General features: G+C 60.2%; 58 protein-coding genes and 1 tRNA gene (2 of these 59 only partly in view). 25 read left to right on the top strand and 34 right to left on the bottom strand.

The features are described from left to right. Window positions 1-492, bottom strand: partial view of a tripartite tricarboxylate transporter substrate binding protein gene (locus tag DT23_RS06360; RefSeq protein WP_038129547.1) — the 5' portion only. 489 nt of this gene lie to the left of the window's left edge; only the first 492 of its 981 coding nucleotides appear in the window; its start codon is at window positions 490-492; the stop codon falls past the left edge of the window. Between the two features lie 473 nt (window positions 493-965). Here DT23_RS06360 and DT23_RS06365 point away from each other — a divergent pair, with 473 nt between their 5' ends. The 4 genes from DT23_RS06365 to kduD all read left to right on the top strand — a co-directional run bounded on the left by DT23_RS06365 (window position 966) and on the right by kduD (window position 4,637). Next, window positions 966-1,967, top strand: a complete 1,002-nt coding sequence (locus DT23_RS06365; RefSeq protein ID WP_051697111.1) for a TRAP transporter substrate-binding protein — start codon at window positions 966-968, stop codon at window positions 1,965-1,967. 96 nt (window positions 1,968-2,063) lie between these two features. Next, the gene (locus DT23_RS06370; protein WP_038129549.1) at window positions 2,064-2,555 is read left to right on the top strand and encodes a TRAP transporter small permease; all 492 of its coding nucleotides are present in this window, start codon (window positions 2,064-2,066) and stop codon (window positions 2,553-2,555) included. Continuing rightward, window positions 2,552-3,865 (top strand): TRAP transporter large permease, encoded by a 1,314-nt coding sequence (locus DT23_RS06375; protein WP_038129551.1) that lies wholly within the window; start codon window positions 2,552-2,554, stop codon window positions 3,863-3,865. Before DT23_RS06370 ends, DT23_RS06375 begins: the two co-directional genes overlap by 4 nt. A 43-nt stretch (window positions 3,866-3,908) precedes the next feature. Further along, on the top strand, window positions 3,909-4,637 hold the full coding sequence (gene kduD, locus DT23_RS06380) for a 2-dehydro-3-deoxy-D-gluconate 5-dehydrogenase KduD (RefSeq protein WP_038129553.1): 729 nt from the start codon (window positions 3,909-3,911) through the stop codon (window positions 4,635-4,637). Window positions 4,638-4,641: 4 nt separating this feature from the next. Here the strand turns inward: kduD and DT23_RS06385 are convergent, their stop codons facing one another. The 8 genes from DT23_RS06385 to recJ all read right to left on the bottom strand — a co-directional run bounded on the left by DT23_RS06385 (window position 4,642) and on the right by recJ (window position 11,880). After that, window positions 4,642-5,325 carry a GntR family transcriptional regulator gene (locus DT23_RS06385; RefSeq protein WP_038129555.1) on the bottom strand — a complete coding sequence of 228 codons (684 nt, stop codon included), beginning with the start codon at window positions 5,323-5,325 and terminating at the stop codon, window positions 4,642-4,644. Window positions 5,326-5,533: 208 nt separating this feature from the next. Continuing rightward, the gene (uxuA, locus tag DT23_RS06390; RefSeq protein ID WP_038129557.1) at window positions 5,534-6,724 is read right to left on the bottom strand and encodes a mannonate dehydratase; all 1,191 of its coding nucleotides are present in this window, start codon (window positions 6,722-6,724) and stop codon (window positions 5,534-5,536) included. A gap of 102 nt (window positions 6,725-6,826) precedes the next feature. After that, window positions 6,827-7,723 carry a sugar kinase gene (locus DT23_RS06395; protein WP_038129559.1) on the bottom strand — a complete coding sequence of 299 codons (897 nt, stop codon included), beginning with the start codon at window positions 7,721-7,723 and terminating at the stop codon, window positions 6,827-6,829. A 180-nt stretch (window positions 7,724-7,903) separates the two neighbouring features. Beyond that, a complete protein-coding gene (locus DT23_RS06400; protein ID WP_038129561.1) occupies window positions 7,904-8,647 on the bottom strand; it encodes an SDR family NAD(P)-dependent oxidoreductase in 744 nt (247 codons plus the stop codon). Between the two features lie 85 nt (window positions 8,648-8,732). Next, the gene (locus DT23_RS06405) at window positions 8,733-9,065 is read right to left on the bottom strand and encodes a cupin domain-containing protein (RefSeq protein WP_038129563.1); all 333 of its coding nucleotides are present in this window, start codon (window positions 9,063-9,065) and stop codon (window positions 8,733-8,735) included. Window positions 9,066-9,550: 485 nt separating this feature from the next. After that, complete coding sequence (locus DT23_RS06410; RefSeq protein ID WP_156023872.1) at window positions 9,551-9,751, bottom strand: hypothetical protein; 201 nt, start codon at window positions 9,749-9,751, stop codon at window positions 9,551-9,553. Between the two features lie 166 nt (window positions 9,752-9,917). Further along, a tRNA-Glu gene (locus DT23_RS06415) sits at window positions 9,918-9,992 on the bottom strand. 145 nt (window positions 9,993-10,137) lie between these two features. Next, a complete protein-coding gene (gene recJ, locus DT23_RS06420) occupies window positions 10,138-11,880 on the bottom strand; it encodes a single-stranded-DNA-specific exonuclease RecJ (protein ID WP_038129566.1) in 1,743 nt (580 codons plus the stop codon). Between the two features lie 262 nt (window positions 11,881-12,142). Here recJ and DT23_RS06425 point away from each other — a divergent pair, with 262 nt between their 5' ends. The 3 genes from DT23_RS06425 to DT23_RS06435 are packed head-to-tail and all read left to right on the top strand — an operon-like array spanning window position 12,143 to window position 14,317. Continuing rightward, a complete protein-coding gene (locus DT23_RS06425) occupies window positions 12,143-12,841 on the top strand; it encodes a molecular chaperone DjiA (protein WP_038129943.1) in 699 nt (232 codons plus the stop codon). After that, window positions 12,841-13,869, top strand: a complete 1,029-nt coding sequence (locus DT23_RS06430; protein WP_038129569.1) for an endonuclease/exonuclease/phosphatase family protein — start codon at window positions 12,841-12,843, stop codon at window positions 13,867-13,869. The genes DT23_RS06425 and DT23_RS06430 overlap by 1 nt, the downstream gene beginning before the upstream one ends. 31 nt (window positions 13,870-13,900) lie before the next feature. Next, a complete protein-coding gene (locus tag DT23_RS06435) occupies window positions 13,901-14,317 on the top strand; it encodes a hypothetical protein (RefSeq protein WP_051697089.1) in 417 nt (138 codons plus the stop codon). Here the strand turns inward: DT23_RS06435 and DT23_RS06440 are convergent. From DT23_RS06440 to DT23_RS06455, 4 genes are read right to left on the bottom strand one after another with little or no spacing between them, the layout of a single operon-like run. Beyond that, window positions 14,314-15,864: a Ppx/GppA family phosphatase gene (locus DT23_RS06440; RefSeq protein ID WP_038129572.1), complete on the bottom strand. Its 1,551-nt coding sequence runs from the start codon at window positions 15,862-15,864 to the stop codon at window positions 14,314-14,316. The two genes, DT23_RS06435 and DT23_RS06440, sit on opposite strands and share 4 nt — an antisense overlap. 38 nt (window positions 15,865-15,902) lie before the next feature. Further along, entirely contained in the window at window positions 15,903-18,068 is a 2,166-nt protein-coding gene (locus DT23_RS06445) for an RNA degradosome polyphosphate kinase (protein ID WP_038129575.1), read from the bottom strand. Window positions 18,069-18,119: 51 nt separating this feature from the next. Then, window positions 18,120-18,794, bottom strand: a complete 675-nt coding sequence (locus DT23_RS06450) for a P-loop NTPase family protein (protein WP_038129576.1) — start codon at window positions 18,792-18,794, stop codon at window positions 18,120-18,122. 6 nt (window positions 18,795-18,800) lie between these two features. After that, the gene (locus DT23_RS06455) at window positions 18,801-19,937 is read right to left on the bottom strand and encodes an AI-2E family transporter (protein WP_051697090.1); all 1,137 of its coding nucleotides are present in this window, start codon (window positions 19,935-19,937) and stop codon (window positions 18,801-18,803) included. 185 nt (window positions 19,938-20,122) lie between these two features. Here DT23_RS06455 and proS point away from each other — a divergent pair, with 185 nt between their 5' ends. From proS to DT23_RS06480, 5 genes are all read left to right on the top strand, one after another. Continuing rightward, window positions 20,123-21,460: a proline--tRNA ligase gene (proS, locus tag DT23_RS06460; RefSeq protein ID WP_038129578.1), complete on the top strand. Its 1,338-nt coding sequence runs from the start codon at window positions 20,123-20,125 to the stop codon at window positions 21,458-21,460. Then, entirely contained in the window at window positions 21,447-21,938 is a 492-nt protein-coding gene (locus DT23_RS06465) for a hypothetical protein (RefSeq protein WP_038129581.1), read from the top strand. Before proS ends, DT23_RS06465 begins: the two co-directional genes overlap by 14 nt. A gap of 68 nt (window positions 21,939-22,006) precedes the next feature. Continuing rightward, window positions 22,007-23,299 carry a lipoprotein-releasing ABC transporter permease subunit gene (locus DT23_RS06470; RefSeq protein WP_038129583.1) on the top strand — a complete coding sequence of 431 codons (1,293 nt, stop codon included), beginning with the start codon at window positions 22,007-22,009 and terminating at the stop codon, window positions 23,297-23,299. Further along, window positions 23,292-23,972, top strand: coding sequence for an ABC transporter ATP-binding protein (locus DT23_RS06475; RefSeq protein WP_038129584.1), 681 nt, complete (start codon window positions 23,292-23,294; stop codon window positions 23,970-23,972). The genes DT23_RS06470 and DT23_RS06475 overlap by 8 nt, the downstream gene beginning before the upstream one ends. After that, the gene (locus DT23_RS06480; protein WP_038129587.1) at window positions 23,973-24,305 is read left to right on the top strand and encodes an arsenate reductase family protein; all 333 of its coding nucleotides are present in this window, start codon (window positions 23,973-23,975) and stop codon (window positions 24,303-24,305) included. A gap of 48 nt (window positions 24,306-24,353) precedes the next feature. Here the strand turns inward: DT23_RS06480 and DT23_RS06485 are convergent, their stop codons facing one another. The 5 genes from DT23_RS06485 to phaC all read right to left on the bottom strand — a co-directional run bounded on the left by DT23_RS06485 (window position 24,354) and on the right by phaC (window position 29,998). Then, a complete protein-coding gene (locus DT23_RS06485) occupies window positions 24,354-24,560 on the bottom strand; it encodes a cold-shock protein (protein ID WP_038129589.1) in 207 nt (68 codons plus the stop codon). A 227-nt stretch (window positions 24,561-24,787) separates the two neighbouring features. After that, the gene (gene thrS / locus DT23_RS06490) at window positions 24,788-26,737 is read right to left on the bottom strand and encodes a threonine--tRNA ligase (RefSeq protein WP_038129590.1); all 1,950 of its coding nucleotides are present in this window, start codon (window positions 26,735-26,737) and stop codon (window positions 24,788-24,790) included. A 174-nt stretch (window positions 26,738-26,911) separates the two neighbouring features. Then, window positions 26,912-27,463, bottom strand: a complete 552-nt coding sequence (gene phaR / locus DT23_RS06495; protein ID WP_038129592.1) for a polyhydroxyalkanoate synthesis repressor PhaR — start codon at window positions 27,461-27,463, stop codon at window positions 26,912-26,914. Window positions 27,464-27,610: 147 nt separating this feature from the next. Beyond that, complete coding sequence (locus tag DT23_RS06500) at window positions 27,611-28,060, bottom strand: phasin family protein (protein WP_038129595.1); 450 nt, start codon at window positions 28,058-28,060, stop codon at window positions 27,611-27,613. 144 nt (window positions 28,061-28,204) lie between these two features. Continuing rightward, a complete protein-coding gene (gene phaC / locus DT23_RS06505) occupies window positions 28,205-29,998 on the bottom strand; it encodes a class I poly(R)-hydroxyalkanoic acid synthase (RefSeq protein ID WP_038129597.1) in 1,794 nt (597 codons plus the stop codon). A 117-nt stretch (window positions 29,999-30,115) separates the two neighbouring features. Between phaC and phaZ the strand changes: the two genes are divergently transcribed. Further along, entirely contained in the window at window positions 30,116-31,432 is a 1,317-nt protein-coding gene (phaZ, locus tag DT23_RS06510) for a polyhydroxyalkanoate depolymerase (protein WP_038129599.1), read from the top strand. A gap of 19 nt (window positions 31,433-31,451) precedes the next feature. Here phaZ and DT23_RS06515 read toward each other — a convergent pair whose 3' ends face one another. The 6 genes from DT23_RS06515 to DT23_RS06540 all read right to left on the bottom strand — a co-directional run bounded on the left by DT23_RS06515 (window position 31,452) and on the right by DT23_RS06540 (window position 36,352). After that, window positions 31,452-32,162, bottom strand: a complete 711-nt coding sequence (locus DT23_RS06515) for an alpha/beta fold hydrolase (protein ID WP_038129601.1) — start codon at window positions 32,160-32,162, stop codon at window positions 31,452-31,454. Window positions 32,163-32,258: 96 nt separating this feature from the next. Then, a complete protein-coding gene (locus tag DT23_RS06520) occupies window positions 32,259-33,005 on the bottom strand; it encodes an alpha/beta hydrolase (RefSeq protein WP_038129605.1) in 747 nt (248 codons plus the stop codon). A gap of 70 nt (window positions 33,006-33,075) precedes the next feature. After that, window positions 33,076-33,642, bottom strand: coding sequence for a peroxidase-related enzyme (locus DT23_RS06525; protein WP_038129609.1), 567 nt, complete (start codon window positions 33,640-33,642; stop codon window positions 33,076-33,078). A gap of 53 nt (window positions 33,643-33,695) precedes the next feature. Then, window positions 33,696-34,502: an exodeoxyribonuclease III gene (gene xth / locus DT23_RS06530; protein ID WP_038129611.1), complete on the bottom strand. Its 807-nt coding sequence runs from the start codon at window positions 34,500-34,502 to the stop codon at window positions 33,696-33,698. A gap of 147 nt (window positions 34,503-34,649) precedes the next feature. Next, window positions 34,650-35,072, bottom strand: coding sequence for an OsmC family protein (locus DT23_RS06535; RefSeq protein ID WP_038129614.1), 423 nt, complete (start codon window positions 35,070-35,072; stop codon window positions 34,650-34,652). A 68-nt stretch (window positions 35,073-35,140) separates the two neighbouring features. Then, a complete protein-coding gene (locus DT23_RS06540) occupies window positions 35,141-36,352 on the bottom strand; it encodes a deoxyguanosinetriphosphate triphosphohydrolase (RefSeq protein WP_038129617.1) in 1,212 nt (403 codons plus the stop codon). Between the two features lie 92 nt (window positions 36,353-36,444). Here DT23_RS06540 and DT23_RS06545 point away from each other — a divergent pair, with 92 nt between their 5' ends. Then, window positions 36,445-36,774: a HesB/IscA family protein gene (locus DT23_RS06545; RefSeq protein WP_038129618.1), complete on the top strand. Its 330-nt coding sequence runs from the start codon at window positions 36,445-36,447 to the stop codon at window positions 36,772-36,774. A gap of 62 nt (window positions 36,775-36,836) precedes the next feature. Here the strand turns inward: DT23_RS06545 and DT23_RS06550 are convergent, their stop codons facing one another. From DT23_RS06550 to DT23_RS06575, 6 genes are all read right to left on the bottom strand, one after another. After that, window positions 36,837-37,571, bottom strand: a complete 735-nt coding sequence (locus tag DT23_RS06550) for a C40 family peptidase (protein ID WP_038129621.1) — start codon at window positions 37,569-37,571, stop codon at window positions 36,837-36,839. Between the two features lie 122 nt (window positions 37,572-37,693). Further along, the gene (locus DT23_RS06555; protein WP_038129623.1) at window positions 37,694-39,112 is read right to left on the bottom strand and encodes a dihydrolipoyl dehydrogenase; all 1,419 of its coding nucleotides are present in this window, start codon (window positions 39,110-39,112) and stop codon (window positions 37,694-37,696) included. Between the two features lie 37 nt (window positions 39,113-39,149). Continuing rightward, window positions 39,150-39,893 (bottom strand): glycosyltransferase family 2 protein, encoded by a 744-nt coding sequence (locus DT23_RS06560; protein ID WP_038129626.1) that lies wholly within the window; start codon window positions 39,891-39,893, stop codon window positions 39,150-39,152. Beyond that, window positions 39,890-40,465 carry a DedA family protein gene (locus DT23_RS06565; RefSeq protein ID WP_038129628.1) on the bottom strand — a complete coding sequence of 192 codons (576 nt, stop codon included), beginning with the start codon at window positions 40,463-40,465 and terminating at the stop codon, window positions 39,890-39,892. The genes DT23_RS06560 and DT23_RS06565 overlap by 4 nt, the downstream gene beginning before the upstream one ends. Before the next feature lie 3 nt (window positions 40,466-40,468). Next, a complete protein-coding gene (locus DT23_RS06570; RefSeq protein ID WP_038129631.1) occupies window positions 40,469-41,593 on the bottom strand; it encodes a ceramide glucosyltransferase in 1,125 nt (374 codons plus the stop codon). Next, entirely contained in the window at window positions 41,590-42,414 is an 825-nt protein-coding gene (locus DT23_RS06575) for a UDP-2,3-diacylglucosamine diphosphatase (RefSeq protein WP_081846961.1), read from the bottom strand. The genes DT23_RS06570 and DT23_RS06575 overlap by 4 nt, the downstream gene beginning before the upstream one ends. 361 nt (window positions 42,415-42,775) lie before the next feature. On the opposite strand from DT23_RS06575, the gene uraH reads away from it, so the two are divergent. The 8 genes from uraH to DT23_RS06615 all read left to right on the top strand — a co-directional run bounded on the left by uraH (window position 42,776) and on the right by DT23_RS06615 (window position 49,321). Continuing rightward, entirely contained in the window at window positions 42,776-43,132 is a 357-nt protein-coding gene (gene uraH / locus DT23_RS06580) for a hydroxyisourate hydrolase (RefSeq protein WP_038129954.1), read from the top strand. 104 nt (window positions 43,133-43,236) lie between these two features. Beyond that, window positions 43,237-44,532, top strand: a complete 1,296-nt coding sequence (locus tag DT23_RS06585; RefSeq protein WP_081846962.1) for a urate hydroxylase PuuD — start codon at window positions 43,237-43,239, stop codon at window positions 44,530-44,532. A gap of 247 nt (window positions 44,533-44,779) precedes the next feature. Next, window positions 44,780-45,409, top strand: coding sequence for an ATP-dependent Clp protease proteolytic subunit (locus DT23_RS06590; RefSeq protein ID WP_038129633.1), 630 nt, complete (start codon window positions 44,780-44,782; stop codon window positions 45,407-45,409). 116 nt (window positions 45,410-45,525) lie between these two features. Continuing rightward, window positions 45,526-46,791: an ATP-dependent Clp protease ATP-binding subunit ClpX gene (clpX, locus tag DT23_RS06595; RefSeq protein ID WP_038129637.1), complete on the top strand. Its 1,266-nt coding sequence runs from the start codon at window positions 45,526-45,528 to the stop codon at window positions 46,789-46,791. A gap of 126 nt (window positions 46,792-46,917) precedes the next feature. Beyond that, on the top strand, window positions 46,918-48,033 hold the full coding sequence (locus DT23_RS06600; RefSeq protein WP_051697091.1) for an acyltransferase family protein: 1,116 nt from the start codon (window positions 46,918-46,920) through the stop codon (window positions 48,031-48,033). A gap of 29 nt (window positions 48,034-48,062) precedes the next feature. Continuing rightward, entirely contained in the window at window positions 48,063-48,437 is a 375-nt protein-coding gene (locus tag DT23_RS06605; protein WP_038129640.1) for an NADH:ubiquinone oxidoreductase subunit NDUFA12, read from the top strand. Between the two features lie 15 nt (window positions 48,438-48,452). Then, entirely contained in the window at window positions 48,453-48,911 is a 459-nt protein-coding gene (mlaD, locus tag DT23_RS06610; RefSeq protein ID WP_038129642.1) for an outer membrane lipid asymmetry maintenance protein MlaD, read from the top strand. After that, window positions 48,908-49,321 (top strand): DUF2155 domain-containing protein, encoded by a 414-nt coding sequence (locus DT23_RS06615; RefSeq protein WP_051697092.1) that lies wholly within the window; start codon window positions 48,908-48,910, stop codon window positions 49,319-49,321. The genes mlaD and DT23_RS06615 overlap by 4 nt, the downstream gene beginning before the upstream one ends. Here DT23_RS06615 and aat read toward each other — a convergent pair. Beyond that, window positions 49,285-49,923 (bottom strand): leucyl/phenylalanyl-tRNA--protein transferase, encoded by a 639-nt coding sequence (aat, locus tag DT23_RS06620; protein WP_038129644.1) that lies wholly within the window; start codon window positions 49,921-49,923, stop codon window positions 49,285-49,287. The two genes, DT23_RS06615 and aat, sit on opposite strands and share 37 nt — an antisense overlap. A 70-nt stretch (window positions 49,924-49,993) precedes the next feature. Here aat and DT23_RS06625 point away from each other — a divergent pair, with 70 nt between their 5' ends. Then, window positions 49,994-50,704, top strand: a complete 711-nt coding sequence (locus tag DT23_RS06625; RefSeq protein ID WP_038129647.1) for a DUF1698 domain-containing protein — start codon at window positions 49,994-49,996, stop codon at window positions 50,702-50,704. A 45-nt stretch (window positions 50,705-50,749) separates the two neighbouring features. On the opposite strand, the gene accC is transcribed toward DT23_RS06625, so the two are convergent. Both accC and accB read right to left on the bottom strand, forming a co-directional pair. Further along, entirely contained in the window at window positions 50,750-52,093 is a 1,344-nt protein-coding gene (gene accC, locus DT23_RS06630; protein ID WP_038129649.1) for an acetyl-CoA carboxylase biotin carboxylase subunit, read from the bottom strand. 10 nt (window positions 52,094-52,103) lie between these two features. Then, the gene (gene accB / locus DT23_RS06635; RefSeq protein WP_038129651.1) at window positions 52,104-52,595 is read right to left on the bottom strand and encodes an acetyl-CoA carboxylase biotin carboxyl carrier protein; all 492 of its coding nucleotides are present in this window, start codon (window positions 52,593-52,595) and stop codon (window positions 52,104-52,106) included. 292 nt (window positions 52,596-52,887) lie between these two features. Between accB and DT23_RS06640 the strand changes: the two genes are divergently transcribed. Both DT23_RS06640 and preA read left to right on the top strand, forming a co-directional pair. Continuing rightward, window positions 52,888-54,231, top strand: coding sequence for an NAD(P)-dependent oxidoreductase (locus DT23_RS06640; protein ID WP_038129653.1), 1,344 nt, complete (start codon window positions 52,888-52,890; stop codon window positions 54,229-54,231). Window positions 54,232-54,234: 3 nt separating this feature from the next. Then, window positions 54,235-55,533: an NAD-dependent dihydropyrimidine dehydrogenase subunit PreA gene (preA, locus tag DT23_RS06645; protein ID WP_038129656.1), complete on the top strand. Its 1,299-nt coding sequence runs from the start codon at window positions 54,235-54,237 to the stop codon at window positions 55,531-55,533. A 26-nt stretch (window positions 55,534-55,559) separates the two neighbouring features. Here preA and DT23_RS06650 read toward each other — a convergent pair whose 3' ends face one another. Next, window positions 55,560-55,773: the 3' end of a flagellar biosynthesis protein FlhF gene (locus tag DT23_RS06650; protein WP_038129658.1), read on the bottom strand. 365 nt of this gene lie beyond the right edge of the window; 214 of the gene's 579 nt are visible here — the last part of the coding sequence; its start codon lies off the right edge, out of view; the stop codon is at window positions 55,560-55,562.

Consider the following 55,773-nt stretch of genomic DNA (forward strand, 5'->3'; position numbering starts at 1 on the left):
GATCCCGCCCTGACCCGTGCCCGAGGATTTCATTTTCCCTGGCTCGGCCTTGGCGTCGGCAAGAAAGGCCGTGAGCGTGTCGAATTTGGAATCGGCGCGTACATGGAATGCGGCCGGATCGGCATTGAACAGCCCGATCGGCGTGTAGTTCGTAGGGTTCAGCGCCGTCAGGCCCGCGTGATGCATCATCGTGATTTCAACGGTCACGGTGCCAATGGTGTAGCCATCGGGCTTTGCGTTGGCGATCGCCGAGTGACCGACAACGCCTGACCCGCCATCACGGTTTACGACATTGACCGGAACGCCAAGCTCTTTTTCCATCAGCCCGGCCAACATGCGGCTTGTGGCGTCGGTGCCGCCCCCCGCGCCCCACGGCACGATCCAAGTGATTGGCCGTTCGGGGTATTCCGCCCGAGCGGCATCGGTCATGAACCCAGTACCCGCTGCAAAAGCCGTGATACCGAGACCGAGTGTCAAAAGATTGCGAAGCATAAGCATCCTCCCATAGACGCGTTTGACGTGGACCGATCAGCGCGTTTACCGATCGTGTCTTAGATGAAGCGACAAGGCGCTTCGAAACTCCTCCCCTGGCGGATTTTCATCTCCCGAAGTGTCAACTCCGAAGCCAAGGCTCTCAATGTGTGGGATTGTAGTATCCCAGTAAGTCTGAACCTGATGGATTTATTCAGGTGAGTCGAGAAAAAAGTCTCATCATTTGGTAACTATCTTTGTGATCTGCGTCGGCTTTGCGACCCGTCGTTTCACCACGGCGTGTGTTCAAGCGTCCTCTTGCTCACGAAAAAACTAGCATACTAGAATAGGTAGTGCTATTTCTTGCGCAGGGAGAGACTGCCGTTTCGACATATTAACAGGTGTATCACGCGATTGATGCGCCTTTTATTGCAACGCATTGCATCTTTGCGAGCTGTTGGTCGGGCGCCCTGAAACAGTTCTGGGAGGAACACATGACGCGACTCATTTCTGCTAAAACCATCCTGCGGGGCGCCACTTTGGCTGCTGCCTTTGCCGCAACACTCACCTCTGCGGCAGCGCAAGAGATCACATTGCGCGGTGCCAGCATGTTTGACGAAAACCACGCCTTCACCAAGACGATGGAGCGCTTTTCCGAACTGGTTCAGGAAAAATATGACGGTGACGTCAATTTCGATCTGCGCCTGAATGGAGAGCTGGGCGTCGAGGCTGACTATGTCACCTTCCTTCAGCAGGGCGTCGCGATTGATTTTACGATCATGGCGCCCTCTAATATGGCGACATTCGCGCCCTCGATCCCGTTGATGGACATGCCGTTCCTGTTTCGCGACCAAGCCCACTGGGAGGCAGTTCTGTCCAGCGACGTGCTTCAGCCGCTTGAACAGGAACTGGCTGACAAGGCCGACATCATGGTCATCGGTTATACCGGTGGCGGCGTTCGCAACGTTCTGGCAAACCACCCGATCCACAATTTGAACGAACTGGCCGGGTTCAAAATGCGCGTCATGGGCGCACCGATCCAGGCGCAGATCTTCTCGGCGCTGACGGCGGCCCCGTCCGCGATTTCCTATAGCGAGGTTTATAACGCGATCCAGACCGGTGTGATTTCGGGCTTTGAGAACGAAGCGGCCAGCATCCAGAACCTCAAGTTCTACGAGGTCGCGCCCTATCTAACCTTGACGCGCCACGCGATCACGGTGCGCCCCATCGTGATGAGCGGCAAGACGTTTCGCAACTTGCCAGCCCCCCTGCAAGCCGCCGTCCTAGAGGCTGGCAAAGAAGCGGGCGCCTACGGGCGTGAGCTGGAATCGCGCGAGGACGCTGAGAAATTGCAAGAGATGGCGGATGCCAAGCAGTTGACGGTTCTGGAATTTGAGGATCGCGACAAGCTGCTCGAGTTGGTTGTGCCAGTGCAGGATGCCTATGCAGACAGCCTTGGTGCGAGCGATCTCCTGACCTCGATCCGCGGCATGTAACAGCAAGCCGTGACCAGATTGCGCATTCCGGGCACGGCTCGTTCGGAATGCGCTTTGCGGTCGCTGGCGAGCGACACACAGGTGGGGGGAGTTCACTTGGGGCGTATACTTGAAGGGTTTTGCCAAGGGCTACGAGTGCTGCTGGCCGTGCTGATGGGGGCACTCGCAATCCCGGTCGCGATGCAGGTTATTGCGCGCTACACCGGGCTTATTCCGGTCTATTTGTGGACCGAGGAACTCGCCACATTCATCTTTGTCTGGATGGTGATGATCGGGTCGATGATCGCGGTCTGGGAGGGCACCCATTTCGATGTGCGGATAACGCGAGACGCCACACGACCGCTGGGGATACTCCTGCAAAAAGGCATTGTCCTTCTGCTGATCGGGGCCTTTGCCTTGGTCTTTGCGTGGTATGGCATTGAGTACGCCAAGTTTGGGGCCATGCAGCAAACCGTGATGATGCAGGCCAATAAGCTGATCACCTTTATTTCCGTCCCGATTTCGGGCGCGGTCTGGGCGGTGTTCGCATTTTATAGACTGGCCGAAGCCTTCGCCGAGTACCGCAATTCCGAGAAAGCAATGTCATGATTATTTCAACGGGTGTTGCCTGTGCCATCATGGTGGGCGGGTTTCTTTTGCTGGTGCTGATCCGGGTTCCCGTGGCGTTCGCTTTGGGGATCGCGACGGTGCCGGTTGTGCTGATGGATATGCGGCTCACGCCCTTCATCGTGCTCGACCGGATGTTTCAGTCCTATAATTCGTTCATCCTGTTGGCGGTGCCGTTTTTCCTGCTCGCGGCCAATTTGATGAACTCCGGCAAGATCACCGACAAGCTGATTGATCTGTCGCGGGTCTTGACCGGTTGGATGCCGGGCGGGCTTGGGCATGTGAATGTCGCGGTGTCGATGCTGTTTGCGGGGATTTCGGGGTCTTCGACGGCGGATGCGGCGGGCTGCGGCAAGATCTTGATCCCGGCGATGGTCAAGGAAGGTTATGACCGCCGTTTTGCCATTGCGATCACGGCGTGCTCGTCGGTGATGGGGGTGATCATTCCGCCCAGCATCTTGATGGTGGTCTGGGGGGGCGTCATGCAAGTGTCGGTTGGCGCGCTGTTTCTGGCGGGGGCGATTCCGGGGCTGCTGATCGGCTTTGCCCTGATGGCGACGGTCTACGGCTATGCCAAGGTCTATGACTACCCAATCGCGCTGCGTCCGACCCTGTGTGACCTGTGGCGGGCCTTCAAGGGCGCATTCCTTGCGATGTTGACCCCGTTACTTGTGATCGGCGGCATTGTTGGCGGTATCGTTACGCCAACGGAAAGCGCGATTATCGCCGCTGGCTATGCGCTGATCCTGGGGATGTTCGTCTACCGCACGGTTACTTGGCGCGATCTGGGCGGTATCTTTTACGAGACGGGGCGGTTCGCCTCAATCTCGCTATTTGCCATTGGCACGGCGTCGGCCTTTGGCTGGACGCTGGCGTTTTTCAACGTGCCGCGACTGATTGTGACCTTCATGACCAGCATGGAGCTTGGCTATTTCGGCACCGCTTTGGTGATTGCGGGGCTGTTCTTGTTCTTTGGCCTGTTGTTCATCGATGCCATCCCGACCATCATCATCCTTGGCACTGTGCTGATGCCTGTGGCGGCGGCAGCCGATATCCAGCCCGTCGTCTTTGCAATTATCGGCATCGTGTCGCTGGCATTCGGGCTTGTGACGCCGCCCTATGGGCTTTGTTTGCTGATCTCGGCGGCCATTGGGGGGATGAACGTGGTGCAGGTGATGCGCGATGTGGTGATCATCCTCATCCCGATGCTGATCATCCTGTTTCTGGTCATCCTGTTTCCCGACATCGCGCTGTGGCTGCCAGAAACGATGATGCCAAGTGCGTTCCCGTGAGCCCTGACAGGATCGCTTCACCGGATGGTAAAGGAGGCCCGCGATGAGCCCATTTTCACTGGCAGGAAAGACGGCGCTGGTCACGGGGGCCAATACCGGGATCGGGCAGGCGATAGCGGTGGCAATGGGCCAAGCGGGGGCGCATGTGATCTGCGCCGGACGGTCATCTTGCGCCGATACCGTAGGCAGGATCGACAGCGCCGAGGGCCTGCTTCTTGATTTCGCAGATCCGATGGCGGCGCGGGACATATTCGCAAAGCGCCCCATCGACATCCTCGTCAACAATGCCGGGATCATCCGGCGCGCCGACAGTCTCGATTTCAGCGAAGCCGATTGGGACGACGTCATGGATGTCAATCTCAAGGCGGTGTTCTTCACCTGTCAGGCGTTCGCCCGCGCCGCTCTTGCACGAAACGCCTCCGGGCGCATCGTCAATATCGCTTCGCTGCTGTCGTTTCAGGGGGGTATCAGGGTCGCGTCCTATACCGCTGCCAAGCATGGGGTGGCAGGGTTGACCAAGCTTCTGGCGAACGAATGGGCGGCCAAAGGCATCAACGTGAACGCCATCGCACCGGGATATATCGCGACCAACAACACCAAGGCGTTGCGCGCCGATCCAGACCGCAACCAAGCAATCCTAGAGCGCATCCCGGCCGCGCGCTGGGGCACGCCCGATGACATCGCACAAACAGCGGTGTTTTTGGCGGCACCAGCGTCGGCCTATATTCACGGAACGATCGTGACAGTCGATGGCGGCTGGTTGGCGCGCTAGCTGCCTAGGCCTCAAAATACTCGTCATGGGCCTTGCGAATGCTGGCGATGGTCGGATCAAGCCGCGACAGGTGCAAGCGCGCGATCTCAACCGCGCCCTCGGCATCGCCCGCCGCAATACACGCAACGATCCGGGTGTGATCGTCATATAACACACCGATCCGGTCTTCTTGCGTCAGGCCCAATACGCAGAGCCGGTCAACCAACGCCTTCTTCTCGGCAATCACCTTAAATGCATGTGCGACACCTGCGATTTCGCACAGGATGCGGTGAAATTCGTAATCAAGCTTGTGAAACGCATCGCCGTCCTTGGTTTCCAGCGTCGCTTTTTGCTGATCAAGATTGTCCTGAAGCAGGCCCATCTTGGAGCCATCCCATGTTTGCGTCGCAAGCCGGATCACTTCGACCTCAACAGCGGCGCGAATGAAACGCGCAGCCTGAATCGCCTCATAGGAAAACCGGCGCACTTCCGTCGCGCGCTGTGGACGCACCAATAGCAGATCAAGGTTTGTCAGGCGGTTAAAGGCATCGCGCACGGGCTGGCGCGACACGTTCAGCTTATTGGCAATCTCGACTTCGGAAATCTTGGCGCCGGGCAACATGCGCAATGCGACGATCTCGTCATACAAATAATCAAAGACCTCGTCGGCGCTGGTGCGTCGCTCGCGCGCAATTGGCATTTGTCGCATGTTTCTCTCCTTGGATCCCAGTGCGCTTACCCCATTCGCTTTCGGGTTTCCAGTTTTCACTGGCCCGAGACAGAGGCTATTTTCAACGTGTTTAAGGGCGGTTGTGGCAAAAACCGCGCCCTCGCCAAGTGCCCCGAGTTTCCTTTCTCCTGCGCAGCGCCCCTGGGGTGAAAGACCTGCCGAGAGCTTCGCGATAGCGACAAAACGATCATGACGGCCCTGCACTCGCCAGCGCCAACATTGCGCCGCGCAACTCCGCCAGCCCTTTCAACCGTCCGATTGCAGGATAACCGGGAGCAGTTTTGCGTGTGTGATCATCCAGAATGTTCTGGCCGTGATCGGGGCGCATCGGGATCTGCCAGTCGGCGCGACCCTCGGCGCGGCGGCGGCTCTGTTCGCCAAGCGCCGCGCGCATCACCGCGACCATATCGCTCGATCCGCCGAACTGATCGGCCTCGTGAAACGAGCCGGGAATGGTGTCGTCCTCGCGCCGCACGTTGCGGAAGTGGTAAAAATGGATGTGCGGGCCAAGACGCGTCAGCATCTTGGCCAGATCGTTGTCAGGGCGCGCCCCAAGGCTCCCGGTGCAAAAGGTGATGCCGTTGGCGCGCGATGGCACGGCGTTGACCAGCCAGTCGTAATTGGCCTCGCTCGACATGATCCGGGGCAGCCCGAGAAGCGGCCAAGGCGGGTCGTCGGGATGACAGCACAGCCGCATATCAAGCCGTTCGGCACTGGGCACCACCGCCTCAAGGAAAGCGCGCAGATGGCTACGCAATTGCTCGGCGTCGATCTTGGCATATGCGGCGAGACGCGCGCGCAGGGTGTCGAGCGTCCAGTGTTCCAGCGTGCCGGGCAGACCGGCCAGAATGTTGCTGGTAAGTTGGTCTTTTTCGGCTTGGCTAAAGCGCGCGAGCCGGGCGCGGGCCTGCTCAATCACCTCCGCCGGAGAATCTGCCTCGGCGCCCTCGCGCGCCAAAATGCCAAGATCGAAGCCCGCGAAGTCGATCAAATCAAAGCGCAGCGCCGTCGCCCCCGACGGCATCGGCGCGGCCAGATCGGTGCGCCTCCAATCCAGTACCGGCATGAAGTTGTAGCAAATAACGGCGATGCCTTCTTGTGCGAGGTTTTCCAGCGAGCTGATCCAGTTGGCGTAATGCTGGATCGCCTCGGGCGCGCCGGTGCGGGTCGCCTCGCTGACGGGCAGGCTTTCGACGAGATCCCAGCTCAGCCCCGCCGCCTCAATGATCTCGCGACGCGCGCGGATTTCGGCGCGCGGCCAGACCTCGCCGGGTGGTAGATGATAAAGGGCGGTCACGATTCCTTCGGCCCCGGCCTGCCGGATTTCGGACAGCGTCACGCTATCATCAGGACCAAACCACCGCCAAGTATGTCTCATAGCCAGTTAGCCTTTCTTGCGGTTGCGCCAAAGTTCCAAGGGCTGCTTGCGGGCGTCAGAATGTGCGTTTCGGGTTTCCTTTCGGGGGCTTGGCTCACGTTCTCAGGCTTGAACGGGTACAAGCGCGCCTTTGCCCTGCACGACTTGCCCCGCCAAGCGGCACGCCTGCGCGATGCTCTCTGGAAGGGGCGTGTTTGCCTCGATTCCCGCAAGGATTGCAGCGTTGAAACTGTCCCCTGCCGCCGTTGTATCGACCACGCAGGACAGGGCTGGCACCTCCACGTTTCCGCGCGTATCGCCCTGACGGTAGCAGACCGGATCGCCGCCGTTCTTGACGACGATGGTCGTGGCACCGGCTGCGGCGTAGCGGTCTGCGGTCGCCGTGGGGTTGGCATCGTCAAACCAATCTGCTTCGTCCTCAAAAGAGGGCAGGGCAATGTCACTGACGGCAGCGCCTTGCATAACGGCCTTGGTCATCTCGGAAGGGGCAGACCACAGGCGGGGGCGCAGATTGGGGTCAAAGGCAATCGTCTTGCCAGAAGCACGCGCGTCGCGCAGCGCAGTCAACAGCGTTTCGCGCGACGCGCTGCTTAAAATAGCCAGCGTGATCCCGGAAAAATAAATCAGATCCGCTGCGTCCATCGCCTCGGCCAAGGCCTGCGGATCATTCGCTAGCTGGCGAGCCGCCGACTGCCCCCGCCAATAGGAAAAGCTACGCTCGCCATTGTTGAGCGAGATCAGATATAACCCGACGGTGCGATCAGGAACGGTCTGAACGTGGCTGTCGTCGATTCCACTTTCCCTGAACGCATCGCGCATCTGCTGTGAAATCGGGTCGCTGCCCACCGCCGTGAAAAACGAAACGGCGTTCTCAGGTCGTAAACGGGCCAAATACCACGCCGTATTGAACGTATCCCCGGCAAACCCCAGGGAATAGTCTCTTGCTTCGCCCGTCGGGGCAAGCTCGGCCATGCATTCGCCTATCGCAAGAAAGCGCATCTTGTTATCCGGGGTGAGAGTGGAAATAAAAACGGCGCGCGGGAGTGCGGTCGTTCACCGCGCGAAGGGGCAGCAGGCACAGCGCCACCATCAACGGGAGATGCTCGCAGCCCCCGCCGGGGCGCATAAGTGCCACGCCTGTGGATGGTTCTATCAGCCATATTCCCCCCATTCTTCCTATCAGCTAAAGAGCATCCCGCCATTGATGTCGAGATTAACGCCCGTGATGAAAGCGGAGTCCTCAGACGCAAGGAATACCACCAAATTGGCGATATCGTCGGGCGTGCCTTGGCGCTTAAGCGGCGCTGCGGCTTCGACGTTGCGACGCACCTCGTCCTTGGTGTGGATGTTGTGGAAATCGGTGTCGATCATGCCGGGGTACAATGCGTTGACGCGAATTTTCGGCCCCAGCTCTTTGGCAAGCCCGCGCGTCATTGTCATGACAGCCCCCTTAGAGGTCGCATAGGCAACGGCACCCGGCCCGCCGCCATCACGCCCGGCCTGACTGGCCAGATTGACAATGGCGCCCGATTTCATATGCGGCAAACACGCCTTCACCATCAAAAACGTGCTTGTCAGGTTGAGATCCATCACCGCTTGCCAATGCTCTAGCGTCATCTCGGCGATGGTCTTGCGGGCAATCAGGCCGCCGGAATTGTTGACGAGGATATCGACGCCATCGAACTCTTCGACAGTTTTGGCGACCAGCTTTTCGACGTCCTCAGGCGCGTTCAAATCGCCCTGCAATGCGAACGCTTTGCCGCCCGCTGCACGGATTTCCTCAACGGTGCGATCTGCGCCAGCGCTGCTGGAGAAGTAGTTGATTGCGACATTGGCACCTTGCGCTGCCAAATGCTTGGCGCAGGCGCTTCCGATGTCGCGGCCACCGCCCGTTATAATAGCGGTTTTTCCCTGAAGTTTCATACTGTTTCCTTTTCGTCAAACGGATTGAATGGCGGGCAGATGGCGTGGATTAACGTCATTGAAATCCCTCGCGAGATGCGCAATCTCACAGAAAATCGGCACGACTCGGGGTGAAGATATCCAGCAAGACGCCGGGCTCGAGGCAGACAGCACCGTGTTCGATATTGGGCTGCTTGTAGGTGGAATCGCCCGCCGATAGGATCTTTTTCGTCCCGCCGATATTGAACTCGAAACGCCCTGAAAGAATGTAGGTGATTTGCTCATGCGGGTGGCTGTGCAGCGCCCCCACCGCGCCTTCCTCAAAATGGACTTCGACGCACATAAGGTTGTCGCTGTAGGCCGTGACCTTCCTCTTGATCCCGTCGCCAAGGTCGATGAGGTTCATCTCATCGCCGGGAAAATAGTTGGTTACATCCATCGTAGCCCTCCAAGATGTTCTTTGCCTTCAGGTGTTTGCCAGTCTCGAACGTGGCGGGGATCAGCGTCTCGCTTGCCGCTTCATCAAGACGCTGGACGCGGCGTCACCCGCATCCGCGACTGCGAGATCACCGCCGCCGCGTGTCCCACGGGTTGCGTTCATGAGGCCTCGCCCGACAAAGCCGATTTGAGACCTGAAAGCTTTTCGGTGATGGGGCATGCGGTCCTCCGACGCATTGGGTGACTAGTATGCTACTTTGGAGCTTCGCCGATTGCAATCTGGGATTTCGATACCCGCCAAGACAGGGCCGCGCGCTATGCGTAGAAATCGAGGGATAAAGCCATCAGACCGAATGAAAGGATGACGATCAGCAAGCCATGCGGCGCCGCTCGGGACTATTCCTGATTGTTTTCTGACGTCAGGCAAATGACTGATTTAGGCTTAACGAACCACATTCCCCCGTGCAGCGCACTCTGTGAGCTGCGTCACCCCACCTTTGACGCGGTTAGCTTTTCAAGCGCACTCTGGTAGCGCGCGATGCGGGCGAAATCTGCCTCAGTTGGGTTGGAAATGCGCGAAAGGTCTAGGTTGTCGTGCAGGTCGGCGATCTTCACCGCGCGCCCGATCGCGTTTTGCGCGGCCCGCTTGATAAACGCTGAATAGGTTTCATCTAGGCGGCGGGTCACCGTGTCCAACGCTGCGAGGATCGCATCATCAGCCCCTTGCGCGCGCAGAGCCTCTAGTGTCCCGTCCGCACCGAAACAAACGCCGCCGCGACGGGGGAGATGCTGTAGGGGCGCACTATTGCGCAGGGGCGTTTCGAAGGAAAATCAGTCGCCTGGGGAAGGTAAGTGGCAGCCCGTAGGGGAATCGAACCCCTCTTTCCAGGTTGAAAACCTGGCGTCCTAACCGATAGACGAACGGGCCACTCATGGCGATCAAGCGCTTGGCTTGTCAGCGTGGGCGGTGTTTAGGCCAGAGCTTGGTGACTCGCAAGGGGGTTTTTGATGTTTTTGCGAAACTTTCGCATCGAGATCGTTTCCCCGCTGAATGCGGTGCAAAAACAGCGGCTTCAGGCGCGCGCGGCGTCCTCGAGGCGCAGTTGCACCTTATTGCGCCCGCCCCAGGAATTGATCTCAAGGCGACCGGCCAGATGAAAACGCTGCGCGCCACCCTCGCTAAGCGCGGGGCCAATCGGGCCGTCGAAAGCGCCGAACTGAATCGCCTCAATCCGCGCGCCCATCCCATCGCCAAACATAAAGCGCACATGGCTTTCCCCGATCCGGCGCGGCGAGGCGATTTCCATGTCGGCAAAGGCAAATCGCGGGGCAGGGGCGCCTTGGCCAAAGGGGCCGGCGCGGTCGAGATCTTCGATCAGTTGCGCGGTCGCGGCACCGGGCATCAGCAGGCCATCCAGACGCAGATCGCGCGGGCCTTGCGTGCCTGCCCCTTGTTTGGCCAGTAGCTCTGAGAGGCGCGCCATCGCGGCTTCCAGCTTGTCTTCCTCGACAGTCAGACCCGCCGCCATCCGGTGCCCGCCGCCCTTGAGCAGCAAGCCCTCGGCAGCGACGCGTTGGATGGCCGCGCCGATATCGACGCCATTGATTGAGCGGGCCGAGCCTTTGCCGATCCCGCCCTCAAGTCCGATCACGACGGCGGGGCGGTTGGTGGCCTCTTTCAGACGTGCGGCGACGATGCCGACCACGCCCGGATGCCAGCCCTCGCCCGCCGCCCAAACAAGCGGGCCGTCCAGCCCGCGCTGCTCGGCCTGAACCAGCGCCGAGGCGCGCACTGCGTTTTCGACCTCGCGACGCTCGGAGTTCAGCATATCAAGCCGCTCGGCCAGCGCCTGCGCCTCGTGAGGGTCATCGGTGGCTAAAAGCCGCGCACCCAAATCAGCCGCACCGATCCGCCCGCCTGCGTTGATCCGCGGCCCCAGCACGAAGCCCAGCGAATAGGCGCTTGGCGCGCGATCAAGCCTAGCCACATCCGACAGCGCCACCAAACCGGGGCGCTCGCGGCGGGCCATGATTTTCAGCCCCTGACGCACCAGCGCACGATTGCATCCCAGAAGCGGCGCAACATCGGCCACCGTCGCCAGCGCCACCAGATCGAGCAGCGCCATCAGAGGCGGGCCTTGAACATCCTGCGCGCGCAGCTGGCGATTGGCCTCGACCAGCATCAGGAACACCACCGAGGCGGCGCAAAGATGCCCCAGATCGCCAGTCTCATCGAGCCGGTTGGGGTTCACGCAGGCCAGCGCATCGGGCAGGGTCTCGCCGCCCAAATGGTGATCGAGAATGATCACATCGGCGGGTTTGGCGGCTGCGACCGGACCGTGGCTGAGCGTGCCGCAGTCCACGCAGATGATCAGTGAATGATCGCGCGCGAGGGCCTCCATCGCGGGTTCGTTGGGGCCGTAACCCTCGTCGATCCGGTCGGGAATATAAAGCGTCGCTTGGCGTCCCATGCTGCGCAGCCAATGGATCAACAACGCCGCAGAAGATCCTCCATCCACGTCATAATCTGCGAAAACGGCGATCTTCTCGCGCGCGTTGATTGCCGCAAGAAACCGCGTCGCGGCACGCTCCATATCCTTGAGGCTGCGCGGGTCGGGCAGCAGGTCGCGCAGGGTGGGCTCAAGAAAGCCCTCGGCGTCCCGCGGGCTGACGCCGCGTGCCACAAGGATGCGCGCCAAGGGTAGCGGCAGGCGGGTGGTCTGCGCCATCGCCTCGGCGAGACGGTCGGTCTCGGGGGTGGGGCCAACCCAGCGGCGTCCGCTTAGGGAATGATCGACGGAGAGAAAACTGCTCATGCTTTGGTCATAGCGAAACGCAAGCGGGCTTGCCAGAGGGCGCAGTGATTGGCGAGGTCTCGCATTTTACGAAATAGCGGTGGGTCTACCCGCGCGAAGACTTGTGATTTTTTAATATTTTCGGGCGTTGCGCACAAGATTACACCCCAAAACCATCGCTTTTCCGACATTGCACCGTTGTAATGCCTCTGTGCATTTCTGCGGGTGCAAAACCGGCAGGCTCGGGCTAAACTTGGATGCGCAAAGCAAACTTCGGGATATGATGGACAAGCCGCTTTCACTTTGGTCGCGCATCGCGCAAGCCTTGGCCGCCCTTGGGCGGGGCGAGGGGCTGTCGAGTGTCTTTGACAATCTGCGCGAACCGCCAGAACGCTCGGTTGCCTTTACGATTGCGGTGATTGCGCTTGGGGCGAAAATGGCCAAGGCCGACGGGCATGTGACGCGCGATGAGGTGGCCGCGTTTCGCCGTATTTTCCAGATTCCGGCGGATGAAGAGGTCAACGCGGCGCGCGTCTTTGATATGGCGCGCACCGATGTGGCGGGCTTTGACGCCTATGCGCGCAAGATCGCGCGGATGTTTGGCCCCGGCGCGGATGTGCTGAAAGATGTGCTTGAGGGGCTGTTTTTCATCGCGATGGCCGATGGCGATTATCACGAGGGCGAGGACGCATTTTTGCAGGAGGTGGCGCGTATCTTCGGGCTGGAAGAGTGCTGTTTTCGCGCGATGAAGGCTTCGTTCGTGCCCGATGCTGCGCCTGATCCGTGGTCGGTGCTTGAGGTTGCTCCCGGTACGCCATTGGCCGAGGTGCGCAAGATTTGGAGCGCCAAGGTGCGCGAGGCCCATCCCGACCGCGCGATTGCGCGCGGCCTTCCGCCCGAGGCCGTGCAACTGGCCGAAAAGCGGTTGATCGCGCTCAATGCCGCTTGGGAAGAGCTGCGCGATTCGGCGGGCCACGCCTGATGCGTCTGGCCACTTGGAATATCGAGTGGTTCACCAATCTTTTTGATCGCAACGGCCGTCTGCTTGAGGATGGGGAATGGTCGGCGCGCTATAACGTGACCCGCGCCGAGCAGATCGGCGCGATTGCGATTGTGCTGAACGCGCTGAACGCCGATGTGTTGCTGGTCGTCGAGGCCCCCGATGACAACGCACGCCATAAAACGGTTGCGATGCTGGAGTCGTTTGCCGCGAAATTCGAGTTGCGCCAACGCAAAGCCCTGATCGGGTTTTCCAACGAAACGCAGCAGGAAATCGCGTTGCTTTATGATCCTGATGTCGTGCGCGCCCAGCATGAACCCGGCGAGAGCGAGGCGTGGCCGCGCTTTGACGGGGTACTGAAAATCGACCTTGATATTGATGCGCAAATGGACACGGTGACGTTTTCCAAGCCGCCATTAGAGGTGAAGCTGGAAACATTGACCGGGCAGGTGATGCGTCTGATCGGGGTGCATATCAAATCCAAGTCGCCCCACGGTGCCACAAGTCGCGAAGCCGCGACCCGGATCGCGATTGAGAACCGGCGCAAGCAATTGGCGCAATCGGTCTGGGTTCGCGGGCGGGTCGAGGCGCATCTGGGCGCGGGCGAGAGCGTGATCGTGCTGGGCGATTTCAACGACGGGCCGGGGCTGGATGAATACGAAAAGCTGTTCGGGCGCTCGGGCGTTGAGATTGTCGCAGGCGAGGGCGGCCCCGAGGCGTGGCGCTTGCAGGACCCGCATGCCCGCCTGAGTGCGGCGCATCAGACCTCGGCGGCGCCCAGCTCGGCGCGGTTTTATCTTGGTGATGAAGAACAATATTTCTCGGCAATGCTGGATTTTGTGATGCTCTCGCCCGATCTGGCGGCGCGGGCGGCGAATTGGCGGATTTGGCATCCGTTTGATGACCCGAAAATCTATCGCGTGCCCGAATTGCGCGAGGCATTGTTGCAGGCCTCTGACCATTTCCCCGTCTCGGTCGATTTGACGTTCGACCCGGCGGAAGGGACGTGATTTTTGCTGAATGGGGGAGTAAGCTAACGAGATGAAAACTTTGTTTGCCCCCATTCTGATTGCTTGCCTCAGCGGCCTGCCTGCCCATGCCCAAACACCCGAAAGCGATGCGGATCGTGGGTTTTCGCTGATGGAAGAGGGTGCGCAACTGCTGTTTCGGGGCATTATCGAACAGATGCGTCCCGAGTTGGAAGAGATGCAAAAGGGGCTGGGTGATGCGGCCGAACAGTTGGGGCCGAAGCTGCGTCAGTTTCTGGCGCTGATTGACGATGTGAAAAACTACGACGCGCCCGAGCGTCTGCCCAATGGCGACATTTTGCTACGCCGACGTGCGGATGCGCCGCCGCCACCGCCGCTGCTGAGCGAGCCTCCCGAGACACCAGATCGCGACCGCCCCGACCTGCCGCCGGGCCACCCCGCGATCCCGCAAAACGAGATCGAGCTTTAGGAGATTTTCGCCTCGGCCTTGAGCGCATTGGCAAGCGAGCGGAACCGCGATTCGGCGACCTCGCCAAACAGCGCCTTGCCGCGTTTGGTCAATTTCAGTTCCAGCACGTTTTTCTTGGCAGAATAGGACAGCTCACCCGCATCAGCGGGGCTATGCGTGGCAAACATCGCGCCAAACCGCATCGCTTTGCCCAGCACCTCGGCCTCTTGCAGGGTCTCGGGCGAGAGCAAATCAAACAGCGGCTCCAATCGCGATCCAGAGCGCGAATTTTTATAGCGGTGCAGCAGCGCCAGACCCAAAAACACCCGCTCGGCATGTGACATCGCGGAATAGTTCGCGCGGGTGACATTTTCAAAGCAGGCCTCGGCCCGGTAATCGGGATGGGTGCGCCATGTGGTGTCGTGCAGCAGACAGGCGGCGCGCACGAGGCGGAATTTTTCCGGCGGCAGCGGGCCAAAGATCGGTTCGATAAAGGCGTGCAGTTTCTTGCCAAAACCGGGCATGCGCGACATCAGGCGTTCGGTGTGGCGACACGCCTCGACCAGCGGATCGCGGCGGCGCAACCGTTCGGGCATCTGCTCATACAGAAGGCCTTCGCGGATGCCGTAAGCCGAGACGTCGATCTCACGAGGCTGGAACTTTTCGATCAGCGCGCCCAGCACCTGACTGGCCAGCGGCACCAGATTCATCCGCGCCGCAGACGTGCCGGTTTTCGCGCGCAGCTTGTCCATGTCGGATTTGGCGATCCAGTCGATGGTGTCGCGCAAATTATCGGGGCTCATGCGATATTCGTGAAGCACCAGAAGGGGATAGCTGCGCCGCTCCATGTCGAGACGTGCAATTGCGCGCCACGATCCGCCCACCAGATAGATCCGGTCGTGATCGGTGCCGACTTGGGCGGCGAGCTCGGCTATCGTGTCTTTGATATGGGCCGCGAGCGCCTTTTTCCCGCCCTCGACCATTTGCAACCGAAAAGGACCAAGCTGCGAGGTGGCGCGCCGCCAAACCTTGCCATTCTTGATCTCGGCCAGCTCCATCGAGTTGCCGCCGATATCGCACACCAGCCCCTCGGCTTCGGGCCAGCCCAGCAGCACGCCTTGCGCCGACAGCCGTGCCTCTTCGACACCGTCGATGACATGCAGTTTCAACCCGGTTTCGCGCTCGATTTCTGCACGATATTCGGGGCCATCCTCGGCGTCGCGCATCGCGGCGGTGGCAACACAGGTCAGCGGGCCGATCGCCATCCCCTCGGCCAGCGCGGCAAAGCGTTTAAGCGCCGCCATGCCCCGCACACGCCCCTCGGCGTTCAACTTGCCCGTCTCGGCCAAGCCCTGGCCCAGCCCCGCCATCACCTTTTCATTGAAAAAATAGGCCGGGCTGCGCGCAGCCCCGTCAAACACCACCATACGGATCGAGTTCGAGCCAATATCGACCACGCCGACACGGCTGAGCGCGCGCACCGACGGGTCATCGAAAAGCGGCTGGCCGAAGGGGTCCCAATCATCAGAGTCATCCGTGATCGGCTGCGCGCTGTTTTTCGGTGTCATCGGCCCGTCCGGTTGAGTCGTGTTGCCCCACGCTAGGGCTAGTCGAAGCTATGGGCAAGTTTAGGAACGTCGCTTGCCCCTGCGGAACCCCGTCCCGAAAGCGAGGGGAACTCCATGAAAAAGCGGTGACAGGAAAACAGGTTGTCACGATTTTCGGGCAAATGGCGGATGAATTTGCCATCGGGCTGCAAGATCCAGCTTTGCGCCTCATCGGCCATATTCGCGGCCATGATCTGGCTGACGATTTGGGCTTTGACGGTGGGATTTTTCGCCTCGACCAGCGTTTCGACGCGCCGGTTCAGGTTGCGCCCCATCCAGTCGGCTGAAGAAAAGAACACCCGCGCCTGATCTGACGGTAAGCCGTGACCATTGCCAAAACACACGATGCGGGAATGTTCCAAGAACCGCCCGACGATGGATTTCACCCGGATATTTTCCGACAATCCCTTGATGCCGGGGCGGATGCCGCAAATGCCACGCACCACGAGCGAGATTTTGACCCCCGCCTGCGAGGCGGCATAGAGCGCGTCAATCACCTCGGAATCGATCACCGAATTCATTTTCGCCCAGATCGAGGCCGGTTTGCCTGCCTTGGCAAACGCGCTTTCGCGCGCGATCATATCCAGCAGGCGCGGCTTTAGCGAAATCGGCGAAATCGCAAGGTTTTCAAGCCCCTCGGGCTGCACATAGCCCGACAGGTAGTTGAACACTTTGGTCGCATCGCGCCCCAGCGCCGCATCGCAGGTGAAAAAGCTGAGATCTGTGTAAATTTTGGCGGTGATCGGGTGGTAATTGCCGGTGCCATAATGGGTGTAGGTCACCAGCTGATCGCCCTCGCGGCGCACTACGGTGCTGATTTTGGCGTGGGTTTTGTAGTTCATGAACCCGTAAACGACATGCGCGCCCGAGCGTTCCAAGCGGCGCGACTGGCGGATATTGGCGGCCTCGTCAAAACGCGCTTTCAACTCGACCAGCGCGGTGACGGATTTGCCGGCCTCGGCCGCCTCACACAGTGAGGACACGATCGGGCTGTCTTTCGAGGTGCGATACAGCGTCTGCTTGATCGCCAGGACGTTGGGATCATTGGCCGCCTGATCGAGAAAGCGCACCACCAGATCAAAGGTCTCATAGGGGTGATGCAGCAAAATATCCTTTTGCTTGATCGCGGCGAACATGTCGCCCTCGTGATCTTGAACGCGTTCGGGCACGCGCGGGGTGAAGGGCGGCCACAGCAGATCGGGGCGCTCGCTGAGCACCAGTTCCTTGACGTCCGCGATGCCCACAAGGCCCTTTTCGGCGACCACCTCTTCGGGATCGACATGCAATTCCTGCATGACCAAGTCTTGCAGATCCTTGGGCGCACCTGCCGAGACCGACATGCGAATGACCTGACCGCGACGGCGGCGTTTCAGCGCGGTTTCAAACTCGCGCACCAGATCTTCGGCCTCGTCCTCGACCTCGAGATCACTGTCGCGCAGCACGCGGAAACTGCACGAGCCGACATCGCGATAGCCCGGAAACAGCGATCTAAGGTGGATCATCAGCAATTGTTCGAGCGGCAGGAACCGCGCCTCGCCGGGCAGGCGCACAAAGCGGTCAATCTGCTGGGGGATCGGCAAAAGTGCCTGAAGGCGGCGTTTATCCGAGTCGCGTTCCAGTTCCAGCGCAAGGCAGAACCCGGCATTGGGGATGAACGGAAAGGGGTGCGCGGGGTCGATCGCCAGCGGCGAGAGCACCGGAAACACCTTGTTCAGGAAATGCTCGGACAGATAAGCGAGATCGACCTTGCTCAGACGCGAGCGCGACACCACGGTGATGCCTTCGCGCTCCATCTCGCGTTTGAGCGCCGACCATGTGGTTTGCTGCGTATCCATCAGCTTGCGCGCATCGGCATTGATCCGTGCAAGCTGCTCGGCGGGGGTCAGCCCATCGTCGGACACGGTCGCATTGCCCTCGCGCACCAGTTCCATCAGGCCCGCCACGCGCACCGAGTAAAACTCGTCAAGGTTGGTGGCCGAGATCGACAAGAACCGCACCCGTTCCAGAAGCGGCACACGGGTGTTGCGCGCCTCATCGAGCACGCGCCAGTTAAAGGCCAGCCAGCTTAGCTCGCGGTTAAAGAACCGCCCCGGCCCCGAGATATCCTCGGCGGGCAGGGTGACGGGCGTGGGGAACGGGGTTTTGAGAAAATCTGCCTGGGTCATATCCGCGCTTATCGTTAAGGTTTGTAAAGGCGCTGTGACAGTTTGCGCAGCTTAGTCCAGACTGTCCAGCACCTGCGCCGCCAAGGGGCGTGTAATTGCGCGTTTTTCGGCCAAAGCGCGGGCATCCAGCGCAATCACCAAGCGCCGCGCGGTCGAAAGCGAGCGATCCATCCGTGTCACCAGCCAGTCAATCAGTGCGGGCGCCACGGCCAGTTGATGATCGGCAAACAGTTTGACCAGCACGGCCGCCAAAAGCGCATCATCGGGGGGCGTGATGCGCACGCTCGCGCTGGCCTCCATCCGGCTGATCAGATCGGGCAGGCGCAACCCCCAATCACGCGGCGGGGTGCGCGCGGTGATCAGCAGCTTACCACCCTCGGCTTGCATCAGATTGTGCAGATGAAACAGCGCCTCTTCGCGCGTGGGATCGGCGTTCATCCGGTCCGCACCCTCAACCACTGCCGCCCCTTGGGCCACAAGGCGGGGGGCGTCGGCATCGGTTAGATCGGCGGCGCGGATGGTTTGTGCGCCCTGCTCTTGCGCCCAGATCGTGGCCAGATGCGATTTGCCCGCCCCCGCCGGGCCGATCAGGATCATCCGTCCATTGGGCCAGCTTGCGACCGCATCCAACGTGCTTAGCGCCAGCGCATTGGCGGGGGCGACAAAGAAATCTTCTCGCCCCTGCGCAGACCGGATCGGCAGGGGGAAGATCAACTGCTCGGCCATGGTGTCTTAGCTTTCGTTCTCTTTCGCAACGACGCCTGTAACAGCGCCGGTTTCTTCGTTGATGAATCCCGTCGGGGTATCGGGCGGTTCGCTCTCGACCACGCCACGATACAGCGCCCCATGCAGGTATTGATCAATCAGGAACCTTGCAACCACTCCGATCACGGCCGCCACCGGAACCGCGACTAACATGCCCAGAAAGCCAAACAGCGTGCCAAAGGCCGACAGGGCAAACAGCAGCCATAGCGGATGCAGCCCGACCGAGTCGCCCACCAGTTTCGGGGTGACGATATTGCCCTCCAAGAATTGCCCGGCGGCGAAGATCGCGGCCACGATCCCAATCTGCATCCAGTCACCCCAAAACTGGAACAACGCCAAGCCGATCGCCAGCGTGCCCCCGATAATCGCGCCGATATAGGGGATGAAGGTCAGCGCGCCGGCGATCGAGCCAACCAACAGCCCGAAATCAAGCCCTGCGAGCATGAGCGCAATGGCATAAAACGTTCCCAAAATCAGGCAAACGGTGACCTGACCGCGCACAAAGCCTGATAATACGCGGTCTATATCTTTTGCAATCTGGCGGATCGTGGGGGCGTGGTCACGTGGCAACCAGCCGTCGATCTTGGCCACCATCCGGTCCCAGTCCATCAGCATGTAAAACGCGACAACCGGCACCACGACGATAACGACTGCAAGGTTCACAACCGTCATCGCCGAACTCAGCAAAGTGCTCGCGAGTTCTCCGCCACGCGATTTGATCGCATCGCCGATTGAGGAAAGCGTGTCATTCACAACCGAGTTTTGCACCAGTTCGGGGAAGCGCTCGGTTAAAAAGGTCTGGAACGAGTTCAAGAGATCAGGGGCCAGCGCAACCAATTGCCCCAACTGACGCACCAGCGTGGGCACAATGGCCAGCGAGAGCACCACAAAGAGCAACACCGCGAGCAGCGCGATCACGATTGTCGACATGACTCGGCTTAACCCCAGCTTTTCCAGCCGGTCCGCAAATGGATCAAGGAAATACGCAATCGCGCCCCCCATGATGAAGGGCAAAATCACATCCCCGAGCCACCACAGCGCAGCGACCAACACGAGCGCAGCAAGGGTCCAATAGGTCATTTGGTGTCGAACGGGCAGGGCCATTCAGGCTCCTTTCAGGAAAGGTTGTCTTAACGTGGCGGATAATCGGGGGAAATCAAGCGCGCATGACCCGATATCGTGGCGCGCACGCGAAAACTTGGCCGATCCGTGTTGAAGCGCCATCTTGCCCACGGCCCCTAATTCCTCTAGGCCATCTGGCAACCGCTCAACCGCCTGAAGGAGCGCAAATGCGCCTGTCCCGCTATTTTCTTCCCGTTCTCAAGGAAACCCCCGCCGACGCGCAAATCGCCAGCCACCGGCTGATGCTGCGCGCGGGGATGATCAAGCAGCAGCAAGCCGGGATCTATTCCTGGCTGCCGATGGGGTTCAAAGTGCTGCGGCGCATCGAGCAGATCGTGCATGAGGAACAGGTGCGCGCCGGTCACATCCCGCTATTGATGCCCACGCTGCAACCCGCTGATCTGTGGAAAGAATCGGGGCGCTATGACGCCTATGGCCCCGAGATGCTGCGCATCAAGGACCGTCACGGCCGCGATATGCTCTATGGCCCGACGAACGAGGAAATGATCACCGATATTTTCCGCAGCCATGTGGAAAGCTACAAATCGCTGCCCCTCACGCTGTATCATATCCAGTGGAAATTCCGCGACGAGGTGCGGCCCCGCTTTGGCGTGATGCGCGGGCGCGAATTCCTGATGAAAGACGGCTATAATTTCGATCTCACCAAAGAGGATGCGCTGCACGCCTATAACCGCCACATGGTCAGCTATCTGCGCACTTATGAACGTATGGGCCTGACCGCGATCCCGATGCGCGCGGATAGTGGCCCGATTGGCGGCGATGATACGCATGAGTTCCTCGTGCTGGCCGATACCGGCGAATCCGAGGTGTTTTATGACGCGCAAGTGCCCGCACTAAAGCTGGGTGACCGCCGCGTCGATTATGACAATCGCGATGAGGTCGCTGGCATCTGCGAAGAGTTCACGACCCTTTACGCGCGCACCGATGAGACCCACGACGAGACCCTGTTCAACGCCATCCCCGAGGAGCGCCGTTGCGTCGGTCGCGGGATCGAAGTCGGGCAGATCTTTTACTTCGGCACGAAATACTCCGAGGCAATGGGCGCCACCGTGAACACCCCCGATCAGGGCAAAGTTCCGGTGCATATGGGCAGCCACGGCATCGGCGTCAGCCGCCTTGTGGGCGCGTTGATCGAGGCCAATCACGACGACAAGGGCATCATCTGGCCCGAAGGCGTGACGCCGTTCCATGTGGGCATCGTGAACCTCAAACAGGGCGATACGTCGTGTGACAGCGCGTGCGAAGCGCTCTATCGCGCCTTCACCGAGGCCGGTCTTGAGCCGCTTTATGACGATCGTGAGGAACGCGCCGGCGCGAAATTCGCAACGATGGACCTGATCGGTCTGCCGTGGCGCATCACCGTTGGCCCGCGCGGCGTTGCGGCGGGCAAGGTCGAACTGACCTCGCGCCGCTCTGGTGAAAGCGAAGAAATGTCGTCTCAGGAGGCGATTGAAAAAGTCGCGGCGATCTATGCGGCGCTTTGATCTGATCCTCGCGGCGGGCTTGATGCTGGCCGCCCCGATGGCGCAGGCCGAGGGGCTGGTGGCGTGGTCGGACGACACACTTGGAATTGCCGCGCAGGTGCCCCAGGACTGGCCCTCGGCGCAGATGTATGGCGGTGGGTATTTGTTCACTGCGCCCGGATTTGATGCCCATGTCGCCCCCCATGTCGCGCTGCGCGCCTATCCTGATGAAGGCTCGGATCTCGGCGCGGCCCATGATCAGATGCTGCGCTCGCTGTTGTTGGATGGCGATCAGATCAGCACCGATCACCAAGATGCAAACGGGTTTGAGATCGCTTCGACGACAGGTTTGGGCAAACACGAGCTGCGCAAGACCGTGCGGCTCAATTGCAAGGGCGGGCCTGTTCTGGCCGAGCTGCGCATCGATTATATGCAAGCTCAAGCTGGCGAAATGGCGCCGCTTTTGGCGGATGTGCCGGCGAGTTTGGGCTGTAAGTGAACCCGCGCCACCCTTGACCTTTGCCCCCTCGCAAGCCAGCTTGCGCCGAATTTGAGTGGATGGAGCCTATGGCCGCACGCACCGCCCCGTTTTCCCGTTTCGAGTTCATGATTGCTTGGCGCTACTTGCGCGCACGCCGCGCCGAGGGGGGCGTGTCGGTGATGACATGGATTTCCCTGATCGGCATTACGCTGGGGGTGGCGGCGCTGATCGCGACGCTTGCTGTGCGCGCCGGGTTTCGCGCAGAATTTGTCAGCACGATTGTCGGGTCAAACCCGCAGATCACCGTCTATTCCGCGCCGACCGAAGTGGTTGAAGGATCCGGCGTTTATTCCAAACTGATCCGCGATTACGAGGCGCGCACCAAGCGTATCAAGGCGATCCCCGGTGTGGTCACGGCCGCCCCTGCCGTGCGCGGTCAGGCGATGGTGAGTTTCGCAGATCGCTCGAATGTCGCGGATGTCTACGGGCTGGCGCTGTCGGATCTGAAAAACATCCCGCGCATCGCTCATTCCGACGAGGCGCAGGGCAATATCGACAATTTCGATCAGGGCATCGCGATGGGCATCGGGATGGCGCGTGATCTGGGGGTGACGGTCGGCGATACGGTCAAGCTGATCTCGCCCAACGGCGCGAAAACGCCCTTTGGCACCAGCCCGCGCGTGAATGCCTACAAGGTGGAATATATTTTCTCAGCCGGACGCTATGATATTGATCAGACACGGCTTTATATGCCCTTCGCCGAGGCGCAGAGCTTTTTCAACCGCGAAGGCGGGGCCGATGAGATCGACGTCGATGTCACCGATCCCGAGCGCGTCGGTGAGTGGGCCACCGCGATCAGCGATGCCAGCGGGAAGGGCACGCTGCTGTGGACGTGGAAAGATGCCTCGGGCAGTTTCCTGCGCGCGCTGGGCATTGAGGACAACGTGATGTTCATCATCCTGTCGATCCTCGTGCTGATCGCCTCGATGAACATCACCTCGGGGCTGATCATGCTGGTCAAGAACAAGGGCCGCGATATCGGGATTTTGCGCACCATGGGGCTGAGCCAAGGCTCGATCCTGCGGATTTTCTTCATCTGCGGCGCGTTTATCGGGGTGATCGGCACGGCGGCAGGGCTGACGATCGGGGTGCTGTTTGCGGCCAATATCGATCATGTAATGGGTTTCGTGAACTGGCTTAATGGCGGTGATGCGTGGGATCCCTCGATCCGTGGGATCTATCATCTACCCGCGAAATTGCAGCCTTGGGATGTGGTCAAGGCGGTGTCGCTGTCGCTCTCGCTGTCCTTCGTCGTGACGATTTTCCCCGCGCGCAGGGCTGCGCGTATGAACCCGGTGGAGGCGCTGCGCTATGAGTGATGTGCTGGTTCTGGAAAAGTTGGAAAAGTGCTATAATCGCGGCAAGCCGAACGAGATTACGGTGCTCAAAGGTGTGAATTTGACAATCCCGAAGGGGCAGGTCACGGCACTGGTCGCGCCCTCGGGGGCGGGGAAATCGACGCTTTTGCACATTGCGGGCTTGCTCGATACGCCCGATAGCGGGCGCGTGGTGCTAGAAGGCGAAGACCTAAGCCGCGCGCGCGATGCCAAGCGCACGGCGGCGCGGCGTGAGAAGCTGGGCTTTGTTTATCAGTTCCACCACCTGCTGCCGGAGTTCTCGGCGACTGAGAACATCGTGTTGCCCCAGCTTGCCAATGGCGTTTCGCGCGGTGATGCGCAGGCACGCGCCGCCGATCTGCTGGGGCGCGTCGGGCTGACCTCGCGCGCCGATCACCGCCCCTCGGCGCTGTCGGGCGGAGAGCAGCAGCGGGTTGCCTTTTGTCGCGCGCTCGCCAATGGGCCAAGCCTGTTGCTGGCCGACGAACCCACGGGCAACCTTGATCCGGCGACCTCGGACACGGTGTTTGACGTGTTGATGGATCTGGTGCGCGAAACCGGGCTTTCGGCGCTGATTGCAACGCATAACATGGCGCTGGCGGCCGAGATGGATCGGGTCTTGCGGCTGGATGGCGGCGCGCTGACGGAGGGTTAGATGATTATTTACGGAATTTCGACCTGCGACACGGTGCGCAAGTCGCGCAAGGCGCTGGAGGCGGCAGGGCTTGCGCCCGCGTTTCGCGATGTGCGCGCCGAGCCGCTGAACGCCCCCGAGATCGCCGAGTTCGAAGCGGCTTTCGGCGACAAGATCGTCAACCGCGCCTCGACCACGTGGCGCGGCCTGTCCGATGCGGAACGTGCCGCCCCCGTCGCCGATCTGCTGGGCGCGTATCCCGCGCTGATGAAGCGTCCTGTGATCCGCGAGGGGGACAAGCTGACGCTCGGCTGGACGCCCGCCGTGCAGGCGCAATGGTTGTCGCGCACATGAAAACGGCCCGCGCGTAAGGCACGGGCCGTAGATCAGGCTGTCTGAAAATCAGAGCAGTTTCAGATCAGAGGCCGAATCGCGGCCATCACGACCCGACTGCAGTTCGAACTCTACTTTTTGGTTGTCATCGAGGCCTTGCAGGCCAGCCCGCTCGACCGCCGAGATGTGCACGAACACATCTTTGCCGCCGTTATCGGGCGCGATGAAGCCGTAGCCTTTGGTGGAATTGAACCATTTCACGGTGCCAGTGGCCATTACCGTACTCTCCTTCAATCTTCCCCGAATGCGGAATTGCATCGGGACCGTGCAGCCAGTGTCTTTCGGGTCTCCAGCTGCCTTATCGAGAAGAGAGCGGTAGAAAGTCTGCGAAACACGCAAGACTAATTTTGGTTCAGATACGTAAAAATGCAATGACATTTCGTGAGGGGGCTAACCCCCTCACAGGTCTGTGAAAATCCCGTTAGTATCTGATGTCGTGGCAATTATCCGCGCAAGTCGGGCGGCGTCGATTCGGCTTTCAGCTCGGCCACGATGTCATCAAGCGCGGCCATGCGGGTGCGCGTATCGCCAAGCTGCCGCACCGAGACCGAGCGCTCTTCGACCTCTTTCATGCCGATGGCAAAGATATAGGGGACCTTGCCATGGCTGTGTTCGCGCACCTTGTAATTGATCTTTTCGTTGCGCGTATCGGCCTCGGCGCGGATGCCCGCGGCGATCAGCTTTTCGGTGACCTCGCGCACATAATCATCGGCGTCCGAGACAATTGCGGCTACCACAACCTGACGCGGGGCAAGCCAAAGCGGCAGTTTGCCCGCGTGGGATTCGATCAAGATGCCGATGAAGCGCTCGAAGCTGCCAAGAACCGCGCGGTGCAGCATGATCGGGCGGTGGCGTTCGCCATCCGAGCCGACATAATCGGCATCCAGCCGCTCGGGCAGGTTCGGGTCCACCTGAAGCGTGCCGCATTGCCAATCGCGCCCGATGGCATCGGTGAGGACGAATTCCAGCTTGGGCCCGTAAAACGCGCCTTCGCCTTCCTGAACCTCGAACTCGTAGCCCGCTTTGCGGCAGGCATTGCCAAGGCTTTCTTCGGCGTAGTCCCAGCTTTCCTCGGACCCGATGCGCTTTTCAGGGCGGGTCGAGAGTTTGACCTTCCAGTTATCAAATCCCAAATCGGCATAGATTCCGGCGAGAAATTCGATGAATTTCTTGGTCTCGGGTTCGATCTGCTCTTGGGTGCAGAAAATATGCGCGTCATCCTGGGTAAAACCGCGCACCCGCATGATGCCATGCAGCGCGCCCGAGGGTTCATAGCGGTTGCACGAGCCAAACTCGGCCATGCGCAGCGGCAGATCGCGATAGCTTTTGGTGCCGACGTTGAAAATCTGCACATGGCCGGGGCAGTTCATCGGCTTGAGCGCATTGACGGTTTTTTCGCGCGCGTGATCCTCGTCCACTTCGACGATGAACATGTTTTCCTGATAGTTTTCCCAATGCCCCGAGGCTTCCCAAAGTTTGCGGTTCACCACTTGCGGGGTGTTGACCTCGACATAGCCATCGGCGCGCTGTTTGCGCCGCATGTAGTCTTGCAGGTTGGTGTAGATCGACCAGCCGTTGGGATGCCAAAAGATCTGCCCCGGAGCCTCTTCCTGCATGTGAAACAGGTTCATCTCGCGGCCCAGCTTGCGGTGATCGCGTTTGGCGGCCTCTTCGAGCATGGTCATATGCGCGGTGAGGTCTTTCTTGGACTTGAACGCCACGCCATAGATGCGCTGCAGCATCGGGCGGGTGTTATCGCCCAGCCAATACGCGCCCGCGACATGGGTCAGCTTGAACGCATCCGCAGGGACTTGACCCGTGTGTTGCAGGTGCGGGCCGCGGCACAGATCCTGCCAATTGCCATGCCAATACATCCGAATATCTTCGCCCACCGGGATGCGGTTGATCAGCTCGACCTTATAGGGCTCGTCGGTGGCAAGGTAATGATCAATCGCGTGTTTGCGGCTCCAGGTCTCGGTTTTCACCGGATCGCGGGCATTGATGATTTCGCGCATCTTCTTTTCGATCGCGCCAAGGTCTTCGGGGGTGAAAGGTTCCTCGCGGTCGAAATCGTAAAACCAGCCGTAATCGCGCACTGGACCGATCGTGACCTTCACGCCGGGGTAAAGCTCTTGCACGGCGCGCGCCATGATATGGGCCAGATCGTGGCGGATCAGTTCCAGCGCTGGGCCGTCATCGGCCATCGTGTTGATTGCGATTTTCGCGTCTTCGGTGATGGGCCACTGCAAATCCCAATGCGTGTCATTCACCTGCGCCGAGATTGCCTTTTTGGCCAGCGAGTTCGCAATTGAGGCGGCCACTTCAGCGGGCGTGACGCCGCTATCATAGGAGCGTTGCGAGCCATCGGGGAAGGTGAGGGAGATCTGGGACATGTCTGTCCTCCTCGTCGGTTTGGCGCCCACGGAGCGCCCGGTTGCGGGACTATATTCGGCGCGGTTTTGCGCGTTTGTTGTTTCGCGCATCTAGGGCAGGGGTGTCAAGCGCAGCGCATGCAAAACGCGCCCGAAACGGGCGCGCTGCGTCAATTCGACCAATCGAGCGGCGGGTTACATCTTGTTGAGTTTACTCTGCAGCTCGGCCAGTTGCTTTTTGATCGCGTCCAACTCGCCACGCTCATCGCCAGCGTCTTCGGGCGCGGGGCCGGATGATCCCGCCGTGCCCCAGCCCGCCATCATGTTTTTCAAGAAGGCTTTTTGCTGGGCTTGCAGCGCCTCAATACCAGGCATCGAGCCCATCGGGCCGGGAATTTTCGTCATGTTTTCGAGCAGGTGCGAATGACCCTCGCGCAGCATCTCGAAACTTGCGGCAAGGAATTGCGGCACCACCGATTGCGCCGCCCCGGTATAGGAACGCACCAGATCGGTCAGCACGTCGACGGGCAGCACGGACTCGCCGCGGCTTTCATGTTCGGCCACGATTTGCAGCAGATATTGACGCGTCAGATCGTCGCCCGATTTCAGGTCAATGATCTGCACTTCGCGCCCATCGCGAATGAATTTGGCAATGTCTTCAAGCGTGACGTAGTCGCTGGTCTCGGTGTTGTAGAGCCGGCGGCTTGCATAGCGCTTGATCAGCAGGGGCTTGGCATCGTCAGCCATGAAATCCTCCGGAAGAAATATTATTGCGTTGCAGCGATAGTGAGACGCTGCAGGCGCAAAAGCAACCAAAGAAAAAAGGCGAGCCCGAAGGCTCGCCTTTAGTTCCGTTCCCGGCAGGGAGGAGGACGCTGGGAGACGGAAGTAGTTTTACTTCGCAGCGCTGGTCGCTTTTTTGGCAGCAGCGCCCATGTCGGCGGTTGCTTTTTTGACCGAAGCCGAAGCTTCTTCGGAGATGTCTTTGCCAGCAGCCATCATCAGCTCGACGGTTTCCATCTGCACTTTTTTCGCGATTTCAGCGAAAGCAGCCATGTTTTCCGACGCCATTTCAGCAGCAGCCGAAGCAAAGTCGCTGGCAGCTTTGGCGTAGTCAGCGGGCTCTTCTTTGGTCGTGGTCAGATCGCCGACTTTTGCGATGGTGTCTTTGGTCCATTTGGTCGACAGCTCGGCCGATTTCTCAGCAGCGTCCAATGCCACTTTCGACATTTTCTCGCCCAGAGCGGCTTGCGACTTGAACGCGCCTTGGAATTTCGAGGTGTCCATCGGGAAGTTAGCCATCATGTCTTGCATAACTTTGGTGTAGTCTTGGGTCTTAGCCATTTGTCGTGCTCCATCACAGGGGGTCCGCAGGATTACATCATCGCCAGACCCGTTTTCGTTATGTGATGAACATACATGCTGCGGCGCAGCATTTCAAGAGGAACAATGCCGCGCCGCAGAAATTTACAATCTGAGAGCGAAACGTCAGATCTTCGCGACTTCTTTGACATAAGTGCCGGGCGCGGCGCAGAGAATTTTGTGATCGGGTCCGCCGGGAGCGCGCGCGGGTACCATCTTGCCAGATTTTTTCGCCAGCCACTCGCCCCAATGTGGCCACCAGGATCCGTCATGGAACTCGGCCTCGGCCTTCCATTGATTCGGGTCTGCGACAGGGGCAGCCGAGATGTAATGCCCGTATTTCTTTTTGCTCGGCGGGTTCACGATGCCCGCGATATGGCCTGATTCGGACAGGATGAACTGCTTGTCCTTCGATCCCATCTGCGCAACCCCGTTAAACGAGGCGATCCAAGGCGCGATATGATCGCTTTCGCACGCAACCGCCATCAGCGGCACGTTCACATCGCGCACGCTGACGGTTTCGCCCAGCACCTCAAAGCCTTCGCCAGCAAACTTGTCTTGTTGGCACAGCCCGCGCAGATATTGCACCGCCATCTTGCCCGGCAGGTTGGTGGAATCGCCATTCCAGAACAGCAGATCAAAGGCGGGCGGGGCCTCGCCCATCATGTAGCTGCGAATGGCAGGCTGATAGATCAGATCGCGCGACCGCAGAAAAGAGAACGTGCGCGACATGAAATACGAGGACAGCACGCCATCGGTCTCACATTGCTTTTCGATACCGTCCACGAAATCGTCCTGCAAGAAGACAGTGAACTCGCCCTGATCGGAGAAATCGGTGAGCGTGGTAAAGAAGGTCGCCGAGTTGATTGAGCGGTCCTTGCGCTTGTTCAGCAGCCCCAGCGTCAGGCTTAGCGTCGTGCCTGCGATGCAATAGCCAACCGCGTTGATTTTGGGCTCACCGGTCAGCGCTTTGACCTGATCAATCGCCTCAAGATAGCCCTCTTGCACATAGTCTTCGAGCCCGACATCGGCATAGGTTTGGTCTGGGTTTTTCCAGCTGACGATGAACAGCGTAAAGCCCTGATCGACGATCCAGCGGATCAGCGAATTTTGCGGTTTCAGGTCCATGATATAAAACCGGTTGATCCAGGGCGGGAAGATGATCAGCGGGGTTTTATGAACCTTTTCAGTGGTCGGCTTGTATTGGATCAGCTCAAACAGACGGTTGCGATAGACGACCGAGCCCTCAGCCGTGCCGATATTTTCGCCCACGACGAAGGCGTCTTTATCGGCTAGCGTCACCAGCAGATCGCCTTGGTTCGCCTCAAGATCGCGCACAAGGTTTTCCAGCCCTTTCACAAGGCTCTCGCCCTCGGTCTGCACGGCCTTTTCCAGCGCGTCGGGGTTGGTCGCGAGGAAATTGGTCGGCGACATCAGATCAATGATTTGACGCGAAAAGTAATTCAGGCGCTTGCGGTCGGTGTCATCAATCTCGTCAAGTTGATCAACCGCATCCTGCACCCCCTTAGAGGCGATCAGATATTGCTGCTTGATGAAGTTGAAATAGGGGTGGCTGTCCCAAAGCGGGTTCTTGAAACGCGGATCGGTCGGGCCGGGATCTTCGGGCGGGCTGAACGTGCCTTGGGCGAGCGACTCGCTCGCCTCAACGTAGTGTTTTAGGGCCTGCGACCAGTAATTTGTCTGCGCCTCAAAGATCTTGGAGGGCTTCTCCATCCACTCTTTCATCAACGCTGTCGTCGCGGAAAGCTGCAGATCGGGGCCGGGGCCTTCGAGGGCTGTATTGGGGGCGCGCTTATGTGACAAAGCGCCGACCATTCGCTCGGTCAGCGCCTCGATCCGTGCGATATTTTCCTGCATTTTCTGCGATGCAGCATTTTTTGACTCGTCCTCAGTTGTCATAGCGCCAATTCCTCCCTATCCTGAGGGTAGCATAATCTTGCCGTAGTCTTGGGGTAAAGCGGCGTTTGAGTCACACTGTGCGGGGTTTCGCCTGCACACCCCGGCCAAGGAGCCAAAATGAAGACGATCATGAGCTATGACCTGATGGAAACCGTCAGGAATACCAATGAATGGATGGGGGCTTCGGCGCGCGCCATGGCGTCCTATCCGATCTGGGGGCTGACGCCGCATCCGATGTTCAAAGTCATGTCGGCTTGGGGGCGGGTGACGGAACGCTCGTTTGCGCGCATGGTGATCAAGCCCGATTGGGGGATCGTTTCGATTGCCGCTGATGACGGTCGCGACCACCTTGTCGAGGTCGAGACGGTGATGGACAAGCCTTTCGGTTCGCTGATCCATTTCAACGTGCATGGCCGCGAGCCGATGGCACGCCGCGTTTTGCTGGTGGCACCGATGTCGGGCCATTACGCAACGCTGCTGCGCTCGACCGTGACCTCGCTGCTGCCCGACGCGGATGTCTGGATCACCGACTGGCACAATGCGCGCGACATTCCCGTCAGCGCAGGCAAGTTCGATATCGAGGATTACACGCTCTATCTGGTCGATTTCATGAAGGAACTCGGCCCCGATATCAACGTGATCGCTGTTTGTCAGCCCGCGCCGATTGCACTGGTCGCAACCGCCTATCTCGCCGAAGAGGAGCCCGCCGCACAGCCGCGCACCCTGACGCTGATCGGTGGTCCGATTGATCCCGATGCCGCCGCAACCGAGGTCACCGATTTCGGTCGTCGCGTCACGATGGGCCAGCTTGAGCAAATGGTGATCCAGCGCGTCGGCTTCAAATACAAGGGTGCGGGGCGTCTGGTTTATCCGGGCCTGATGCAGCTTGCCTCGTTCATTTCGATGAACATGGACAAGCACACGCAAGCCTTTCAGGAAAAAATCTGGAACGAAGCCTCGGGTGAGGCGACAGTGTTGGACAAACACTACCGTTTCTATGACGAATATCTTGCGGTGATGGATATGACGGCAGAGTTCTATCTTTCGACCGTGGACCGCATCTTCAAAGGTCTCGAGATTGCAGAAAACCGATTTGAAATCAACGGTAAGCGCGTCGATATCGGCAAGATCACCTCGGTTGCGGTGAAGACGGTCGAAGGCGAGAAAGACGATATTTCCGCGCCTGGTCAATGTGTGGCCGCGTTGGATCTGTGCACGGGTGTGCCGGACGCAATGAAGAACAACCACCTCGAACCAGATGCGGGCCATTATGGCATCTTTGCCGGGTCGCATTGGCGCAACAATATTCGCCCACTGGTGTTGGATTTCATCGACGAATACGCGGATGGCGGCGAACAAACGAGCCCCAAAGCCAAGGCGGCCACTGTCACGCCGATCCGCAAAAAACCGAAAGCGACCAAGGCCACCGCCTAAGTCGGAACAGGTTATATTTTCAAGCCAATAGCAGGGGCGCGTCGAGCCAATCGCGTAGCCCCTGCGTTATTTTCTCGGGCTGCTCCAGCGGGCTAAGGTGCCCTGCGCCCAAGATCAGGCGATATTCGGCATGCGGCATCAGCTCGGCCAGAAATTCGTGGCGGCGGGGCGGACAAATCTGGTCATATTCGCCACACATCAACAGCGCGCGCGTTCGGGTGGACCGAAGGGTGCGTTGAAAATCGGGCCGCCGCATCAAGGCGCGCGATTGTTCGATAAACGTGTCGGGGCCAAGGGCTGCGGCCATTTCCAGCATCAAAGCCTGCACATGCGGGCGGTTTTCTCCCGGTGCCAGCGTCTCGGGCGGGATTTCCTCTAGCATGACCTCATCCAGCCGTCCGGTGCGCGCGCGTACCATGCGCGGTTCACGCCTGCCCGCCATTTGCGGCGTTTCGGGCAGAGGAGAGATGTCGATCAAGGAGATCTGGCTGACCCGCTCGGGCGCGCGCCGCAACACGTCCATCGCCACGACCCCGCCCAGCCAATGCCCGACCAGCGCAAAGCGCGGCGGCGCTTCGGCCAGGACGCGCGCGGACATCTCCTCAATCGAGGCTCCGCGTAGGCGCGCAACGCTGACGCTGCGATCCGCTGACAGCTCTTGCAGTGGATGCCAGAACAGGCGCGCATCACACATCATTCCAGGCAGGAAGATCACGGGATCGTCTTGCATTGCTCTCACCTCGTTTGTCGGCGCTTGATCGCGCTCTTGCGCGGCGAGTGTGCCGCAAGGCGTAGGCGGAGGCAAACCGAAACAGCGTGATCGCGCCTATTGCTGCGCGTCGATCACCTCGGCCAGCGCGGTCTTGATCAGGGTCAGACATTCGGATGTCGAAAAGCGGTGATCGGCCCCTTTTACCAGCGTCAGGCGCATATCCGTCCCGTCGGCATGATCCAGCAGGCGCAGCGCTGTTTCGGTCGAGACGGCGCTATCGGCCGTGCCCTGCAAGAACCGCGTCGGGAAGGGCAGGGCGAGCGGGCTGCGCAGCACCAGCCGCGTGCGCCCCTCGTTGATCAACCGGCGCGTGATGACATAGGGATCGCCATAATCCGAAGGCACCTCGACCGAGCCTTGCGATTCCAGCTTGTGACGGGTTTCCTGATCGAAGCTGGCCCAATAGCCGTCTTCGGTGAAATCGGGCGCGGCGGCGATGGTCACGAGGCCAGCGATTTTCTCGGGATGCTCACGCGCCATCAAAAGCGAGATCCAGCCGCCCATCGACGATCCCACGAGGATCTGCGGCCCCTCGGTCAGTGCCATGATGACGTCGCGCGCATCCTCATACCAGTCGCCAATCGCGCCCTCGTCAAACGCCCCGCCCGACACGCCATGCCCGGAATAATCAAAGCGCAGGAATGCACGTCCTTGCGCGCGTGCCCAGTTTTCCAGTGCAAGCGCCTTAGTGCCCTCCATGTCCGATTTGAACCCGCCCAGAAACACCACGCCGGGGCCTGTGCCGGGCGTGAGATTGTAGGCGATGCGGCGGGCTTCTGGCGTGTCGAGATACTCGGTCATGGGGCGTCCTTTTTGGCTTCCCGCTCAACCTAACCGCGCCGCGCGCAAGGCTCAACGGGGCAGGGCGACCTTAGCGCGCCATTGCGTAAAACTCGGGGTTGGGCGGGATCGAAGCCATGTTCACCAGCCGGTTGGATAGCCCGAAGAAGCTGGAGATTGCGCCGATATCCCAGATGTCGTCATCGCTGAAACCGTGCGCGTGCAGCACCGCGTAATCTTCCGCCTCGACCTCTTGCGCGCGCTGCGACACTTTCATCGCGAAATCGAGCATCGCGCGCTGGCGTGGCGTAATCGACGCCTTGCGATAATTCACCGCGACCTGATCGGCAATCAGCGGGTCTTTCGCCCGAATCCGCAGGATCGCGCCATGGGCGATCACGCAATACTGACATTCATTGGCCGCCGAAGTCGCCACCACGATCATCTCGCGCTCGGCAATGCTCAGGTTGCCGGGACGCTCCATCAGCGCGTCGTGATAGGCAAAAAACGCGCGAAATTCGTCGGGGCGATGGGCCAGCGCGAGAAAGATATTGGGAATGAAGCCCGCCTTCTCTTGCACGGCCTCAAGGCGGGTGCGGATATCCTCGGGCATTTCTGAAAGTGCCGGCACCGGATGGCGGCTGAGTTGGTCTTGCATGATGGTCCTCCTTGCACGAAATCTTGCAGGTGAAGCCTGGGATATGCAAGGGGTCAGGCCGCCAGTTCGACCCAGACCGGCACATGATCAGAGGGCTTGTCGCGGCCGCGAATTTCCTTGTCGATCCCCACCGCTTGCATCAGATCGGCGGCTTGGGGCGACAGCAGCAAATGATCGATGCGGATGCCGTTATTGCGCGGCCAAGCGCCCGCCTGATAGTCCCAGAACGAATATTGGCCGGGCTCGGCATCGCGGGCGCGAAACGCCTCGGTAAAGCCCATGTTCAAAAGCCGGCGAAAGGCGGCGCGGCTTTCGGGCAGCGCCAGCGCATCCTTGCGCCAGGCCTCGGGCTTGGCGGCATCCTCATCTTGGGGGATGATGTTGTAATCGCCCGCCATCAGGAACGGCTCTTCGAGCGCCAGCAATTCGGTCGCGCGGGCCTGCATCCGCGCCATCCAATCCAGCTTATAGCCGTATTTCCCCTCATGGATCGGCGCGCCCGTGTCGTCAAATTCCACCGGATTGCCATTGGGCAGATACAGCCCGCACAGACGCACCGCACGCTCGCCCACAACGGTCGCTTCGATCCAGCGGGCTTGCTCGTCACCGTCGTCGCCGGGCAATCCGCGCGTGATATCCTCAAGCGGCAGCTTAGAGAGGATCGCAACGCCGTTGAAACTTTTCTGACCATGGGTTTCGACTTGATAGCCCAGATCCTCGAACAGCTCGCGCGGGAAGGCCTCATCGACGGATTTGATCTCTTGCAGCAAGGCCACATCGGGTTGCGCCTCGCGTAGCCAGTCGATCAGCGCGGGATGGCGCGCTTTAATGCCGTTGATATTGAAGGTGGCGATTTTCATGGGGGCCTCCGGTGTGCTCGGGCGCAGGTGTAGCGTCAGGCGGGGGGGCGGCACAAGCGCCGCCGTCGCGCACGTCTGGGTGAGCGGCCCGTGCCACAGCAAAAAGGCGCCCACGAAGGGACGCCTTTGGCTTGGATATCGAACGGTTCAAGCGATCGTCAGATCCAGCGTGATGTCGCAGTTCAGAACCTTGGAAATCGGGCAGCCTGTCTTGGCGCCCTCCGCCGCTTTACGGATCGCCGCCTCATCGCCTTTGCCCTGCACGGTGGTGGTGAGCGCGGATTTCTTGACCGCAAACCCGTCACCTTCTTCGTCCAGCGACACGACGGCCTTGGTGTCAATCACCACATCGCTGACGCCTGCTTTCTCAAGCTCCAGCGACAGCGCCATCGAAAAGCACGCCGCATGGGCCGCGCCGATCAGCTCTTCGGGGTTAGAGCCGGGCTTGTCCTCAAAACGGGTGTTGAAGCCATAGGGCTGGGCATCCAGCGCGCCGCTTTGCGTCGAGATCGTGCCCTTGCCCTCTTTGATCGGGCCTTCCCAATGCGCGGTTGCATGTTTGTTGATCATGGTGGTCCCTCCTGTTTGTCGCGTTGCACTCGCTCAGCTAACGAGTGGCGCGGCCAGAGGTTCCCGATTTAGGGCGCGCGCCCGACCAAACGTTCATATTCCTGAATGGCGAAACGGTCGGTCATGCCTGCGACGTAATCCAGAACGACCCGCGCCAGCGCCTGTTTTGACTCGGGGCGGGTGCAATCGCCACCCGCTTGGCGGGCCAGCGCGACCTCTTCCAGCCATTCCTCGGGCAGCAATTCGGGGCGCTCCATGAACAGCGGAAACAGCGCATCAATCATCGCGGTCACACGTCTGCGCTCGACCACGACGGTGGGCGCGCGATACATACGCTCGAACAAAAAGCCCTTGATCGCCTTGAGGTTTTGATAAAGCGGCTTGGAAAACCGGATGATCGGCCCGTCCATATGACGGATGTCATCGGCACTTTCCGGCCCCAACGAAGTCAGCCGATTTTGCGCCACCGCGATCACATCTTCAACCATGACACCAAAGACGCGGCGCAGGGCCTCGTGCTGGCGACGCGTGCGATCCAGATCGGGATAAAGCGCGTCGACCTGCGCGAAACACTCGCCAATCACCGGCAGGCCGCACAGATCATCTTCGTCAAACAGGCCCGCGCGCAAGCCGTCATGCAGATCGTGGTGATTATAGGCGACGTCATCGGCGACAGCTGCTACCTGCGCCTCGGCGCTGGCATTGGTTTCCAGCTCCAGATCCCACTCTGCGTCCACCTCGGCCAACGCATAAGGCAGATCGGCGCGCGAGGGGTAGGAATGCGAGCCCCCAGTGTCGGAAATCGCCGGCCCGTTATGCTTGGCGATCCCTTCCAGCGTCTCCCATGTCAGGTTCAGCCCGTCGAAATCGGCGTAGTGCTTTTCCAGCTTGGTCACGATGCGCAAGGCTTGGGCGTTGTGATCGAACCCGCCGTAAGGGGCCATCAGCTCGGCCAAGGCATCCTCGCCCGTATGACCGAACGGCGGATGGCCCAGATCATGCGCCAGCGCCACCGCCTCGGCCAGATCGGTGTTCAGCCCCAACACCCCCGCAATCGTGCGCGCGACCTGCGCCACCTCAATCGTGTGGGTCAGACGGGTGCGGTAATAATCGCCCTCATGCTCGACAAAGACCTGCGTCTTGTGCTTGAGGCGACGAAACGCCGAGGAATGGATGATCCGGTCGCGATCGCGCTGAAACGGCGAGCGGAACGTGGAAATCTTTTCCGGGTGAAGACGCCCGCGGGAATCCTCGGGCTGGCAAGCATAGGGTTTAAGCACAGCGATCCTCGTCTTGTCGCGTGGCGGTTGTCCCCCTATATCTCGGATAGCACCGAAATACAGGCCCCAGCGGCCAAGCCGGAGGTTATCCGATGCAACTGCCCCCCAAAGTCACCCAGCGCGCCTTTGACCGACTGGCTGAAATAAACGCGGATCGCAGCGCGCCCCAAGCCCTGCGCGTGGCGGTTGAGGGCGGGGGCTGCTCGGGCTTTCAATATGACATCAAGCTCGAGGAAACCCCGGCAAGCGATGACATCGTGCTGGAAGGGGCGGGGCAGAAAGTGCTGATCGACCCGGTCTCGCTGCCCTTCCTCGAAAACGCCGTGATCGATTTCACTGATGAGCTGATCGGCGCGCGCTTCGTGGTGGAAAATCCCAACGCCACCAGTTCCTGCGGCTGTGGAATCTCGTTCTCAATGTAAGCCGCGCCCTTTCATCTAGCCCTAAATACTCCCGCCGGAGGCGCCCTTGCGCGTGCCCCCCTTCATAACGCTGGCGCGGTTTCATCCCAATCCAGCGCACGATAATCAAACGCGCCTTCAAGCGTTGGTTTGACCACCTTGAAATAGGGCGAGAGGTCAAATTCGCGCGGCGTGAACAGCGAATAATGCCGGATGTGCAGGATCTCGCGCGCGGCCTTTTCGCTGCCCACCATCTCGATATCAGGTAGGATCGGATAGTGGATCGCATGAAACGCCTCGGCAATCAGGGTCGAGCAAATCGCGCGCGTCGGATCTCCTGATCCCAGCGCCAGAAGGCGGCGGCGAAACCGGTGCGGCACCGGCGGGTGGGGTAGCAGATAGCGCGCCAGATCCACCACGTTCTTAAGGTCATAGCGCCGCCCCACCGCGCGCTGCATGTAATCAATCAGGGCCTCGGTCTGGTCATGAGGCAGCCCGATCGGGCGACAGATGCGGGTGTTGAGATGGGCGTATTCGGCCAGCCCGGTGATCTGCACGCCATGTTCGAGATCGGCCTCGATCAACTCGCCCCCCGCTGGCCCGCCGGTGTAAAATGCGGCATGCGACCACGTCGAATGGGTGAGATATTTGATCGCCGCCGAGATCCGCCGGTCCCCCTCGACCAGCAGCACATCTCCGGGGCGCAGGCTTTCGCGTAACGTGGGCGTCGGGACAGCCGCGAAGGTTTGGTAAAACCGCGTGCGCCCCTGTAAGAACCGCGCAATCTTGCGCCCCATGACTTCGTTGAGACGGTTCATTCTGGCGTCCTCCTGCGCCAATCATGACTCACAGGTAGGGCGCAGATGAAAGGGCACCAGAGCGCCAAGCGCCCGCGCCGCATAAATTGAACCGATGTGTTGGGCGCGCGAAGGGTCGCGGTTTAATCCAGCGCCTCATGCCCGCAGGCGGGACAGTCGGCCAGATCAGAGCGCACCGATTGCGGCAATTCCTGCATGATCTGGCGCAGCGCGCTGCGTAGCCCTTCCTCAAACACCGGATGGTAAAACGGCATCCCGAGCAGGTCATGCACGTCCATCTCCTTGTGCAGCGCCAAGGCCAGAAGATGGGCCAGATGCTCGCCATCGGGCAGCGCGAGTTCGGCCCCCAGCAGTTTGCCGCTATCCTTGGCGGCATAGATGCGGATCATGCCATGCGCTTTCTCGGCCATCCGCGCGCGCGACTGGCGGGCGAAATCCTGCGCGCCGATCAGGATAGCTTCGCCTTGCAACTCTTTGAAACCTTTGCCGATCCGCGCGGTGTTGGGGGCGCAAAACGTGATCGCAAGCGGCACGCGGCGGTGATAGGCATGGACGGATTTCGCCAGCGCATTGCGCCCCGCGATATGGCCCTCGTCGGCGGCTTCGTGCAGCAACGCCCGGTCGCCATTCGCATCGCCCGCCAGAAACACCGGCAGATCGCCGATTTGCAGCGTATGGTGGTCGACCTTGGGCATGCCGCGCTCGCTGAGGTCCACGCCCAGCGTCTCAAGCCCAAGCCCCTCGATATTGGGCCTGCGCCCCATCGCGGCCAGAACGGCATCGGCCTCAAACTGCCCGCCCGCGCCCGAAACCGTCAGGGTGGTTCCATTGTCTTCGATCTCGGCAGGCGCGCCCAAATAAAGCGCCAGATCTTGACTGACGCTTTCGCGCAAGGATGCCGCCACCTCAGGATCGCTGACTCCGGCCAGTGTTTCAAGCGCGTCAAACCCCGCCACCTCGACGCCCAGACGCGCCATCGCCTGCGCCAGTTCCACCCCGATTGCGCCCATGCCGATCACCGCGATGCGCTTGGGCAGATCGGGCAGTTCAAACAGCGTGTCGGTGCTCAGGATGCGGTTGCCGAATTTTTCCCAAGGCTTGGGCAGGATCGGTGACGATCCGGTCGCCAGAATGATCGCATCGGCCGTGACCTCGCCCACGCCTTCGATCTGCACGCGGTTCGGGGCCAGCAGTTGCGCGCGCGCTGAGATCGCGCGCTTGCCCAGCTTCTCGGGCACTTCGCGGGGCGATTTCACGAACCCGTCGCGCAGGGCACGCATCCGCGCCATAATCGTGGGAATGTCGGCGCGCAGGTCGCCGCCGCCGCTGATTCCGAACTCTGCGAAATCCTTGCGGCGGTGAAAGGCGTTTGCGGCCTCGATCAGCGCCTTGGAGGGCATGCAGCCGCGCGCCGCACAGGTCGTGCCCCAATCGCCTGCATTCACAATCAGGAAATCGTCGGTTTCGCGGCGCACCTCGCGCAAAGCCGAAAGCCCTGCCGATCCCGAGCCGATGATGATGACGCGTTTATGTTGGGCCATGGTGCCTCCGGTTTGGCGAGTTGCGAGATCTAACCCTTTAGCGTGGGTTTCGTTCCGCTTGGGTTTGCGCGTGAGGTTGGATGCGAGTGGACACCCGCAGCCCGCGCATCGTCAATACCTGGCGCAGCGATTGCGCAGGCGTGATGGTGCGAAAGATATCGCGCATCATCTTGGCATCCGCCGCCAGACCTTTGCGCCAAGTGCCAAGCTTGGCGTATTTCATCGGGCTGTCGACACCGGGCCACGCCACGACGGCAATGCGCGCAGATTGTGCGATCCAAAGCCGGTTCATAAATACCTCAAGCCCGAAACGGGGCAGGGCGTGCAATTGATCAAGCCGCTCGGCCAGCAGATCGCGCGCCAGCACCCGCTCGCCCGAGATGTAATCGAGCCCGATCATCCGCCAAAGCCGCGGGGCGTTGCGGCGCAGGCTGATCGAGACATCCGCCGCGCCCGACGCTACAGGGGCAATCAACGCGCCAAGATCGCCCGTACCCAGCCCCAAAAGATCGCTATCAAGCAACATTACATGGCTACCCGTGCTGGCCGCGATCCCTGCCGCGACCGCTGCTGTTTTGCCGCCATTCTGGCTTTGGCGGATCACGTGCAGATGGGGATGCGCGCGCTGATAACTTTCGGCGATCTGCGCAGTGTCATCGCTTGATCCGTCATCCACCACGATCACTTGGAAGATTTGGCGATGCGCGAGCACAGTTTGCAGCACGGCGGCAATCCGGGGGGCCTCGTTATAAGCGGGGATGATGCAGCTGATTTGCGTCATGCGGGGTGCTTCTTTCGTCTGAAATACCAGATCACGCCGCCCAGAACGATCAGCCCCAGCGCGATCAGCGAGGCGCGCGCGATCCAATTGTCGATACTGCCGTAATAGGCGCCAAGCTGGTAGCCCAAGGCAACAAACAGCAGCGATTTCGGGATCGTCGCGATCAGGTTCGTGCCCGCGAATACCCAGAAATTCATCCGCGCGACGCCTGCCGCCACCAACACCGGAGCGCCCGCCGAATGGGTCCATTTGCCAAACAGCAGCGTGCGCACGCCCTTGTCGCGAAAATGACGCCCGTTGCGCAAAAGCCGCTCGCGGTTCAGCCCCAGCTTGTTTCGCCAGCGCGCGGGCAGGCGATGCAGCCCCCATCGCCCCAGCGCATACAGCCCGATATCGCCCACCAGATCAGCGAGGATAACGACGACCGTCACGCTCCAGACGGAAAACAGATGTTGGCTGGCCAGCCACGCGGCGATCACCGTCACGATCGGCCCTTCCAGCACCGCAATCGGGGCAACCACCGCAAGCCCGTGCTTGGCCATCAGCACGGTAATCGTCTCAAGCCCGATCATGCGTCAGGGACCAGTGGTGACTTCGGTATGGGACATCTCATTGCCGCGCCATGTAAATTGCCGATCTTTCCAAGTCATCAACCAGAGTGCAGGCAGCATCGCGTCGCGGATCATCCAGGCCGCCAGATCGCGCCAGCCCGCCGACCAGCCCGCAACCCGCGCCAGCACCCATTCCACGCCATACCACAGCACAAACAGAACCGGCAGGGACAATACAGGCAAGACATCCATCGCGACCAGTGTGATCGCGGCGGCAAAGGGCAGGGCGGGGCCTTGCGCGATCTCGGCGGCAAAGATCGCGATAAACCCGTCGCGGCGCACTTTTGACCAGCGCAATTGGCGCTCCCAGACGGCGCGGGGCTGGCGCGAGCCGATGGGTTGGGCAAACAGATGGCGGGTCAAGCGCACATGCAGCCCCTGATCGCGCACCAGTTTGGTGGCGGCGACGTCTTCGGCCATATTGCGCCCGAGGGCCGCAAACCCGCCCCCTTTCATCAAGATGTCGCGGTTCCAGAACAAGGACTTGCCCTGCGCAAAGCCAAAGCCCAGATCATCGGCTGCCAACTGCCAGCGCGCCTGATTGGTGTTGAGAAAACCCGCTTCAACCGCGCCCCAAAGATTGCTGGCACGCTGACCCACCGGAGGGCCTGAAACCAGCCCGGTACCGGGGCGCCATTCCGCCAGCAATTGTTGCAGATAATCGGGCGGGAGCAGCAAATTGCTATCGGCCATCGCCAGCCATTGCGCATCCGTCGCCGCCAGACCTTTGTGCAGATTGTTGAGCTTGGGATTGCCCGAGACGGCATCCAGACCGGTCAGAAGCCGGGCGTTGACCAGCGGGTGGCGCGCCATCAGATCGCGCACCAAATCGCAGGCCGGATCGGAAGCCGAGGGGGCGCAAAAGATCACCTCGAAATCGGGATAATCAAGGATGAAGGACGAGCCCAGCGTTTCATCATCAAACGGATCCACCCCGCAAACCGGGCGCAGCAGCGCGATCTTGGGCAGCGCGGTGGGAACGGGGCGGGGCGCGCGCAGGCTGCGCCGCGCGACCATCGCAGAGGTCGCCAGATGGATCGCAAAGGTCAGACCCAGAAAGGCGATGAGAATGATCGCGAGAACGCTCATGCGCGCACCCGCGCCAGCGTGGCGTCCTGTGTCAGCGGCGCAGCCTGATGTTGGACCTGACGCGCAGCGCGCCATTCCAGCAATTGCAGCGCGCCCGAGTGATCCTCGGTCAAAGCCGTCAGGCTATCGACCCAATCGCCGCAATTGGCATAGGTCAGCCCGTCCAGATCACGCAGCGCAGGCTTGTGGGAGTGACCGCAGATGATGCCATCCGCCTCTGTCTCACGGGCCAAAGCGGTGAGGCGACGCTCATGGCCCTCACCGCGTGACAGCAGCGAATTCACGCCCGAAATCGCCAGTTCGATCACGCTATGCTCGGTTTCGGAACGCCCCATGCGGCGGCGCAGCCACGCATCAAGCCCGCGAAACAGGCCGTCCATTCGGCTGCCAAACCGCGTCATCGCGTGCCAGCGCAAGATCCGCCCGTCGCATTGATCGCCGTGGATCACCAGATAGCGCTGCCCGTCTGCGCCGTAATGCACCACCCGCTCGGCCAGCTCAAAATTGAGAAAACTCATCCCCGGCCCACGCATTGAGGCATCGTGGTTGCCCGGCAGATACACCACCCGCGTGCCTTGTGCCGCGCGCCGCTCCAGCTCGTTGAGGATCTCCGTTTGCGCGTTTGTCCACTGCACTTTGCCGCCATGCCACAGGTCCAGAATATCGCCCACCAGATAGATCGTCTCTGCCTCGCTGGCGCGCAGAAATTCAAGGATCGGACCGGGCCGGCAGCCCCGCGCGCCAAGGTGAAAATCCGACAGGAATAGCGTGCGATACTGCGTGCGGCGGACGGGTTTGGCAGGACGGGCGGAAACGGTCATCGGGCGGCTCCGGATTGGAAAAAGGGGCTCGGAAATCTGACCCGCCCGCTAGAATTGCGCACTCGTGCGTAGGCTTGAGGGACGCGACACCGGTGCGACGCGCCGGTTTCGGGCGGGGACGGGGTGGCTGCTGAGGAGAACAAAGGGGACATGGCTCTCTCAATCATACTCGCATCGCCCGAATGACGTCTGAGCATGACGTGAAGGAGACGCTTTTATTAAACTGTTATGACACCTAGGAACCGCTTCCGCGCGATCAAGCGCGCGAAAACGCAACTTCCGGTGAGCATTCTGTAACTTGTCATCGCGCCATCGTGCGGGACATAGTGAGGGCGGTTTTCAAGAAGGGATGCACACAACGATGGCGGGATATCTGACGACACATGTTTTGGATACGGCGCGCGGCTGTCCGGCGGCGGGTTTGTGCATTGAACTTTTTCGCCTGTCGGGGGATCGGCGCGAGGCGGTCGCGCAGATGGTGAGCAATGTAGACGGGCGCACCGACAGCCCGATCCTGCCCTCCGAGACTTTCGCCACTGGCAGTTACGAGCTGGTCTTTCACGCAGGCGACTATCTGCGCGCGAGCGGTCAGGCGGTCGAAGATCCGCTATTCCTCGATCAAGTGCCGATCCGCTTTGGCATGGCCGATCCGCAGGCGCATTACCACGTGCCTTTGCTGCTGTCGCCTTACGGCTATTCGACCTATCGCGGCAGCTAGGCGCGCCAAAGATTTGAGCAGATGGACAATTTTTGCCCATTTGCGCGCCGGCTTGGCTTGCGCTTGCGCCGAGCTTGGGAAACTCTGGCGCAAATGAGAGGCGGATGATGGACTACACTTTCTGGATGGAATGGGTGCAATTTGCGGTGCGCTGGCTGCATGTGATCACGGCGATCGCGTGGATCGGCTCGTCGTTTTACTTTATCGCGCTCGATCTGGGGCTGACGCCCGAATCCGGCGCGCCCAAAGGCGTGACCGGGGCCGCGTGGCAGGTGCATGGCGGCGGGTTTTACCACATCCAGAAATACATGGTCGCGCCCGAGCAGATGCCAAGCCGGCTGACATGGTTCAAATGGGAAAGCTACGCCACATGGCTGTCAGGATTTGCGATGCTGATTCTGCTGTACTGGATGCAGGCGCAGTTTTTCCTGATTGATCCGCGCGTGATGGACCTGAGCGTCTGGCAAGCGGTGGCGATCTCGGCGGGCTCTCTGCTGTTTGGCTGGATCGCGTATGATCTGATCTGCAAGTCGCGCTTTGGCGAGGATAATACCCGCCTGATGCTGGGGCTTTACGTGATTTTGGTGGCGATGGCTTGGGGCTACACGCAGGTGTTTTCGGGCCGTGCCGCCTTGCTGCATCTGGGTGCATTCACCGCCACGATCATGACTGCGAATGTGTTTTTGATCATCATGCCGAACCAGCGTATCGTGGTGGCCGACCTTAAGGCGGGGCGCGCGCCCGATCCGAAATACGGCAAGATCGCCAAGCAGCGCTCGACCCATAACAACTACCTCACCCTGCCGGTGATCTTTCTGATGCTTTCGAACCACTACCCGCTGGCATTTGCGAGCCAATACAACTGGTTGATCGCCTCGCTGATTTTTTTGATGGGGGTGACGATCCGCCATTTCTTCAACACGCATCACGCCCATAAGGGCAGCCCGTGGTGGACGTGGGGCGTGACGGCGGTGATCTTTGGGCTGATCATCTGGCTGTCAGCAATCCCCAAGCCGGACATGGGCAGCGACGATGATGGTATGGCGATGCTGACCCCGGCCGAGGCGCGCTTTGCCGCAGCGCCGGGCTTTGAGGATGTCAGCGATATCGTGATGGGGCGCTGTTCGATGTGTCACGCCTCCGAGCCGGGCTTTGACGGTATCGGGCGCGCGCCGAAGGGCATTCATCTTGAAACCCCGCGCGAAGTGGCTGCGGCCGCGCGCGAGATTTATCTGCAAGCCGGGCTGAGCGACGCGATGCCCCCCGGCAATCTGAGTTTCATGGAGCCACAGGAACGCGCCGCGATCCGCAAATGGTATCGTGCAGGGGAGGGCCATGTGCAGGCGGCGCAGGCAGATCAGGCAAGCACCGCCGCCCAAGTGCTGCCCAGCGATTCGTAACGGCAGGCAGGTTTGCGCAAATTTTCCGCCTGCGCGCCAAGGTCAGAAATCGCCCCGTGCATAGGATCACCCCGCGTTAACTGTGCCCCTGCAATCCCTTATGCATCACAGGCGTTAGCAATAGATTAACCCCGCCATGCGAAAACGAATGCTTGCGCGCCCTTGCAGCGCTTTGCCCGCGTCACTAAGACTTCTGTAAAGAACTGAGGCTATGGAATTTGCAAAGACACCTAGGAAGGGCATCTCGATGAAAGACCCCCAAGACTTTTACATGAACACGCTGGTGCCTATGGTGGTCGAGCAGACGTCGCGCGGCGAACGCGCCTATGACATCTTCTCGCGCCTCCTCAAAGAGCGCATCATTTTCCTATCCGGCCCGGTGCATGACGGCATGTCGACGCTGATTTGCGCCCAGCTTCTGTTCCTTGAGGCGGAAAACCCGAACAAGGAAATCGCGATGTATATCAATAGCCCCGGTGGTGTCGTGACCTCGGGCCTGTCGATTTATGACACGATGCAATATATCAAACCCAAGATCTCGACCTTGGTGATCGGGCAGGCGGCTTCGATGGGCTCGCTGCTGCTGACGGCGGGCGAAAAAGATATGCGATTCTCGCTGCCCAACAGCCGCGTGATGGTCCACCAGCCCTCGGGTGGCTATCAGGGTCAGGCGACCGACATCATGATTCACGCGCGCGAGACCGAAAAACTTAAGCGTCGTCTGAACGAGATCTACGTCAAACATACCGGCAATGACTATGAAACTGTCGAGGCGGCGCTTGAGCGTGACAATTTCATGTCCGCAGAAGACGCCAAAAAATGGGGTTTGATCGATGAAATTCTTGAAAGCCGCACCCCGAGCGAAGGCGAAAAGTGATCTCGGGGCTTAGCTGACCCGCGAATTTGACATTGAGGTAGCGGGTGGCCTGTCTTAGTCTGACCAGGACAGGCCCCCGAAATAGCCCGGATGGCCGGGCAGCGCAGAGGTTTTAGATGGCGAACTCGAACGGCTCCGACAGCAAGAACACGCTCTATTGCTCGTTTTGCGGCAAGAGCCAGCATGAGGTCCGCAAGCTGATCGCGGGCCCGACGGTGTTCATCTGTGATGAATGCGTCGAGCTGTGCATGGATATTATCCGCGAGGAAACGAAATCGGCGGGGCTGAAAACCACCGATGGCGTGCCCACGCCGCGCGATATTTGCAAGGTTCTCGATGATTATGTGATCGGGCAGGAACACGCCAAGCGCGTGCTTTCGGTTGCGGTGCATAACCACTACAAACGGCTTAACCACGGTTCGAAAACCGATATCGAGCTGGCGAAATCCAACATCCTGCTGATTGGCCCGACCGGCTGCGGCAAGACGCTGCTGGCGCAAACGCTGGCGCGGATTCTGGATGTGCCCTTCACGATGGCCGATGCGACCACGCTGACCGAGGCGGGGTATGTCGGGGAAGATGTGGAAAACATCATCCTGAAATTGCTGCAAGCCAGCGAATATAACGTCGAACGGGCGCAGCGCGGCATCGTCTATATTGACGAGGTCGACAAAATCACGCGCAAGTCTGACAACCCCTCGATTACACGCGACGTGTCGGGGGAGGGGGTGCAGCAGGCGCTTCTGAAAATCATGGAAGGCACCGTGGCCTCGGTGCCGCCACAAGGCGGGCGCAAGCATCCCCAGCAGGAATTCCTGCAAGTGGACACGACCAACATCCTGTTCATCTGCGGCGGAGCGTTTGCCGGTCTTGACCGGATCATCGCGCAGCGCGGCAAGGGCTCGGCGATGGGCTTTGGCGCGGATGTGAAGGAAAAAGACAGCCGCGGCGTGGGCGAGATCTTCATGGATCTCGAGCCCGAAGATCTGCTGAAGTTCGGTTTGATCCCGGAATTCGTCGGGCGTCTGCCGGTGATTGCAACGCTGACCGATCTGGATGCCGACGCGCTGGTGACAATTCTGACGGGGCCGAAAAACGCTTTGGTCAAACAATACCAGCGCCTGTTCGACATTGAGGGCGTGAACCTGACCTTCACCGATGATTCGCTGGCGGCGATCGCCAAACGCGCGATCGAACGTAAAACTGGCGCGCGGGGCTTGCGCTCGATCATGGAAGATATCCTGCTGGATACCATGTTCGAACTGCCCGGTCTGGATGACGTCGAAGAAGTGGTGGTCAACGAAGAAGCGGTCACGCAATCGGATGCCAAGCCGCTGATGATCTACGCCGACAAAAAGAAAGAAGGCAAATCAGCAAGCTGAGCCCTTCGAATGACAGGTTTTACAAAGGCGGGCTTCGGCTCGCCTTTTATTTTGCGCAAATTTCTTTTCCAGATAAATGATTTGACCTAGGGTCGCGGCAATAACACTTAAGAAACGGGCAGCGTGATGAGGCAGAGCTTTGCGCCGCTGGCGACGGGGCATGAGAATAATCTCAACCTGATGCGGTTGATCGCAGCGCTATGCGTGCTCGTCTCGCACGCGTGGCCAATCGCACTTGGCCCGCAGGCCATCGAACCCTTTAAAGCAACGACCGGTTTCAGCCTTGGCGCCCTTTCCGTCTTCACCTTCTTCGCGATCTCGGGGTTTCTGATCACCGCAAGTTTCGAGCGATCGACGGGACTTTGGCCCTACTTTCGCGCCCGCATCGCGCGGATCTATCCTGGCTTGATCGTTTCAATCGCCTTGGTAACCTTCATTTTAGGGCCGATTTTTACGCAGGTTTCGCTGACAGAATATTTTGGCGCGGCGAAAACTTGGCAAGCATTTCTCGGGAATGCCAGCCTTCTGAAGCTTGAGTATCAACTGCCTGGTGTGTTTGCCTCTAACCCTTACCAAACCGTGCAGGGCTCGCTTTGGACGCTACCAGTCGAGATGCGCCTCTATATCCTCGTCGCGCTGCTTGGAATGCTTGGGCTTTTTCGTCGCCCGCTTTTGCTTGTGCTGGTCTGCGGATTTGGGCTTTTCGCGATATCTCAAAGCGGTGATGCAAGCTTTTCTGGCGCGCACGCATTGCGGTCACTGTGGTATCCGGGGCTGCCCTTCTTTTTCGGAATGGGGCTCTATCTTGCGCGTGAGCGCCTTCCAAGTTCGCCCGTCATTGCAGCTGTCCTCATCGTTTTGGCGGGCCTGAGTATTTCCGGGCCATTGGGCTATCTCACGATGGCGCTTGCGATATCATACGCCGCACTTTGGCTGGCTGGCTGGCATGGAAACAGGAGCGCTGCGTGGTTGGAATCGTCTGGGCGATTATTCCTACGGGACGTATGTTTACGCTTTTCCCGTTCAGGGCATGGTCGTCGCGATCAAGGGCGATATGGACCCCATCACCAATATTGCGCTTGCTGCGCCGATCACGCTCGCTCTCGCGGTCCTGTCGTGGCACTTGGTAGAGCGTCCAGCGATGCGTGCCATTCGCAAGCGACGAATTTCCGCGCCGATTTCTCCTTCCAACGCATCCTGAAATGGCTTGGACACTGGACCTTGCCGCGTCAAAGGATATAACGGTCAGGACAGATCGCGGAGGGTGTCCCATGAAATTTCTGCTTCGGCTTCTGACTTGGTGGAACGGTCAAACGCTTGGCACGCAATTGTTCACCGCGCGCAAGGGCGTTAAGGTAGGTGAGGACGCGCAGGGCAACATCTATTATCACTCGCGCGACGACAAGAAACGCTGGGTGATCTATAACGGTGTGATCGAGGCCAGCCGCATCCCCCCGGATTGGCATGGCTGGATGCATTTCACCTATGACGAGCCGCCGACCGAGCAGCCCTTTGCCCATAAGGTTTGGGAAAAGCCGCATCAGGAAAACCACACCGGCACGGCCGCGGCCTATGTGCCCCCCGGTTCGATTCGCTTGGCGCAACCTGTTGAGCGGCGCGACTACGAGGCGTGGCAACCCAAATAATTGCAGGGGACGGCAATGTCTGAGAACCGCACCGAGATCGTGACCGGGGCCGTTGTGCTGGTCGTGGCGCTGGGCTTTCTGGTCTGGGCCGGGCGCGGAATCGGGCTTGGCCCCGAAGGCGGTAGCTATCCGCTGCATGCCTCTTTCCGCTCGATTGGCGGCGTGATTGCAGGCACCGATGTGCGGCTTGCGGGGGTCAAGGTGGGCACGGTGACCGACGTGGCGCTGAACCCGAAAACCTTTTTCGCCGACACCACGATCACGGTCAAAGACAGCGTGAAACTGCCCGAGGATACGGTGATTGCAGTGACGCAAGACGGGCTGATGGGGAGCAACTACATTGAGCTGATCCCCGGCGGCGCGATGGATGATCTCAAGCCTGGAGATGAAATTCTGGACACGCAAAGCGCGGTTTCGGTGCTGAACCTGATGCTGAAATTCGCCGGTGGCGGCACGCAGGAGGAGGCGCAATGATCCGCGCATTGATCGTGGCTTTGATGCTACTGCCCGGCATGGCCGGGGCGCAGGAATTGCTGCCCGACGCCACGCCTGACGATCAGATCCCGCAAGCCGAACCCGCGCGCGGGCTGGCCGATGGTACGGGGGCGATGCTGCGCGGTCTGGATAAGGTGGCGGGCACGACCTCGGATATCGAGATGAAGGTCGGGCAGAGTGTCAAATTCGGATTTATTTCCATCACCTTGCGCGAATGTCGCTATCCGGTCGATGATCCGTCTTCTGATGCCTATGCGTTCCTGACGATCACCGAGGCTGCCAAGCCGCAACCCGATTTTTCAGGTTGGATGATCGCCTCAAGCCCCGCACTCTCGGCGCTGGATCATCCCCGTTATGACGTTTGGGTTGTGCGCTGCACCAGCAATTGAGGCGTCGGGATTTCGGGCGCCGTGAAATCGGCGTTCTGCAGCAGGGCTTTTGCCAATCGCGCGCGATACTCGACCCGCGCAATTTCAATCCCGCCAAGGCTGGCCAGATGCGGCGTGATATATTGCGTGTCAAACAGTGAAAACCCCGCCTGACGCAGCCGATCCACTGTGAAGGCAATCGCGATTTTTGACCCGCTTTTGCGCGCGGAAAACATGCTTTCGCCAAAAAACGCGCCCCCCAATGTGATGCCAAACAGCCCGCCAACCAGATCCGCGCCCTGCCAGACCTCGACCGAATGGGCATAACCGGCGGCGTGCAGATCGTCATAGAGCGCAAAAAGCGGCCCGTTAATCCATGTCTCATCGCGATCCGCACAGCCCTCCACCACGGCGCGGAATGCGCGATTGGTTGAAATAGTGAAATCGGCGCGGCGAATTTCCTTCGCAAGAGAGCGTGAAATGTGGAAATTCTCCAAGGGCATGATTCCGCGCTGAGCGGGGTCAAACCAGTGAAGCTGTGTCGCCTCGCGGCTTTCGGCCATCGGGAAAATGCCTTGCGCATAGCCTGTCAGCAGAAGTTGCGCGCTCAACCTGTCCGTCATTTTCTTGCCCGTTTTTCCCGTTACGCATAGGGTGCCCCCAAGATGAACCAGAGCGAGGCCGAGCGCAAATATGGGTTTCTATGATTTCCTGCCCGAGATCGGGCGCTATGCGGATGATCCGGGCACGGTGGACCGTATGAACCTGCGCCACAAGGTGATTATCAAGCCGCTCGAAGATCAGATTGCGGGCAAGCGCGTGCTCGATCTTGCCGCGCATGACGGGCGTTGGGCCTATGCGTTTGCAGCGGCTGGTGCGCGCGAAGTCGTTGGGATCGAGGGTCGCCAAGAGCTGATCGACCGTTTCGACGAATTCCCCCGTGCCCATCTGCGCGAGAAGGTGACGCTGATTTGCGACGATATTTACGACGGTATGCAAAAGCTGATCGACGCGGGCGAACGCTTTGATATCGTTGGGGTTTTGGGGATTCTGTACCACGTCATGGACCATTTCCGCCTGTTCCAACTGGTGCGCAAACTTGGCCCGGAACTGGTGATCGTGGACAGCGAATTTGCGCAGCGGCCCGGACAAGTCATCATGCTGGTGCGCGAGCGCACGGATAACGAACTGAACTCGATTCCCCAGATTGAAGGGCAGGAAAAGGCGCTGATCGGCATTCCGTCCTTCCCGGCGATGGAGGCAATGGCTGATGTGCTCGATTACGATTGCCATTGGCTTGATTGGAACGCGATCGGGGCGGGCAAGCGCAAATTTGTCGGCGATTATTATCGCCCTGCCGATCAGCCCAAAAGACGCGGCACCTGCCTGTTGATCCCGAAATAAAAAACGCCCCCGAAACGGGGGCGCTTTCAGTCTCGTTCGTGCTGCTTACAGGTTCTTTTCAAGCCATTTTTCGAGCCAGTGGATCGAGTAATCCCCAGCCTGAATATCGGGTTCTGCCAGAAGCGCGTTGAATAGCGGCACGGTCGTGTCGACCCCATCCACGATCAGCTCTCCCAGCGCGCGATACAGCCGTTGCAACGCCTCATGACGGTCGCGCCCGTGCACGATCAGCTTGCCGATCAAGCTGTCGTAATAGGGCGGGATCGTGTAGCCGTCATACAGCGCGCTATCCATGCGCACGCCAAGACCGCCGGGCGCATGATAATGCGTGATTTTGCCGGGGCAGGGCGTGAAATTGGGCAGCTTCTCGGCGTTGATACGCACCTCGATGGCGTGACCGCGAATCGAGAGCTTGTCCTGCTCGAACTCCATCGGCTCGCCGGCCGCGATCTTGATTTGCTGGCGCACCAGATCGACGCCGAAAATCGCCTCGGTGACGGGATGTTCGACCTGCAAGCGGGTGTTCATCTCGATGAAATAGAACTCGCCATCCTCATAGAGAAACTCGATCGTGCCTGCACCGGAATAGCCCATTTTGCCAATCGCATCGGCGCAAATGCCGCCGATCCGGGCGCGCTCTTCGGGCGTGATCGAGGGGCCGGGGGCCTCTTCGAGCACTTTCTGGTGGCGCCGCTGCAACGAGCAGTCGCGCTCTCCCAGATGCACGCCGCGGTCCTTGCCATCGCCAAAGACCTGCACTTCGATATGACGCGGCCTCTGGAGATATTTCTCCATATAGACTTCGTCATTGCCAAAGGCCGATTTCGCCTCGGCACGCGCGGTGCGAAACGCGCTTTCCAGCGCGGCCTCGTCAGCGGCAACCTTCATGCCGCGCCCGCCACCCCCGGCGGTCGCCTTGATGATCACCGGATAGCCCATCGCGGCGGCTTCTTTTTTCGCCGTCTCGACATCTGGAACACCCGCAGCCGAGCCCGGAACCACTGGAATACCCAGCTTTTTCGCGGTTTCCTTGGCGGTGATCTTATCGCCCATAAGGCGGATATGGGCCGCCGAGGGGCCGATAAAGGTAATGCCGTGATCTTCAAGCACCTGCACGAAGGCCGCGTTTTCCGACAAGAACCCGTAGCCCGGATGGATCGCCTGCGCGCCGGTGATTTCACAGGCCGCCACGATGGCGGGCACGGACAGATAACTTTGCGTCGACGAGGGCGGGCCGATGCACACGGATTCATCGGCCATGCGCACATGCATCGCGTCCGAATCGGCGGTGGAATGGACCGCGACAGAGGCGATCCCCATTTCGCGGCACGCGCGGATGACGCGCAGCGCGATTTCGCCGCGATTGGCGATCAGGATCTTGTCAAACATCTTAGCGCCCTCACTCAACGATCATCAGGGTCGTGCCAAACTCCACCGGCTGGCCGTCATCCACGAGGATGCGCTTGACCGTGCCCGCTTTCGGGGCCGGGATATGGTTCATCGTTTTCATCGCCTCGACGATCATCAGTGTCTGGCCTTCTTTGACCTGATCGCCGGGTTTGACAAAGGCCGACGCGCCGGGTTCGGGCGACATATAAGCCGTGCCCACCATCGGCGAGGCAACCGCGCCGGGATGATCGGCGGGATCGTCGGTCGCGGGGGCTGCGTCACTTGGGGCGGGGCTAGCGGCAGGCGCAACCGGAGCAGGGGCCGCCGCCATCGGCGCGCTAGCCTGTTGCACCACATTCACCTGTTTGGCCACGCGCACCTTCAGGCTGTCATCGGGGCCATAATCGCGCGTCACCGCCAATTCGGTCAGTTTGTTGGCGTTCAAAAGTTCGGCGAGTGCCTGAATGAAGGCCACGTCATTGTCTCGGGTGTCTTTGGTCATGCGATCCTCAAGGGGGGCTTTTACGAATGGCCCGTTCTGTCGGGGCCTTACACTGTCACAGGTGGTTATACGCGAGGTGAGGCGCGGTGAAAAGCCGCAACGGGTTGCGCAGGGTTAAGCACTCGCGAAATCTTGACTGCCCGGAAAATGAGCAAGCGAAGGGCATCGCGCACAATCTCCGGGCAGAGCGGAGGAAACGGGCCTCTGCTGCAGTGCGGAATATTTTACCACTTGATAAAATTCAAGACTGTGGCAGCGTAGGGGCAGTATAAAAAGGACAGGGAGCCCGCAAATGTCACATAGCCAGCTCACCGAAGGGATCGTGCCCGGACGGCTAGATACCGAAGGTTACTGCAAAAATTTCACCGATGTTGCGCCGCCCCTTGGCGTGCAAGAGGCGCGCATTGCAGCGGATCGGTGTTATTTTTGCCACGATGCGCCTTGCATGGAGGCTTGCCCGACCTCAATCGACGTGCCGCTGTTTATCCGGCAAATCTCGACCGGCACGCCCGAGGCCGCGGCCCGCACGATCTTTGAGCAAAACATTCTGGGTGGCATGTGCGCGCGCGTTTGCCCGACCGAGACGCTGTGCGAAGGGGCCTGCGTGCGCATGGACTCTGAGGGCGAGCCGGTAGAAATCGGCGCGTTGCAGCGCTTTGCCACGGACACTCTGATGGCCAAGCAGGATCACCCGTTCTCACGCGCGCCAAGCACCGGCAAATCGGTCGCGGTTGTGGGCGCGGGGCCTGCGGGTCTGGCGGCGGCGCATCGTCTTGCGATGTTGGGCCATGAGGTCACGATCTATGACGCCCACGCCAAACCCGGCGGGCTGAACGAATACGGCATCGCCAGCTACAAGGCTCCGGGCGGCTTCGCGCAGGCCGAGGTCGCGTGGCTGTTGCAGATCGGCAGCATCACGGTGGTCGAGAACTGGCAATTGGGCCGCAAGGGCGATGGCGATCTGGCGGATCTTCTGGGCGATCATGACGCGGTTTTCCTTGGCATGGGCTTGAGCGGTGTGAATGCGCTGCGCCTTGAGGGTGAGGACAAATCAGGCATTCGCCCTGCGACAGAGTTCATCGCGGAATTGCGTCAGGCCTCGGATCTGGCCAGCTTGCCGGTTGGGCGCGATGTGGTTGTGATTGGCGGAGGCATGACGGCGGTCGATGCGGCGGTGCAATCGAAACTGCTCGGCGCGCTCAATGTCAGCCTTGTCTATCGTCGCGCGCGCGCGGAAATGCCCGCCAGCCTGCACGAGCAGGAACACGCGCTGACCCATGGCGTGAGCATCATCGAGAACGCGGCACCCGTGGCGATCCACGGCAATGGTGCGGTGCGAGAGGTCGAGTTCGCCTATACGCGCTCCGGCCCTGATGGGCTTGAGATGACCGACGCCACCTTCCGCCTGCCCGCCGATCAGGTGTTCAAGGCGATTGGTCAGACGCTGGGTGACACGCCTGCCAAGGTCGAGGTCGCGGGCGGCAAGATCAAGGTTGACGGGGCAGGGCGCACGACCGCCCCGCGCGTCTGGGCTGGCGGAGATTGTACCCATGCGGGCGAGGATCTGACCGTCACGGCAGTGGCGCAAGGGCGCGACGCTGCGCAAGATATCCACCACGTTTTGATGGAGGGCTAAGAGATGGCCGATCTACGTTCCGAATTCATCGGTATCAAATCCCCCAACCCGTTCTGGCTGGCTTCGGCCCCGCCCACGGATAAGGAATACAACGTCCGGCGCGCCTTCGAGGCGGGCTGGGGCGGCGTCGTGTGGAAAACGCTCGGCTCTGAAGGGCCGCCCGTGGTTAACGTCAACGGCCCCCGTTACGGCGCGATCTACGGTGCGGACCGGCGGTTGCTGGGGCTTAATAACATCGAGCTGATCACCGATCGCCCGCTCGAGGTGAACCTGCGCGAAATCAAATCGGTCAAGCGTGACTACCCGGATCGCGCGCTGATCGTGTCGCTGATGGTGCCTTGCGACGAGGATAGCTGGAAGGCGATCCTTGCGCGCGTCGAGGACACCGAGGCCGATGGGGTCGAGCTCAATTTCGGCTGTCCGCATGGCATGGCCGAACGCGGCATGGGCTCGGCTGTCGGGCAGGTGCCCGAATATATCGAGATGGTCACGCGCTGGGTAAAACAGCATTCGCGCATGCCCTGTATCGTGAAACTCACGCCCAATATTTCCGACATTCGCGGCCCGGCGCGCGCGGCCAAGGCGGGGGGCGCGGATGCGGTCAGCCTGATCAATACGATCAATTCGATCACTTCGGTCGATCTGGATGACTTCGCGCCCGAGCCCACGATTGACGGCAAGGGCACGCATGGCGGCTATTGCGGCCCGGCGGTCAAGCCGATTGCGCTGAATATGGTGGCCGAAATCGCGCGCGATGCGGAAACCGCAGGATTGCCGATTTCGGGGATCGGTGGCGTCACGACATGGCGCGACGGGGCCGAATTCATGGCGCTCGGCGCGGGTAATGTGCAGGTCTGCACGGCGGCGATGACCTACGGGTTCAAGGTCGTGCAAGAGATGATCTCGGGCCTGTCGGAATACATGGATCGCAAGGGGTTCACCAACACGTCCGAACTGGTCGGGCGCGCGGTGCCCAATGTGACGGATTGGCAATATCTTAACCTCAATTACGTCACCAAGGCCGAGATCGTTCAAGACGATTGCATCAAATGCGGGCGCTGTTTTGCCGCGTGTGAGGATACCAGCCACCAGGCCATCGCGATGTCCGAGGACCGCACCTTCACCGTCAAGGATGAGGAATGCGTCGCCTGTAACCTGTGTGTCGAGGTCTGCCCGGTCGATTGCATCGAGATGGTGCAAATGGCCAAAGGCAGCGTCGATCCGCGCACAGGCGAAACGGTGGGCGATTATGCCAACTGGACGACGCATCCCAACAACCCCTCGGCCACCGCCGCCGAGTAAGGGCGCGCCCTCTGTCGGGGGGCGCGTCAGCGCGTCACATCAAGTTGTGACGCGTTGGTCTGGGGCGTTTGTGGCCAAGGCCGGGCCTGCCACTGCTGCGCCGCGCTTGTATCAGGCGCGGCGTCTTGCGTCACCGCCGCCGATAGCGTGGCCTCCCCGGATTGAGACGATTCCTTGATCGCGCTGTCTTGCTCTGACGTCTTACCTAGCGACTCTGGTGTTTCGACAGCCTCCGAGGTC

It is taken from the genome of Thioclava indica (assembly GCF_000714545.1).
GTDB classification, from domain to species: Bacteria; Pseudomonadota; Alphaproteobacteria; order Rhodobacterales; family Rhodobacteraceae; genus Thioclava; species Thioclava indica.

Coding starts and splice junctions, on each gene's coding strand:
- DT23_RS06365 (WP_051697111.1), top strand. CDS start 966: ATGACGCGACTCATTTCTGCTAAAACCATCCTGCGGGGCGCCACTTTG.
- DT23_RS06375 (WP_038129551.1), top strand. CDS start 2,552: ATGATTATTTCAACGGGTGTTGCCTGTGCCATCATGGTGGGCGGGTTT.
- kduD (WP_038129553.1), top strand. CDS start 3,909: ATGAGCCCATTTTCACTGGCAGGAAAGACGGCGCTGGTCACGGGGGCC.
- DT23_RS06385 (WP_038129555.1), bottom strand. CDS start 5,325: ATGCGACAAATGCCAATTGCGCGCGAGCGACGCACCAGCGCCGACGAG.
- uxuA (WP_038129557.1), bottom strand. CDS start 6,724: ATGAGACATACTTGGCGGTGGTTTGGTCCTGATGATAGCGTGACGCTG.
- DT23_RS06395 (WP_038129559.1), bottom strand. CDS start 7,723: ATGCGCTTTCTTGCGATAGGCGAATGCATGGCCGAGCTTGCCCCGACG.
- DT23_RS06400 (WP_038129561.1), bottom strand. CDS start 8,647: ATGAAACTTCAGGGAAAAACCGCTATTATAACGGGCGGTGGCCGCGAC.
- DT23_RS06405 (WP_038129563.1), bottom strand. CDS start 9,065: ATGGATGTAACCAACTATTTTCCCGGCGATGAGATGAACCTCATCGAC.
- recJ (WP_038129566.1), bottom strand. CDS start 11,880: ATGAGCAGTTTTCTCTCCGTCGATCATTCCCTAAGCGGACGCCGCTGG.
- DT23_RS06425 (WP_038129943.1), top strand. CDS start 12,143: ATGGACAAGCCGCTTTCACTTTGGTCGCGCATCGCGCAAGCCTTGGCC.
- DT23_RS06430 (WP_038129569.1), top strand. CDS start 12,841: ATGCGTCTGGCCACTTGGAATATCGAGTGGTTCACCAATCTTTTTGAT.
- DT23_RS06435 (WP_051697089.1), top strand. CDS start 13,901: ATGAAAACTTTGTTTGCCCCCATTCTGATTGCTTGCCTCAGCGGCCTG.
- DT23_RS06440 (WP_038129572.1), bottom strand. CDS start 15,864: ATGACACCGAAAAACAGCGCGCAGCCGATCACGGATGACTCTGATGAT.
- DT23_RS06445 (WP_038129575.1), bottom strand. CDS start 18,068: ATGACCCAGGCAGATTTTCTCAAAACCCCGTTCCCCACGCCCGTCACC.
- DT23_RS06450 (WP_038129576.1), bottom strand. CDS start 18,794: ATGGCCGAGCAGTTGATCTTCCCCCTGCCGATCCGGTCTGCGCAGGGG.
- DT23_RS06455 (WP_051697090.1), bottom strand. CDS start 19,937: ATGGCCCTGCCCGTTCGACACCAAATGACCTATTGGACCCTTGCTGCG.
- proS (WP_038129578.1), top strand. CDS start 20,123: ATGCGCCTGTCCCGCTATTTTCTTCCCGTTCTCAAGGAAACCCCCGCC.
- DT23_RS06465 (WP_038129581.1), top strand. CDS start 21,447: ATGCGGCGCTTTGATCTGATCCTCGCGGCGGGCTTGATGCTGGCCGCC.
- DT23_RS06470 (WP_038129583.1), top strand. CDS start 22,007: ATGGCCGCACGCACCGCCCCGTTTTCCCGTTTCGAGTTCATGATTGCT.
- DT23_RS06475 (WP_038129584.1), top strand. CDS start 23,292: ATGAGTGATGTGCTGGTTCTGGAAAAGTTGGAAAAGTGCTATAATCGC.
- DT23_RS06480 (WP_038129587.1), top strand. CDS start 23,973: ATGATTATTTACGGAATTTCGACCTGCGACACGGTGCGCAAGTCGCGC.
- DT23_RS06485 (WP_038129589.1), bottom strand. CDS start 24,560: ATGGCCACTGGCACCGTGAAATGGTTCAATTCCACCAAAGGCTACGGC.
- thrS (WP_038129590.1), bottom strand. CDS start 26,737: ATGTCCCAGATCTCCCTCACCTTCCCCGATGGCTCGCAACGCTCCTAT.
- phaR (WP_038129592.1), bottom strand. CDS start 27,463: ATGGCTGACGATGCCAAGCCCCTGCTGATCAAGCGCTATGCAAGCCGC.
- DT23_RS06500 (WP_038129595.1), bottom strand. CDS start 28,060: ATGGCTAAGACCCAAGACTACACCAAAGTTATGCAAGACATGATGGCT.
- phaC (WP_038129597.1), bottom strand. CDS start 29,998: ATGACAACTGAGGACGAGTCAAAAAATGCTGCATCGCAGAAAATGCAG.
- phaZ (WP_038129599.1), top strand. CDS start 30,116: ATGAAGACGATCATGAGCTATGACCTGATGGAAACCGTCAGGAATACC.
- DT23_RS06515 (WP_038129601.1), bottom strand. CDS start 32,162: ATGCAAGACGATCCCGTGATCTTCCTGCCTGGAATGATGTGTGATGCG.
- DT23_RS06520 (WP_038129605.1), bottom strand. CDS start 33,005: ATGACCGAGTATCTCGACACGCCAGAAGCCCGCCGCATCGCCTACAAT.
- DT23_RS06525 (WP_038129609.1), bottom strand. CDS start 33,642: ATGCAAGACCAACTCAGCCGCCATCCGGTGCCGGCACTTTCAGAAATG.
- xth (WP_038129611.1), bottom strand. CDS start 34,502: ATGAAAATCGCCACCTTCAATATCAACGGCATTAAAGCGCGCCATCCC.
- DT23_RS06535 (WP_038129614.1), bottom strand. CDS start 35,072: ATGATCAACAAACATGCAACCGCGCATTGGGAAGGCCCGATCAAAGAG.
- DT23_RS06545 (WP_038129618.1), top strand. CDS start 36,445: ATGCAACTGCCCCCCAAAGTCACCCAGCGCGCCTTTGACCGACTGGCT.
- DT23_RS06550 (WP_038129621.1), bottom strand. CDS start 37,571: ATGAACCGTCTCAACGAAGTCATGGGGCGCAAGATTGCGCGGTTCTTA.
- DT23_RS06555 (WP_038129623.1), bottom strand. CDS start 39,112: ATGGCCCAACATAAACGCGTCATCATCATCGGCTCGGGATCGGCAGGG.
- DT23_RS06560 (WP_038129626.1), bottom strand. CDS start 39,893: ATGACGCAAATCAGCTGCATCATCCCCGCTTATAACGAGGCCCCCCGG.
- DT23_RS06565 (WP_038129628.1), bottom strand. CDS start 40,465: ATGATCGGGCTTGAGACGATTACCGTGCTGATGGCCAAGCACGGGCTT.
- DT23_RS06570 (WP_038129631.1), bottom strand. CDS start 41,593: ATGAGCGTTCTCGCGATCATTCTCATCGCCTTTCTGGGTCTGACCTTT.
- DT23_RS06575 (WP_081846961.1), bottom strand. CDS start 42,414: ATGACCGTTTCCGCCCGTCCTGCCAAACCCGTCCGCCGCACGCAGTAT.
- uraH (WP_038129954.1), top strand. CDS start 42,776: ATGGCGGGATATCTGACGACACATGTTTTGGATACGGCGCGCGGCTGT.
- DT23_RS06585 (WP_081846962.1), top strand. CDS start 43,237: ATGATGGACTACACTTTCTGGATGGAATGGGTGCAATTTGCGGTGCGC.
- DT23_RS06590 (WP_038129633.1), top strand. CDS start 44,780: ATGAAAGACCCCCAAGACTTTTACATGAACACGCTGGTGCCTATGGTG.
- clpX (WP_038129637.1), top strand. CDS start 45,526: ATGGCGAACTCGAACGGCTCCGACAGCAAGAACACGCTCTATTGCTCG.
- DT23_RS06600 (WP_051697091.1), top strand. CDS start 46,918: ATGAGGCAGAGCTTTGCGCCGCTGGCGACGGGGCATGAGAATAATCTC.
- DT23_RS06605 (WP_038129640.1), top strand. CDS start 48,063: ATGAAATTTCTGCTTCGGCTTCTGACTTGGTGGAACGGTCAAACGCTT.
- mlaD (WP_038129642.1), top strand. CDS start 48,453: ATGTCTGAGAACCGCACCGAGATCGTGACCGGGGCCGTTGTGCTGGTC.
- DT23_RS06615 (WP_051697092.1), top strand. CDS start 48,908: ATGATCCGCGCATTGATCGTGGCTTTGATGCTACTGCCCGGCATGGCC.
- aat (WP_038129644.1), bottom strand. CDS start 49,923: ATGACGGACAGGTTGAGCGCGCAACTTCTGCTGACAGGCTATGCGCAA.
- DT23_RS06625 (WP_038129647.1), top strand. CDS start 49,994: ATGGGTTTCTATGATTTCCTGCCCGAGATCGGGCGCTATGCGGATGAT.
- accC (WP_038129649.1), bottom strand. CDS start 52,093: ATGTTTGACAAGATCCTGATCGCCAATCGCGGCGAAATCGCGCTGCGC.
- accB (WP_038129651.1), bottom strand. CDS start 52,595: ATGACCAAAGACACCCGAGACAATGACGTGGCCTTCATTCAGGCACTC.
- DT23_RS06640 (WP_038129653.1), top strand. CDS start 52,888: ATGTCACATAGCCAGCTCACCGAAGGGATCGTGCCCGGACGGCTAGAT.
- preA (WP_038129656.1), top strand. CDS start 54,235: ATGGCCGATCTACGTTCCGAATTCATCGGTATCAAATCCCCCAACCCG.